Genomic DNA, 57,671 nt, shown 5'->3' with positions numbered 1-57,671 from the left:
TTTAGTGTCAATCACTTTTTCAAACTTTCTTCAAGCGTTTCCGCTTGGCTAATTTGGCTTGCTAACCTCGACTTCGTTTCTTTCGAAGCGTTGCCGTGTCAGCGAGGTGGCATTATAGAGATTGCGATCACATTGGCAAGCCCTTTTTCACATTTTTTTTGATTTTTTTATCGTTTGGGTGTTTTTTATTCTAAAAGGCGAGTTTTCACTACTATTCTACCTCCATATCCCCAGTAATCGCCCCTAATAAGGAGAAAAGATGAGCTCAATTAGAAGCTACAAAGGTATAAAGCCCCAACTTGGTGAGCGTGTTTACGTTGACTCAACCTCAGTGTTAGTCGGAGATATCCGTATTGGGGACGATTCTAGCATTTGGCCATTAGTAGCGGCACGAGGCGATGTGAACCACATTCACATTGGTGATCGAACTAATATTCAAGATGGCAGTGTTTTGCATGTCACCCATAAGAACTCTGAAAACCCAAACGGCTATCCACTTATTATTGGCAATGACGTTACGATTGGCCACAAAGTGATGCTGCACGGTTGTGAGATACACGATCGTGTATTGGTTGGTATGGGGGCGATTGTTTTAGATGCTGTCGTTATTGAATCAGAGGTGATGATTGGAGCGGGCAGTTTAGTACCGCCAGGAAAGAGATTAGAAAGCGGTTATCTTTATGTCGGTAGTCCAGTAAAACAAGCTCGCCCTCTATCAGAGACAGAACGAGCTTTTTTGCAAAAGTCTGCCAATAACTATGTTCAAAACAAAAACGACTACTTACATGAAGTAGAAGACTTGAACTAAAGGTCTGTTAGCCGATGATAATATGGCCTTCTTCGTTGAAGGCTTCATCTTCTATTAACTCTTCTGCTATTTCTTCCAGATCAAATCGGTAGTCAATAAAAGCAGAGAGCACGGCCTGCTCCGTATCTAACTCTGAGCCAGATAACTTTTCTAACTTTTGTTTCGTCACAAAGCATTCTATTAGTGCGCCTGATTGTTGCGCCGCAAAGTTTACTGATTGTGATACTTCATCCCATGATTGCATGTCTGGGAATAAAATGGATTGATTCATCGCTTATTGACCTTCAAGGTTCTTTCTTAATTCACGCAAAATCTGTTTGGCGCCTGGACGAAGACCGCGCCATAACATAAAACTCTCAGCAGCTTGGCCAACTAACATACCTAAACCATCATAAGCATGTGCCGCACCGTGTTGCTTAGCCCATTGGTTAAATGTGGTATCACCTTTGCCATACATCATGTCGTAGCTTGTACTATTGGCGGCGAACACCGAGGAAGAGATCGCAGGTAACTCACCACTCAATGATGCAGACGTGGAGTTGATTACGACATCGAACTCTTCAGCAATGGTATTCATCTCGTTTGCTGTAACAGGGCCATATGCAGAAAACAATTCTGCCAATTCTTCGGCTTTGGAAAATGTACGATTAGTTATCGTTAGAGATGTTGGTTTTTGATCGAGCAATGGTTTAATCACACCTCGAGCGGCACCACCAGCTCCTATGATCAAGATACGTGCACCTTCTAACACGACTTGATGTTGCAACAAGTCCTGCACTAAGCCTGCACCATCAGTGTTATCACCAATGATTTCACCATCATCAAGCTTCTTAAGTGTATTCACAGCTCCAGCAAGCTGAGCACGCTCGGTCAAACGGCTGGCAAATTGATAGGCGTCTTCTTTAAAAGGCAAGGTCACGTTACAACCTTTGCCGCCGTCCGAAAAAAATGCTTTCGCCGCCTCGATAAATCCACCCACAGGCGCACATTCTGCGGTGTATGTTAGGGACTGATTCGTTTGACGAGCAAAGAGTGTATGGATAAATGGCGACTTGCTGTGCCCGATAGGGTTACCAAACACGGCGTAACGATCGATTTGCAGGGTCATTTCCTTACCTTTATTCCTTACTTAGATATAGAGAGAAAACAGGGCCATCTGATTACGGATGACCCTATCACTATCTATCTATATAGAAAAGGAGATTCCGTGCTTACCATTCGCGTGGTTTCAGGTATCGATCGTAAAGTTCGGCTTCAGGCGTTCCTGCTTCTGGTTCGTAGCGGTACTCCCATCGCGCTAACGGCGGCATCGACATCAGAATCGACTCGGTACGCCCACCACTTTGTAAACCGAATAAAGTGCCACGGTCGTACACTAAGTTGAACTCAACATAACGACCACGACGGTAAAGTTGGAATTCACGTTCGCGCTCGCCATATTCGATGTCTTTACGACGAGACACGATCGGCAAATAAGCTTGGCAATAGCCTTCACCCACCGCTTTGATGTAATCAAAACACTTATCAAACTCCCAGTGATTCAAATCATCAAAGAACAAACCACCAACACCACGAGTTTCATTTCGGTGTGGCAAGAAGAAGTACTTATCACACCACGCTTTGTGTTCAGCATATACTTCTTCACCAAATGGGGCACAGATTGCCTTAGCTGTATCGTGCCATGACTGACAATCTTCTTCGAAAGGATAGAAAGGAGTCAGGTCGAAACCACCACCAAACCACCAAATTGGTTCTTCGCCCTCTTTCTCGGCGATAAAGAAACGCACATTCGCATGAGAAGTTGGGACGTAAGGGTTTTTGGGATGGATAACCAAAGAGACCCCCATCGCTTCAAAACGGCGACCCGCTAGCTCCGGACGATGTGCCGTCGCAGATGCTGGCATTTCTTTCCCTTCTACATGCGAGAAGTTCACCCCACCTTGCTCGAAAACAAGGCCATCACGCATAACACGTGAGCGCCCACCGCCACCAAGACGTTCGCCCGGTTCACGATGCCATGCATCCTCGACAAAGACGGCCTCTCCATCTTCTTGTTCTAACTGCTGACAAATGGAGTCCTGAAGTGACATCAGGAACTGCTTTACGGCGTGCTTATCGATTGCTGACATACGTTATTACCTATTACGTGATACCGGTTGATGACTGGCAAGCAGGGTTAGCCCTGTCTTAATATTTGTGAAGTCTTGGCGTCACGAATCTCGCTGGGTTTATCACGACCGCTGGTTTCACCACGAAGAATGGCCACCAGCTTGTCACCCAATTGCTCTTCGACTTCTTCCGTGGTCATACACGGTGGCAAGCCGGAAAGATTCGCGCTGGTAGAGGTTAACGGCTTTCCGAATGCATTACACATCTTTTGAACCAAAGGATGATCAGTCACACGAACTGCAATTGAATCAAACTGCCCTGAAACCCAGTTGGAGACTTTATCGCTCGCAGGCATGATCCAAGTGTATGGACCTGGCCAAGTTGCATGAACGGTCGCTAATTGTTCTCGAGTCAGTTGAGATTCATCAATATACGGCAAGAGCTGCTCATAACTTGCAGCGATCAGAATCAGCCCTTTTTCCACCGGGCGCTGCTTGAGCTCCAGCAGTTTTTGAATTGCTTCTGGGTTATCTGGATCGCATCCGACACCAAAAACCCCTTCTGTTGGGTAGGCAATCACTTCGCCTTGTTGTAGTGCGTTGAGCACTTGTTCAAAGTTATCCACCGATTACTTCCTGATTGTCTGACTGTATTATTTTCACTAAGTGTACAAATATTCATTCTCAGACACTAAAGCAATTTTTTTATAAAATGTATCAATAGCGTCAACAACAAGACGCAAACGTTTGCTTGAGATAAAAATCCCCGTATAATGCGCACAAATTTATCAGCTCACCTAATTTTGCAGCTTGAAGGAGTTTGAGATGAAAGTCGGTATCATCATGGGTTCTAAATCCGATTGGCCAACCATGAAACTAGCAGCGGACATGCTAGACCAATTTGGCGTACCTTACGAAACAAAAGTCGTGTCAGCACACCGAACTCCTCAATTACTGGCGGACTACGCCAGTGGCGCAAAAGAACGCGGCATCAAAGTTATCATCGCAGGCGCAGGTGGTGCAGCCCACCTACCAGGTATGGCTGCTGCGTTTACTAGTTTGCCAGTGCTTGGTGTTCCCGTTCAGTCTCGTGCACTGAAAGGTATGGATTCACTGCTCTCTATTGTACAGATGCCAAAGGGAATTGCGGTTGGTACATTAGCGATTGGCGAAGCGGGCGCAGCAAACGCCGGTATCCTAGCAGCGCAAATCCTAGGCACTCATGATGAAAACATCATGGCGAAGGTAGAAGCGTTCCGCAATGAACAGACGGAAACCGTACTGGCTAACCCAAATCCAGCTGAGGATTAATCAGATGCATGTACTGATTCTCGGATCAGGTCAGTTGGCTCGCATGATGTCTCTGGCTGGTGCACCACTGAACATCCAAATCTCGGCTTACGATGTCGGCAGCGGTAACGTTGTCCATCCTCTTACCCAACAGGTACTTGGCCATGGTTTGGAAAATGCGATTACGCAAGTTGATGTGATTACTGCCGAGTTCGAGCATATTCCACATGACGTGCTCAAGGTTTGCGAAGCGAGCGGCAAGTTCCTACCAAGTACGCAAGCCATCAAAGCAGGTGGTGATCGCCGTATTGAAAAAGCACTGCTTGATGATGCTGGCGTGCGCAACGCGAAATACTACGTGATTGAAACTCGTGAAGACTTTGAGCGCGCAATTGAACACGTTGGTATGCCAATGGTTCTGAAAAGTGCATTGGGAGGTTACGATGGTAAAGGTCAATGGCGCTTAAAAGAAGCTTCTCAAGTCGACGACATTTGGACTGAGATGGCAGAGTGCATCGCGGCAACACCAACTCAAGCGATTGTTGCTGAAGAGTTTGTTCCTTTTAACCGCGAAGTATCACTAGTTGGTGCTCGAAGCAAAGATGGCTGCGTTGAAGTTTACCCTCTAGCAGAAAACGTTCACATCAATGGCGTACTGAGCTTATCCACCGCAATTGATGCGCCAGAACTGCAAGCCCAAGCCAAGCAGATGCTCACGGCCGTCGCAGATAGCCTAGATTACGTTGGTGTATTGGCGCTCGAATTCTTTGATGTCGATGGCACGCTGCTAGTGAATGAGATTGCCCCACGAGTGCACAACTCTGGTCACTGGACACAGCAAGGTGCAGAAACCTGTCAGTTCGAGAACCACCTGCGCGCCGTATGCGGCTTGCCGTTAGGCAGCACCAAACTGATTCGCGAAACCTCGATGGTGAATATTCTTGGTGAAGATACGTTGCCAGAAGCGCTTCTCGCCATGGATGGTTGTCACATCCATTGGTACGGCAAAGAGAAGCGTGAAGGGCGAAAAATGGGTCACATCAACGTATGTGGTGACTACCCAGGAGAATTGCACCGTAGGTTGTGCGCTCTCTCGGATGCCTTAGATCCAATGGCATTCCCAGCCGTGCACGAGTTTGCGAAACAAGCGTAACGCTAAAATCTAGCCCCAAAAACCACAAAGGGTCGCACGATGCGACCCTTTTTAATTCCTTTGATGTATTTACCCTTGCTGAGTGTGCTGGCACTTACGGTTGGCACATTGCAATTTCACACCACTGGCGAGTTTCTTCTCCACCAACAGAGTAAAACCACATTCTTCGCACCTCCCCTTTACCGGAGGGAGATTCACGGCAAATTTGCATTTAGGGTAGTTATCACATGCGTAGAAAGTTTTACCAAAACGCGTCTTACGTTCAACTAAATGACCTTTACCACATTCAGGACACGCGTGTTGTTCTTGCGGCTGCTTTTCTGGCTCAGGTTGATTAATTGACTCAATATGATGACAAGCCGGATAGTTACTGCAACCAACAAACATGCCATAACGCCCTTGGCGTAATACCAACTCGTTACCACAATCTGGACAAGGAACGCCAAGCTCTTTGACGATGTGGCCATCATTATTGTGCAGAGCTTTGATGTAATCACAGCTTGGGTAGTGGCCACAGCCAAGAAATGGACCGTGTTTGCCATGTTTGAGGATCAACTCACTGCCACATTTAGGACATGGCTCGTGTTCCAATGCGTGTTCATGGGCAGAGAAAAGGGTGTTGTCGATTTTACTACTCATACTTACCGTTTCGTGAAAAACACACCAAAAGACAAGCTCGCGTTCTTGCTAGCTAAACTCGAACTTGCCTAGATTGGGTTAGTGAAGAATCCCTTGTTCCTTGGTGTACAACAGCTCTTCCATTAGCGTATAAGCGTTTTCATTGCCAGGCACATTAAACAGCACCATCAAAATGATCCATTTGAGGTCTTCAAGCTCAAACTCACTCGTTTCTAGACCCATCACTCGGTCAATCACCATTTCGCGAGTTTCTGTGGTTAACACATTGATTTGCTCGAGAAACAATAAAAACCCTCGGCATTCCAAATCTAAACGCTGCATCTCTTTCGCTGTGTAGATACGAGTTGATGACGAAGCCATGCAAGTCGAGATTGCAGAAGAGGTGTCACTTTGCTGCAATGCGGCAAGCTCTTCTAACCAGACAAGGGCTTTGTAGATATCTTTTTGTTGGAAGCCTGCACGGAGCAGCTCTTCTTCCAACTCGTCTTGTTCGACCTGTAACTCTGCATCGCTATGGATGTAGGTTTCGAATAGATACATCAGTATATCCATCATCATAGCTAGCCCCTCCCCTTTCGAATATAGCCACCTGAAACCGCAACGACATGCCCAGAGAGTTCTAACTCTAAGAGCTGCATCATGACTTCCTGGACAGGTATATTGGTCCTGTTTGCAAGAATATCAACCGGTGTAGCTTCACTTCCTACGTTAGCTAACAGCTGAGGAAATGGCAATTCTTCTTCATCATTTAACGTAGAAAATAAATCGGTACTCTGATTAATAGACCAACCAAGCAAAGACTGTATTTCATCTAAGACATCTTTCGTCTTTTCTACGAGGCAAGCACCATGACGTATCAACTGGTTGCCACCGCTGGCATTAGGGGCATTTATCGAAGCTGGCAGCGCAAACACTTCTCGACCTTGCTCAAGCGCGTAACGAGCAGTAATTAACGAGCCACTCCTTTCCGCCGCTTCCACAACTAACACACCTAGCGATAATCCGCTAATAATGCGGTTTCGACGCGGGAAGTTTTCCGGGCGCGGCTTGGCGTTGGGACGAAACTCAGACACCAAAGCCCCATGTTCAATAACACGTTGCGCTAAACCACGATGACGTGCCGGATAAATATTTTCTAAGCCAGATCCCAGCACCGCAATCGTCTTACCTTTTGCTTGCAACGCACCATCATGCGCATGGCCATCAATGCCTAAAGCGAGACCACTGGTGACAATAAAATCGTGCTGAACAAATTCGGCGGCAAAGTGGCGTGCATGCTGTAAGCCATCAATACTCGCATTTCGGCTGCCAACCATTGCTATTTGTGGCTGCGAAAGACAAGTAGAACTTCCTTGCACAAAAAGCAGAGGTGGCGGCGCAACGATTTGTTTGAGTTGAGGTGGATAAAGCGGGTCAGTCAGTGTCAGGATATGATGATTTGTAGAAGCCTCAAGCCAACTTAAACAGGCTTCAACTTCTTTATCTGTTGAAGCCCAAGCTTGAATTTGCTTAGTTGTTAACCCAAGTTGTTGTAGCTGTTCGGGAGAGAAGTTTACGATGTTACGCGGCGTGTCTCTTGCCAGTAGCTTATTCATTTTGACCCCGCCAATGCCTGGTAAACAACTCAGTTTTAACCAGGCAGCGAGATCATCGTTATTTCTTCGATTCATCGATGGTTAATTCGTTCGCCAACGGTGACACCACCGAAACATCTTGGTTAATGGGTTTCGTACTGTTAGTGATAAGTGCCAAGCTAAAGTACTGATACGGACGAATCACAAGCAATTCGCCAACTTTACTCTGTGGCAGAGTGATTTTCTTATCAAGCACGCCAAACTCTTTCTTGAACTCATCGCCGTCTTTGTAAACTGGGTGCGCGTCTTCTTTTAAATCAAACACACTGCCTTGCTTCAGATTGTCTGACGTGCCTTTATCAATCACCACGACTTGGTTAGTTGAACTAAAGCGAATACCTTCGATATTACCTAGCAACTTTGCCGAACTGCCTTGTGGCGACGGCAGCGGGTAGAACGTAGTCGTGAAGTCAGTATTCTCAACCGATTGATTTGGCAACGCGATATCGTTACGTAGAATTTCTTGCATCTGCGATGTAAGCTTCAAACCTGAATAATCACTCGAAGCTTCAACGAGCTCGCCTTTGGCAATCAAACGCAGCGCGGTAATCTCTTCGGACACATCGTCACGCGAAAAGGTAGCTACTGGTCGGTAAATAGCCCAACCTGTCGCGGTCTGATTACCATTGATATACAGCACATCTTCTGCAGTCAGATACTTACTGCCTTTGCTGCTACCCATCACTTTTGCTGCACTGTTCAACGCATCTTGATCCAGCAACCGATCCGATTTGAGGTAAGGCATCACCAAACCTTCCGCGACCGTTGGTACCGCTTTCTTTTCCGTGATACGTGCTTTCGGGCTCAGCTTCTTAACCGGTTTTAGGCTCAATACGGGCTGACCGTTAATCCACACCAAAGACAGCTTGTCACCGGGATAAATTAAATGAGGGTTGTCGATTTCCGGGTTTACTTGCCATAAACGAGGCCACAACCACGGGCTATCCAAGTACATGGCCGAAATATCCCATAGCGTATCGCCCTTCACGACTACATATGTTTGTGGCGCATCATCTTTAACAGTCAGTGGGTTTGCATCCACATTTGCTACAGCGTTGAAAGAGAAAAGTAACGGCAACGTAACACTGGCAACGTTGCGGAAAATTCGATTCATGACCCTCGTCCTTGGTCTATTAAGCAGGAACCAGAATGGAAATTGGTGCAAGGATGCTGTCATTTAGGCTATAAAATGTCTAGAATTGAGCCAACAAGGTTTGTGCTGTTTCGGCACAGTTCAATATTTCGAGTGAATATGTCTGTATTACAAGTATTAACATTCCCGGATGATCGCCTGCGCACAGTCGCAAAGCCTGTTGAAGCGGTGACGCCTGAGATTCAAAAAATCGTCGATGACATGATTGAAACCATGTACGACGAAGAAGGTATTGGCCTTGCTGCAACGCAGGTTGATATCCACAAACGTATCGTAGTGATTGATATTTCAGAAACTCGCGATGAGCCGATGGTGCTAATCAACCCTGAGATTCTGGAAAAGCGTGGCGAAGATGGCATCGAAGAAGGCTGTCTGTCGGTACCAGGTGCACGCGCACTTGTGCCTCGCGCTGCAGAAGTTACCGTTAAAGCACTGGATCGTGATGGCAAAGAGTTCACCTTTGAAGCCGACGACCTGCTAGCGATTTGTGTTCAACACGAGCTTGATCACCTACAAGGTAAGCTATTCGTGGATTACCTATCGCCACTGAAACGCAAACGCATTCAGGACAAGCTAGCGAAAATCAAACGCTTTAACGAGAAGCAGCAAAACGCTTAATCTCGAACCATACCAATTAGAAGGAAGTCTACCTTGAGTCAGTCTTTACGTATTGTCTTTGCAGGTACTCCGGATTTCGCCGCCCGTCACTTGGCGGCGTTGTTGTCTTCGGAGCATGAAGTCATCGCGGTTTACACAAACCCAGATCGTCCAGCGGGTCGTGGCAAGAAATTGGCTGCGCCACCGGTAAAACAACTGGCGCTAGAACACAACATCCCGGTTTACCAACCTGAAAGCTTTAAGTCCGACGAAGCGAAACAAGAACTTGCCGATCTGAATGCCGATCTCATGGTTGTCGTGGCGTACGGTATGCTACTGCCACAAGCGGTTCTTGATACCCCTAAACTGGGTTGTATCAACGTACATGGTTCTATCCTACCTCGTTGGCGTGGTGCGGCTCCAATCCAACGCTCTATTTGGGCGGGCGACGCAGAAACGGGCGTGACCATCATGCAGATGGACATCGGTCTCGACACTGGTGATATGCTGAAGATTGCAACTCTGCCAATCGAAGCGACAGATACCAGCGCTTCAATGTACGAAAAATTGGCTGAGCTTGGCCCAGAAGCCCTGATTGACTGCTTAGCCGACATTGCTGCGGGTAAAGCAGTGCCAGTGAAGCAAGACGATGAGCTAGCGAACTACGCGAAAAAACTCAGCAAAGAAGAAGCACGCATTAACTGGAACGACGATGCGGCTCACATTGAGCGCTGCGTTCGTGCATTTAACCCATGGCCAATGAGCCACTTTGAGGCGGCAGAAAACAGCATCAAAGTATGGCAAAGCCGTGTGGCAGAGCAAACCAGTGACAAGCCAGCCGGCACCATCGTGCAAGCAGATAAAACCGGTATCTATGTTGCGACAGGCAACGGTGTACTGGTGCTAGAGCAACTGCAAGTTCCTGGCAAAAAAGCCATGTCAGTTCAGGATATTCTGAACTCACGTGCTGCTTGGTTTGAAGTCGGCACTCTGCTGGTTTAAGCCATACTAGGGGTTATTATCCCCAATAATACGAACTTTTAGAGGGCAGAGATGCCCTCCTTTACTTTAAGGTACTCATCATGAATGTTCGCGCTGCGGCTGCTAACGTCCTGTATCTTGTCGTCGACAAGGGCCACTCACTTTCAAGCGCTCTTCCAGCGGCTCAACAAACGGTACGACCTCGTGACCACGCTCTGCTACAAGAGATCTGTTACGGTGCGCTACGTTACCTACCTCGCCTAGAAATGATCGCAAACCAATTGATGGATAAGCCGCTCAAAGGCAAACAACGTGTATTCCATCACCTAATTCTGGTTGGTATTTACCAACTGAGCTTCATGCGCATTCCTGCGCACGCAGCTGTCGGTGAAACGGTTGAAGGCACTAAAGAGCTGAAAGGTCCTCGTCTGCGTGGTTTGATTAACGCTGTATTGCGTAACTACCAACGCAACCAAGAAGAACTCGACCAAATGGCCGTCAGCAACAACGCTGGCAAGTACGGTCACCCAAGCTGGTTACTAAAACTGCTGCAAGAGGCATACCCACAGCAATGGGAAAGCATTGTTGAAGCGAACAACCAAAAAGCACCAATGTGGCTACGTGTGAACCACCAACATCACACTCGTGATGAATACCTTGCGCTACTCAAAAATGAAAACATTGATAGCACGCCACACACAGAAGCAATGGACGCCATAAAATTGGCCGCACCATGTGACGTGATGAAGCTACCTGGTTTTGATAAAGGTTGGGTTTCGGTCCAAGATGCGGCGGCGCAGCTCTCGATCAACTACCTAAAACCACAAGACGGCGAACTGATTTTAGATTGCTGTGCAGCGCCAGGTGGCAAAACTGCGCACATTCTAGAGCACACGTCGGGCAGTGAAGTAGTCGCGATTGACTGCGACGACACACGCTTGAAACGTGTGCATGAAAACCTGAAGCGTCTCAACCTTCAGGCAAAAGTGGTTTGCGGTGATGCGCGTAATCCACAAGAATGGTGGCAAGGCGAGCAATTTGATCGCATTTTGCTGGATGCCCCATGTTCTGCGACTGGTGTGATTCGTCGTCACCCAGACATCAAATGGCTACGTCGTGCAGACGACATCGCCGCACTAGCAGAGCTACAAAGTGAAATTTTTGATGCCATGTGGACGCAACTGAAACCCGGCGGCACAATGGTTTACGCGACTTGTTCAATCACACCGCAAGAAAACGTGGAGCAAGTAAAAGCGTTTTTAGCACGTACCGCGGATGCGCAACTGCTGGATTCTGATCCCGACCAGCCTGGTCGTCAAATTCTACCAGGCGAAGAAGACATGGATGGTTTCTACTACGCAGTGCTAACCAAAACACACGCGTAACAGCATGCTAAATAGGGCGATTGGAGTGATTTCAATCGCCTTTTTCAGATACGAGAAAAGAGTATGAAGATCATTATTCTTGGTGCAGGTCAGGTTGGCGGCACACTGGCAGAAAACCTAGTGGGTGAAAACAACGACATCACCATCGTCGACAACAATGCCGACCGACTGCGTGAATTACAGGACAAATACGACCTGCGTGTGGTCAATGGTCATGCGAGCCACCCAGACGTGCTGCACGAAGCGGGCGCACAAGACGCCGATATGCTCGTCGCGGTGACCAACACTGATGAAACCAACATGGCCGCCTGTCAGGTCGCGTTCACTCTATTCAACACCCCAAACCGCGTTGCGCGTATTCGCTCTCCAGAATACTTGGCAGAAAAAGAAGCCCTGTTTAAATCTGGCGCTATTCCTGTTGATCACCTTATCGCCCCAGAAGAACTCGTTACGAGCTACATCGAACGCCTGATCCAATACCCAGGCGCGCTGCAAGTGGTGAGCTTTGCTGAACAGAAAGTCAGCCTAGTGGCGGTGAAAGCCTACTATGGTGGCCCGCTTGTGGGTAATGCGCTGTCTGCTTTGCGTGAGCACATGCCGCACATCGATACCCGTGTGGCGGCGATTTTCCGTCAAGGTCGCCCGATTCGTCCGCAAGGTACCACCATCATTGAAGCCGATGATGAAGTATTCTTCGTCGCCGCAAGTAATCATATTCGCTCAGTGATGAGTGAGCTTCAGCGCCTAGAAAAACCGTACCGCCGCATCATGATTGTTGGCGGGGGTAACATCGGTGCCAGTCTCGCAAAGCGCTTAGAACAAAACTACAGCGTGAAGCTGATTGAACGTAACTACCAACGTGCAGAAAAACTGTCAGAAGAGCTAGAAAACACCATCGTGTTCTGCGGCGACGCGGCAGACCAAGAGCTTCTCTCGGAAGAGAACATCGACCAAGTCGACGTCTTCATCGCGCTGACCAACGAAGATGAAACCAACATCATGTCTGCGATGTTGGCAAAACGCATGGGCGCGAAAAAAGTAATGGTGCTGATCCAACGTGGCGCTTATGTAGATCTGGTACAAGGCGGCGTAATTGATGTGGCGATCTCACCACAACAAGCGACCATTTCCGCCTTGCTGACGCACGTTCGTCGCGCTGATATCGTGAACGTATCCTCACTTCGCCGCGGCGCTGCGGAAGCAATTGAAGCCGTCGCTCACGGTGATGAAAGTACATCCAAAGTTGTTGGACGTGCGATTGGAGATATTAAGCTCCCACCTGGGACCACCATTGGTGCTATCGTTCGTGGCGAAGAAGTCCTTATTGCCCACGACCGTACGGTCATCGAGCAGGATGACCATGTGGTGATGTTCCTGGTCAACAAAAAATACGTATCAGACGTCGAAGCGCTATTCCAGCCGAGTCCATTCTTCCTCTAGGATTTTCCTATGGTCAACTTACGTCCCGTACTATTTGTTATCGGGCTGGTTTTATCCAAACTGGCCCTATTTATGTACGTGCCGACTTTGGTCGCTTTCTTCACTGGTACGGGGGGATTTCTCGATTTCGCCCAAGCCGTTGTGATCACGCACCTTGCCGCCTTCATCTGCCTCACGATCGGTCGAACCGCCAAGTTCAAACTCAGCGTACGCGATATGTTCCTCATCACCAGTCTGGTTTGGACCATCGCCAGTGCATTCGCCGCCTTGCCGTTTGTATTCATCAACCACATCAGCTTCACTGACGCCTACTTCGAAACGATGTCGGGTATCACCACGACGGGCTCAACGGTGCTCAGTGGCCTAGACAACATGGCGCCGAGCATCTTGCTGTGGCGCTCTATTTTGCAGTGGCTTGGCGGCATTGGCTTTATCGTGATGGCGGTGGCGGTGCTACCTATGCTCAATGTCGGTGGTATGAAGCTATTCCAAACCGAATCATCCGATTGGTCGGATAAAAGTAGCCCGAGAGCAAAAACGGTCGCCAAAAACATCGTAGCAGTTTATTTGATGCTTACTGGCTTATGCATTGTGGGCTACTTGGTCACAGGCATGAACTTGTTTGAAGCGATCAACCATGCCTTTACTACTCTATCAACGGGCGGATACTCTACATCCGACGGGTCGATGAACCACTTCTCTAATGGCGCACACTGGGTGGCCACTACCTTTATGTTCTTAGGTGGCTTGCCATTTTTGCTCTTCATCGCCGCGTTACGTAAACGCCGTATTGATGTATTGGTTAACGACGCTCAAGTTCGAGGATTCGCGTACCTGTTCGTGTTCTCAAGCTTAGTGATTTCAGCTTGGTTAGTGATTCGAGACGGATACACCATTTTGGATGCGCTACGAGTGTCGATGTTTAATATCGTCTCTGTCGTCACCACAACCGGCTTTGGCTTAGAGGACTTCACCGCGTGGGGCGCATTACCCACAACTCTTTTTGCCTTCTTAATGATGGCGGGCGCATGTTCGGGGTCAACGTCTGGTGGGATCAAAATCTTCCGTTTCCAAATCGCAATGACACTGCTGAACAAACAGATGATGAAATTGATTCACCCTTCAGGTGTGTTTGTACAGCGCTACAACCAACGCCCAGTGAATGATGACATTGTTCGCTCGGTGGTCGCGTTTGGCTTGATGTTCTTTATCACCATCATCTTCATCGCGGGTTGCTTGAGTGCGCTGGGTTTAGACCCCATCACTAGCATCTCTGGTGCCATCACTGCGGTAGCCAACGTCGGCCCGGGTATGGGAAGCGTGATTGGACCGACGGGTAACTTCGCGCCTCTGCCAGATACCGCCAAGTGGCTTCTGAGCTTTGGCATGTTGATGGGCCGCTTGGAAATTCTGACTATTCTTGTACTGTTCTTCCCTGCGTTTTGGCGCCGTTAAGCAGACACAAATAAAAGGTATAACAATGAAAACATGGATCACTCTGGCGACCCTACTTGCCGCCTCATCCACATACGCCGCTGAAGTCATCACTTTAGCCGATGGTCGAGAAGTGAAGTTAAACGATGACTTTACTTGGGAATACGTCATGAAAAAACCTGCGCAGCAAGCAACAGAGACGCAAGCGACAACAGATGCGGTTGAAACGATCGCAGCTCCCGCAATTGCGACAATTCCAGTTGTGACGAAAACTGTTGGCACTACTGTGGTGGTAAACGCCAAAAAGCCAACCATGCAGCTGTCTGACTCTGGTGTCGACGTACTGATTGGCTCCGCGAGCTATCAAGATGGTGAGCTCGTACTGCCAACGTCCATTACCAATCAAAGCTCACAATCGGTGATTCAAGTTGAAGTGGAAGTTCTGGTATTTGATATGTCTGGCCAGCAACTGGCGAAAGAAAAAGTCACAGTTTGGCAATCCATCAAGCGAATGGCGGATACTTACCTGCGACCACAACAAGCAGAACAGGGTAAAAGCATCAAACTGGCAGTGCCGCAGTCTCAGCAATACCAGTTTTCAGCCAAAGTGTTAGAAGTGAAAACTCGTTAATGTGATAACACATGTTTTGTCGAGTTCATATCTATCCGTTAGATAGGCTCGACAAAATAATAAATTGCGAAAAAGTGACACACACAACCCGCTAAAACGAAGCCGTGCCAAATCGCATGATTGAATGGAATACGCTTCGCAACGTAGAAAATCACCCCCAGTGAATACACAATCCCACCAGCTGCGAGTAATGTCAGTCCGCCAATATCCAAGTTGATCGCCAACTGATAAATCACAATCAACGACAGCCAGCCCATGACCAAATACGTCATTAAGGAAAGCTTTTTAAATCGGTAAACAAACGCGACTTTCATAATGATGCCGAGTAGAGCAATGGTCCAGATAACAATCATCAAACCAAACGCGAGCGGCGTACGTAAACTCACCAACAAAAAAGGCGTATAACTGCCAGCAATGAGCAGATAAATGGCGCAGTGATCGAAAGTTTTTAGCCAGCGTTTGGCATTGGGGTGCGGAATTGCGTGATACAGCGTCGAAGCCAAAAATAGCACGATAATACTCGCACCATAGACAGCCATACTGGCCAGCGTCAGCGTATCAGCTTGCTGGTCTATGGCTTTGATTAGCAGCAGTATCAAGCCAACAATACCAAAAATCATCCCAATGCCATGAGTGATGGTATTAGCCAGTTCTTCGCGTTGACTGTATTGAGGTTTCTGCAGTTCAGACATCAATGCGCCTATACTAGAGTTTGAAATTTGCTCTAGTATGGCACATTAGGCTTACACGTGTAAGCTTAAATTAAGACTCATGAACGGCCGTGGTTTGATCGAGATAATTAAGTACAAGTTCACCCACTTGATCAAGCTTAGTCGTGGCTGGAATGGTCAACTCTCGTTTGAGTTTTCCGCTACCCAGTAAGCTTGCGAGCATGCCACCCTCGCCCTTGCGTGTGCGGTCAACTTCAAACCATAATTTGAGTTCTTGCTCGCTACGATGAGCGACAAATTCTAACTCACGCCACACGCCATGGTATGGCCCGTCAGTCGGCACCATCTCAAATTCTTGCACAAATGGCAGGTCGAACCCTTTTACTTCCTCACACTCCACTTGGCGAATACGCAAACCTTGCGCTTCAAATGCGGATAACACCGCATCCATTAGTGGATCAGGTCGAACGGTGAGGATGTCTTTATCGGTCGGGTCTAAAGCAGCAGCAACGTCCAAGCCGGTTTCGAGCCACACTTTGGCGTCACCAATGGTGACAGGCGTATTCCAAGGCACATCGAGCTGAACATCGAAGGTACGCTCTTCGCCGGAATGGATGGTAAACGCATAAGGGAGGCTCCACTTAGCAAGCACATGAGTCTGAGGTACTCGGCGCATGCTGTGTCCTTCTCGCGCACCACGGTCATCAGGAGCTTCCGCGATATAGCGGCAACACAGTTTTAAATCGATGTTGTCGATCGCTTGTTCAGTGGCACCACCATAAACATGGATAGACACATCCACACTTTGACCAGGATATAGCACGTCTTGATTTAGGATTGAGTCGACCTTAGCGCTCCCAATCCCAAAACTGGCAAGTGTCTTCTTCAAAAATGACATAGGCACCTCCTTCGTCGAGATCTCATACTACTACTGCTGATCGAGGGATCAAACAAAAATTGCCTCGATCATCGCGACAAAATGACAAAATCTAAACAATTCAATTGCTCAACTATCGACCAATTATTACAAGGATGCTAATCTTATACGTGATATGCATGCATATCGGTATTCCTGATTCATTAACTGGATTGGCGAGAGCCAGAAGAGTGATTCTTCAATCTTGTTGGAGCCTAGCTCATAATGATTCAGGCCATTACATCGGCAATGGATATGCCTGACAGTTAGGTAAATTAATGCGCCCAACAACAGTCAGGTTCGCACACACTAATACTAGTGCAATGCGCCGCCGCAGTGGCTTTACTACTGCACCAAAGGCAAAGCAAGTTGCGCCAGCAATGACATTGGTTGAGAAGACAGCAATGATGTCGAGTGTTCCGGCCAAAGTTATCAAAGCAGCTTAATCAAAAGCGCGGCGCCAGCTGCGCTTTTTTCTTTGCACACGACTCAAACCACCTCAACGACTTAGAACAAAACACAGTGAAATAGATAGTTTTTCCTATTTGGTCTTCGCAAAGCAATTTGGTACCTTTACAGCTAATTACACCTATAAATTCTGTGGAGAAAGAAATGAAGTGTCATCGCATTGAAGAGCTGCTTGAGCTACTAGAGCCTGAATGGCATAAAGACCAAGAAATGAACCTACTGCAGTTCATCGTGAAGCTAGCGAAAGAAGCAGGCTACGAAGGCAAGCTAGAAGATCTGACCGACGACGTGCTGATCTACCACCTTAAAATGCGTAACAGCAGCAAAGACGAAATGATCCCAGGTCTTAAGAAAGACCAAGAAGATGATTTTAAAACTGCGATTCTGCGCGCTCGTGGCATCATCAAATAACCGGTTCAACAGCCCAGTATTCTTTAAGCGACTCCCTCAAATGAGTCGCTTTTTTATAACTAAAATTTTTAGTCCCACAGTTGGTTATAACTGTTCAGCCAATTATCAGGTTAACTGTACTGACTTTTGTTGTTAAACGTTGACTGCGTTAAAGAAAAGGAATTGTTATTGATTGTATAATCGCCGTTCATCAGTATTTACTAAAATAATTATGTCCGGTCATGATTTATGATAAGGACGAAGTAGCAATGTCATCGAGCGACATCAATAGAAATGACGCCGTACATTATAAAAGCCTAAGAAGGATGAGTGCATGAGTCAGGATAAGATCGATATCAAAGATGTGACTCCTAAAACCTACAACCCTAAGACTCATAAAGGGAATGGGGATCGGTTCAACCCAAGTAATCGCATCTATGTACGCGAAAGCAAAGGGACTTACCAGAAACTGCGTCGTTACGGTGGTTGGTTCTTACTGCTTCTCTTCGCTTTGATACCGTGGATTCCTTACGGTGAACGTCAAGCGATCTTGCTCGATATTGGCAACCAGCAGTTCAACTTTTTCGGTACCACGTTGTATCCGCAAGATCTTACCCTACTCGCCTTGCTATTTGTGATCGCGGCGTTTGGGTTGTTCTTTATTACCACCTTCTTAGGTCGAGTTTGGTGTGGCTATCTCTGCCCACAAACCGTCTGGACCTTCATGTATATCTGGTTTGAAGAGAAACTGGAAGGCAGCGCCAATAAGCGTCGTAAGCAGGACTCCAATAAGCTGACGGCAAATTTAGCGATACGCAAAACCATCAAACATATCGCTTGGTTTGCCATTGCGCTCGCCACTGGTTTTACTTTTGTTGGCTACTTCGTTCCAATGAAGCAATTGGTTATCGACTTTTTCACTTTTAACGCCAACTTCTGGCCCGTATTTTGGATAATGTTCTTTGCCATTTGTACTTATGGTAATGCTGGTTGGATGCGTTCCATCATGTGTATTCACATGTGTCCTTACGCGCGCTTCCAGTCTGCCATGTTTGATAAAGACACCTTTATCGTTGGCTATGATGCACAACGTGGAGAAAAACGTGGTCCACGTCCGCGCAAAGCCGATCCAAAGCAACTTGGTTTGGGGGATTGTATTGATTGTGACTTGTGTGTGCAGGTGTGCCCAACAGGTATCGATATTCGTGACGGCTTACAATATGAATGTATTAACTGTGGTGCCTGTATTGATGCGTGTGACAACACCATGGATCGCATGGGTTACGAGAAAGGACTAATCAGCTACACCACAGAGCATCGCTTATCGGGTAAGAGTACCAAAGTCATGCGTCCGAAGCTGCTGGGCTATGGAGCTGTGCTACTGGTCATGATTGGTCTGTTCTTTGCCCAAATCGCAGCGGTAGACCCAGCAGGCATGAGTGTTATTCGCGACCGTAACCAACTGTTCCGAGTAAATAGCTCAGGCGAAGTAGAAAACACCTACACCCTCAAAGTGATCAACAAAACCCAGCAAGTGCAAGAGTACTCGTTGGATGTTGAAGGGCTATCCGATGTAAGCTGGTACGGTAAGCAGACAATTCAGGTACAGCCAGGTGAAGTATTGAACTTACCAATGAGCCTTGGCGCCGATCCTGACAAGCTAAACTCTGCGATTACGACAATTCAGTTTATACTCACCGATAAGAGCAACGAATTCACCATTGAAGTGGAAAGCCGCTTTATAAAAAAACTATAGCGTCTACTTCAGTGACTAATGGAAAAAGGCTCAGCAATGAGCCTTTTTGTTTATATGTCCCAAAGTATGTTTAACTTTGACGCCCTTACCCCAGATTTTATGTGGTACGCGTTAGAAAGCATCGGCGTTCGCGCAGAATCAGGCTTTCTTCCCCTCAATAGCTACGAAAACCGTGTTTATCAATTCACTGACGAAGAGCGTCGTCGTTATGTCGTCAAGTTCTACCGCCCTGAACGTTGGAGCAACGAACAGATCCAAGAGGAGCACGACTTCACTTTAGAACTGATTGGCAACGAAATCCCCATCGCACCACCTGTGCGCATCAACGGTGAAACCCTTCATCACTATCAAGGCTATGCATTTGCGCTGTTTGAGAGCGTAGGTGGTCGCCAGTACGAGGTTGACAACTTAGATCAGCTCGAAGGTGTAGGGCGTTTCCTTGGCCGAATCCATAAAGTCGGCAGCCGCCAAGCCTTCCAACATCGCCCAACGATTGGCTTGCAAGAATACCTGTATCAACCAAGAGAGATTCTGCAAAACGCCAACATGATTCCAATGCACTTGGAGAACAGCTTCTTCAATGACTTGGATATGCTGATCAAATCGATTGAAAGCCACTGGCAAGAAAGCTTCAATATCATTCGTTTGCATGGCGATTGCCACCCAGGCAATATTTTGTGGCGAGATGGCCCTATGTTTGTTGATTTGGATGACGCTCGTAACGGCCCTGCAGTACAAGACTTATGGATGCTACTGAACGGTGAACGCCAAGACAAACTGATGCAGCTGGATATTGTTTTAGAAGCTTATCAAGAGTTTTGCGACTTTAACCCCGCAGAATTGAAACTAATTGAGCCACTTCGCGGTCTACGAATGGTGCACTATATGGCATGGCTAGCAAAACGTTGGCATGACCCTGCGTTTCCTCTCGCTTTTCCATGGTTTAATGAGCCAAAATACTGGGAAGGTCAGGTCCTTGCATTTAAAGAGCAGATCGCCGCTTTAGAAGAAGCACCGCTGTCTTTAATGCCTCAATGGTAAGTCAGGCCACAAATTCAAAAATGGAGATATTTCGATGAAAAAACTGTTCGCACTGTTTTCTATGCTGATGCTAAGCCTGTCGGCACATGCAGCGCAATTCAAAGAAGGTGAACATTACAAAGTATTGGATCTTGAGGCATCAAAAAAACCTCTTGTGACGGAGTTTTTCTCTTTCTACTGCCCGCACTGTAATAGCTTTGAACCTGTTATCCAGCAACTGAAAAAGCAGTTGCCAGAAGGCACTAAACTACTAAAAAACCACGTTTCTTTCATGGGTGGCAACATGGGCCCATCAATGAGCAAAGCCTACGCGACCATGGTTGCACTAAAAGTGGAAGACAAAATGGTGCCAGTGATGTTTAACCGCATCCACAATCTAAAGAAGGCGCCACGTAACGATGAAGAGCTTCGCCAAATCTTCCTTGATGAAGGTGTAGACGCGAAGAAATTCGACTCTGCATTCAAAGGCTTTGCGGTTGATTCCATGGTTCGCCGTATGGACAAGCAATTTGAAAACAGCGGTCTAACCGGCGTTCCTGCGGTTATCGTTAACAACAAATACCTAGTTCAAGCACAAAGCATCAAGACAATGGATGAGTACTTCTCTCTGGTGAACTACTTGCTGACACTAAAATAAGCGCATCGATATCAATCAAAAGGGGAGCCCATCGCTCCCCTTTTGTTTATTTGTAAATCTCTTGTAGCAACCGATCTTTTTCTTGCCACACATCACCCAACCATTGCTGAAATTGTCGCTTATAGGGCTTATCGTTAAAGTAATCACCAAGCACTCGTTCATCGACGGGCAACACATTCACACGCACAACAACCTTGCCCATTCGGCCCATTAATAAATCCTTGAATGGCTTATTTGTATTTTCTGGGTACGCCAGAGTCACATCGATAATGTTCTCGAACTGCTCCCCCATTGCCGCTAACGTGTATGCGATCCCGCCCGATTTTGGTTGCAGCAAATATTGGTAGCTCGTCTTGCTCTTACGCTGTTTTTCTTCGGTAAATCGAGTGCCTTCGACATAATTAACCACTGTGGTTGGTGCATGTTTGAACTTGGCGCACGAGCGACGTGTCGTCTCTAAATCTTGACCTCGTTTGTGCGGGTTGCGGATCAGATACTCTCGCGAATAACGACGCATAAATGGCATGTCGAGCGCCCAACACGCCATCCCAATGAAAGGCACATACAACAGTTGTTGTTTGAGGAAAAACTTCGGCATAGGTATGCGGTCTTTAAACACGCAGCAAAGCACCACAATATCGGTCCAACTGAGATGATTACTGATCAGCAGATACCACCCGTCTTTTTTCAGCGCCTCACCGCCCTGAACATCCCAGTCAACACGGTTAGAAACAGCCAGAATGCCCGCATTAACGGTAGCCCATAACCACATCACCTTGTTGGCACAAGCGGTCGCTTTCGCTTTTAGCTCCACGCTTGGAAGCAATACTTTAAACACAGCGATAATACAAATTGCGAGTGAACACAGCGCAGAATTGAGAATCACAAAAGAAGCGTTAAAAAAAAATAACAAATATGCCAACATGATAGTCAAACAACAGTGATAATGTGTGAAGAATAAAACAGCGTGTAATTATACTGCGCCTTTGCCACATTGGAATATGCGTGGGAATGGTCAGATTTGTTACCTCAACCAATATTTGCACCACTCATTCGACAATAAGGAGATAACGAATGAAACCAAGGCTAATTCTCTTGCCTTGGGCCTTTGTCGTCAGTTCTGCTCAGGCTCAACTCGCTGAAACCGCAGGTTTTGGCGGTGAAATTTCGCTGAATGCCGGATTTGTATCATCAGAATCCAACTTCAATACGGAAAATAGTAACACCATCGATTCTCTCGATAAGCGCGCCGATAGTGACAGCTCCGTTATCGCTGCGCCGCTAGGAAGCATTACTTACACTTTTGGTAACCGACTCAATCACCAAGTGTACGCGGGTACCACACGTTCCGATGTCGCGGTTGGTACACTCGCTTTTCAGCTGGGCTATCAACACGAGTTGCCATCCGGCACCGTGCTCGATATTTCCTATCTACCGACCGTGCTCAAAAGCGAAACTTGGCGTAACCCATATCAAGTCGGAATCGCCCGTCAAGAAACGGATGTGGACGGCAATGCCTATCGCTTTCAAATCAAGGGATTGATTGATAAAAACTTCAACCTTGATCTCGCTTATGCTGATAAAGACATTGAGCAAGAAGAAGTAACGGACCGTTCACTCGCTCGCGATGCGAGCCTTTACTACGTTAAAGGTGACTATCGGATTTCACTTAATCAAACATCCATGTTGCAACCGGCGTTTACCTACATTAATCAAAATGCCGACGGTAAGGCGGAATCATTTGATTCGTACGGGTTTGACATCAGTTGGTTTAAATTTATCAACCGCCATCGGTTGGCCCTCACCGCAGGTTATGCATGGAAAGACTATCAAGCCACTAGCCAAACTTTTGCTAAAACACGAAATGACGACACCATCAGCCTATTTGCAGCCTATGAATATCAAAACGTATTTGACTGGCAAAACTGGTCGTTCATCTCTTTAGCTGGCTACAGCCAAACGGACTCAAATATCACGTTCTATGATGAGAAAGAGTACCTGTTGTCTCTTGGTCTCAACTACACCTTCTAACGTCCTTCATCGCAACAAGGCACTTACAACACTTGTTGCGGTGATATTTGCACGTCTCTATACCGCTTGCGCCGTGAGTTGTTTCAGTAAGCGATCCATCGCTCGATACCCAAGCGCCTCGGCTAAGTGCGCTCGTTCAATCTGCTCCGCCCCATCAAGATCTGCTATCGTTCGTGCTACTTTGATAATGCGATGATACGCGCGAATCGAAAGCCCCAAACGATGTAAAGCGGTTTCAAGAAACTCCGCATCACTTTTGTGTAAGGGGCAAAACGCCTCGATTTCTCGACTGCCTAACAGTGCATTTACCTTACCGCTGCGGTTCAACATATTGGTACGCGCATGATTCACACGTTCTTTAACGATAGCGGTCGGCTCACCGCGATCACCACCTTCTGCTAATGTCCCTTTGGGCAAAGCTGGGATTTCTAAAGACATATCAAAGCGATCTAACAGTGGTCCGGATAATCGACCAAGGTAACGCAAAATGGCTTGTGGATTGGTGCGGGCTTGATTGCCTTCGTAATATCCTGTCGGACTTGGGTTCAGTGCACCAACTAATTGGAAGCGAGCCGGAAAACGTGTTTTACCTTGCGCCCGAGAGATAATGATCTCACCAGATTCGAGCGGTTCGCGTAACGAGTCCAGCACCTTTCGGTCAAATTCGGGCATTTCGTCGAGAAACAACAAGCCGTTGTGGGCTAAAGAGATCTCCCCGGGTCTGGGTACCGAGCCACCGCCAACTAATGCAGCCATTGAACTTGAATGATGCGGAGAGCGAAACGGACGCGACTTCCAATTGTGCTCATTAATTTCACTCTGCGTCAGCGACGCCACCGAAGCGGTTTCCATTGCTTCTTCGTCACTCATCTCCGGTAATAAGTCACACAAACGCGAAGCCAACATGGTTTTCCCGGTACCTGGCGGGCCAAGGAAAAGTAAGTTGTGGTTTCCAGCGGCAGCAATCTCCAGTGCACGCTTACCTTGTTGTTGGCCAATAATATCTTGTAAGTCTCGACCATGTTTTTCGACTATTTTGCGCTTAGGCGTTTGAAAAAGATTCAGCCGATGTTGGCCACAAAGCTCGGCACATACTTCCAGTAGAGATTGAGCCGATTTATGTTGTTCTTTCCCCACTAGCGCCGCCTGATCGCCATTTACATGTGGGACCACTAAATGACGTTGAATCTTACTGGCTTCCAGCGCAGCAGGCAGCACACCTTTTACAGGTCTTAGACCACCAGATAGCGCTAACTCGCCAACAAATTCGTAGTTTTTAAGCTTATCTGTCGCGATTTGCTCCGAAGCGGCCAAAATCCCCAATGCGATAGGAAGATCAAAACGCCCTCCCTCTTTGGGCAAATCTGCTGGAGCTAAATTAACGGTGATCCGCTTAGCTGGAAACTGAAAATTAGAATTAATGATCGCGCTACGAACGCGATCTTTGGACTCTTTTACCGTCGTCTCTGGCAGCCCTACCAAGGTAAACCCGGGCATACCATTGCTAATATGAACTTCTACACTAACCGATGGCGCTTGCACCCCGACGCTTGCTCGACTATGAATGATTGCCAGCCCCATACGTTCCTCAATTTATTGAACACTCTGTAAACAAATGTTTTATCTAGTTGGTTATGTTATATACCGCGTCCCAATTGAGAGTTAATGTGAAAAAAGAATGACTTTTTGCTTGTCATGCAGCGGAATTGTGTGATACCACTAATGACGCAAACAATTTCGTAGAACATTACACAACATTTTTTAACGAAAAAAGAACGACAGACAGATGAACCTTTTCGCTCATATCAACGCACTGCTAGCCCTGATTATCGTGGTCATTATTGGCACCGCGCGGGGTATTGTGGGCGAAAGGTAACCACAAATTACAAAAAACCCCCGCACTGAAAAGTCCGGGGGTTTTTTTACAACTACAAGTTGTCATCTGTCTAACCCTCGGACAGTTTAACGGGAAGAATGGGAGTGCACATGAAGTGCAATAAATATGGCAATAGCTACGAGCCACAACGTAGCAAAGGAGGTTTACGATGACTGGTGCACAACTTGTCGTAGCCGCTTTAAGACAGCAAGGCATCGAAACCGTTTTTGGCTACCCTGGCGGGGCCATCATGCCAATCTACGATGCTTTGTATGACGGAGGGGTGGAGCACATCCTATGCCGTCATGAGCAAGGGGCTGCCATGGCCGCCATCGGTATGGCTCGTTCCACTCAAGACGTTGCCGTGTGCATGGCAACTTCCGGCCCAGGGGCCACTAACCTTGTTACCGGCCTTGCCGACGCTTTCCTTGACTCCGTACCTCTAGTTGCCATCACAGGCCAGGTTGCTAGCTCTCATATCGGTACCGATGCATTCCAAGAAATGGATGTGATCGGAATGTCCCTAGCCTGTACTAAGCACAGCTATCTCGTGACCGAAATTGAAGACCTAGCGCCAACGCTAGCCGAAGCGTTTGAAGTGGCCAAAACGGGTCGTCCGGGTCCAGTCATTGTCGATATCGCCAAAGACGTTCAACTGGCTCAAACCCCAACAGATCTACTGCCTCCATACGTAGCGCCTGCAATCGAAGATGTCAGCGCTGAAGACATTAAGCGCGCACAAGATGTACTGGCAGCCTCAACTCGCCCAGTGTTGTATGTTGGTGGTGGCGTGCAACTCGCGAAAGCAACCGATGCAGTACGCGAATTCCTTCGCTTAAACCCAATGCCAGCAGTTAGCACACTAAAAGGCCTCGGTACCATTGAACGCCATGACCCTCACTATCTTGGTATGTTGGGCATGCACGGCACCAAAGCCGCTAACCTAGTGGTTCAAGAAGCCGATCTATTGATCGTGGTTGGCGCGCGCTTTGATGACCGTGTGACGGGTAAGCTCGACACGTTTGCACCAAATGCGAAAGTGATTCACATCGACATTGATGCTGCGGAGATTCATAAACTGCGCCACGCCAACGCACCATTACGTGGCGACATCAACACCATTCTTCCTCAGCTAGAGCTGACTCAAGATATCTCACCGTGGGTTCATCACAGTGAAAGTCTGCGCAGCGGCTTTAAGTGGCGTTACGACCACCCGGGCGAGTTAATCTACGCACCGCTATTGCTTAAACAACTGTCAGACATGATGCCAGACAGCTCAATTGTCTCGACTGATGTAGGTCAGCACCAGATGTGGGCAGCGCAACATATCCAGCCACGCGAACCACAAAATTTCATCACTTCTGCTGGCCTTGGCACCATGGGCTTTGGCTTGCCAGCAGCGATGGGGGCAGCAGTCGCACGTCCTGATGATCAGTCTATCCTTATTACAGGTGACGGTTCATTTATGATGAACGTACAGGAATTGGGCACGCTGAAGCGTCGTCAGATTCCAGTGAAGATTGTCCTTCTTAATAACCAACGTCTTGGCATGGTTCGCCAATGGCAATCGCTGTTTTTCGACGGTCGCCACAGTGAAACCATTCTTGATGACAACCCAGATTTCGTGATGCTAGCAAAAGCGTTCGATATCCCGGGCAAGACCATCACCAAGAAAGAAGAAGTGGAGCCAGCGCTGAAAGAGATGCTAGCGAGTGAAACTTCTTACATGCTTCACGTTTTGATTGATGAAGAAGAAAACGTGTGGCCATTGGTGCCACCTGGCGCCTCAAACAGTGATATGTTGGAAAATACATAGGAGACAATCGCATGGACAGATATTTACTCGACATCAAAGCCGATGACAAACCGGTACTGTTGGAGCGCGTTCTACGTGTGATTCGTCACCGAGGCTTCGTGATCAAACAAGTCGCTGCTACGCAAAACCATGAAAGTAAAGTAGCCAGCGTCGAGATCATCGTCGACAGCGATCGACCAATCTCGTTTTTGATCAATCAAATAGAGAAGTTGTGGGACGTTCGTAAGGTTGAGGTGCTAAAAATCCGCAACGATGAACTGCCAAATCACAACTTACAACAACACGTAAGTGCATAAGGAAGGCAACAAATGGCAACGAAAACTGCAGATTTCATTTGGTTTAATGGTGAGATGGTTCCATGGGCAGAGGCGAACGTGCACGTTCTGACTCACGCAATGCACTATGGTACATCCGTGTTTGAAGGCGTGCGCTGTTACAACACACCAAAAGGCCCAATTGTCTTCCGTCACCGTGAGCATGCACAACGTTTAAAAGATTCCGCCAAGATTTACCGTTTCCCGATCCCTTTTTCTGTAGAAGAAATCATGGAAGCGACCCGCGAAACACTGCGCCAAAACAAACTCGATAGCGCTTACATTCGTCCATTGGGTTTTGTCGGTAATGTTGGTTTGGGCGTGTGCCCACCAGTTGGCACTGAAATGGATCTAATCATTGCGGCATTCCCTTGGGGCTCTTACTTAGGCGAAGAAGCGCTAGAGAAAGGCGTGGATGCGATGATTTCAAGCTGGAACCGCGCGGCACCAAACACCATCCCGACAGCAGCTAAGGCCGGCGGTAACTACCTATCTTCACTACTGGTTGGTGGTGAAGCGCGTCGTCACGGTTACGACGAAGGTATTGCGCTAAGCGTAGATGGTTACCTATCGGAAGGCGCCGGTGAAAACATCTTCGTTATCAAAGATGGCGTAATCACCACACCACCAGCAACTAGCGCGATTCTACCGGGCATCACGCGTGACTCGATCATGACGATTGCACGCGATAAAGGCTACGAAGTGCGTGAAGCGAACATTGCTCGTGAAGCCCTTTACCTTGCCGATGAAGTCTTCATGACAGGTACTGCGGCTGAAATTGTGCCTGTGGCAACCATCGACAAAATTGAAGTGGGCACAGGTAAACGCGGCCCAATCACTAAAGAACTACAAGCAGCCTACTTTGGCCTATTTGACGGCACCACGGAAGATAAGTGGGGCTGGTTAGACTATGTGTACCCAGAACAGAAGTAAGAAGGATTTAAGAAATGCCAAAATATAGATCAGCTACCACCACACATGGTCGTAACATGGCGGGGGCACGCGCGCTGTGGCGTGCAACGGGTGTGAAAGAAGAAGACTTCGGTAAACCAATCATCGCCGTGGTGAACTCGTTTACTCAATTTGTTCCGGGTCACGTACATCTTAAAGACATGGGTCAGCTTGTCGCACGTGAAATCGAAAAAGCCGGCGGCATCGCAAAAGAATTCAACACCATCGCAGTTGATGATGGTATCGCAATGGGTCACGGCGGCATGCTGTACTCACTGCCTTCACGCGAACTTATCGCAGACTCTGTAGAGTACATGGTCAATGCGCACTGTGCCGATGCCATGGTATGTATCTCTAACTGTGACAAAATCACTCCGGGAATGTTGATGGCATCTATGCGTCTTAACATCCCGGTTATCTTTGTTTCTGGTGGCCCAATGGAAGCGGGTAAAACCAAGCTTTCTGATCAGATCATCAAACTAGACCTTGTTGATGCAATGATCCAAGGCGCGGATCCAAAAGTATCTGATGAGCAAAGCGAGCAGATCGAACGCAGCGCATGTCCAACCTGTGGATCGTGTTCAGGCATGTTCACGGCAAACTCGATGAACTGCCTAACAGAAGCACTGGGTCTTTCTCAGCCGGGCAACGGTTCTATGCTGGCGACTCACGCTGATCGTGAACAACTATTCCTTAACGCGGGCAGACGCATTGTTGAACTGACTCGCCGTTACTACGAGCAAGATGACGAATCCGCGTTGCCACGCAACATTGCAACTTATGATGCCTTCGAAAATGCAATGGCACTGGATATCGCCATGGGTGGCTCAACCAACACCATTCTGCACCTACTGGCCGCGGCGCAAGAAGGTGAAGTGGATTTCGATATGGAAGATATCGATCGCCTATCACGTCAAGTACCACACCTATGTAAAGTGGCACCATCTACCCAGAAATATCACATGGAAGACGTACACCGCGCAGGTGGCGTCATGGCGATTCTTGGTGAATTGGATCGTGCTGGTCTACTGCACAATGATGCTCGCACCGTACTGGGTCTTTCAATGAAAGAGCAGTTGGCAAAATACGACATCATCCAAACGGAAGACGAAGAAGTACTTAAGTTCTACCGTGCCGGTCCGGCTGGTATTCGTACCACCCAAGCGTTCTCGCAAGATTGTCGTTGGGATCGCCTTGATGACGACCGTGCAGAAGGTTGTATTCGCGCGAAAGACAACGCCTTCAGCCAAGAAGGTGGCCTAGCCGTTCTATCAGGCAACATCGCATTAGATGGTTGTATCGTTAAGACAGCTGGTGTTGATGAAAGCATTCATAAGTTCACTGGCCCAGCCGTGGTATTTGAAAGCCAAGAAGACGCCGTAGAAGGCATCTTAGGCGGCAAAGTAAAAGCAGGCGACGTGGTTGTTATCCGTTACGAAGGTCCAAAAGGTGGCCCAGGCATGCAAGAAATGCTTTACCCAACCACTTACCTAAAATCGATGGGCCTTGGCAAAGAGTGTGCACTTCTGACTGACGGCCGTTTCTCTGGCGGCACATCAGGACTCTCTATCGGCCATGCTTCTCCTGAAGCCGCTAACGGCGGTGCTATTGGACTGGTGAAACCGGGCGATATGATCGCGATTGATATTCCGAACCGTTCAATTTCACTCGAAGTGTCTGAACAGGAACTTGCAGAGCGCCGTGCAAAACAAGACGAACTTGGCTGGAAACCTGTTGATCGTCAAAGAGAAGTTTCCTTTGCACTTAAAGCGTACGCGAGCATGGCCACCAGTGCTGACAAGGGTGCAGTACGAGACAAGTCGAAGCTAGAGGGCTAGCAATGATGGAATCTCAACCCGAAAAGAAAGTAAATCAAACTGGCGCAGACTATCTGCGCCAAATCCTCCGCGCTCCGGTGTATGAAGTCGCAACAGTAACACCACTGCAAGAAATGCCTCGTTTATCTGCGCGTATTGGTAACAATGTGCAAATCAAGCGCGAAGATCGCCAACCTGTGCACTCATTTAAATTACGCGGTGCGTACAACATGGTGGCAAGCCTAACTGAAGCACAAAAAGCCGCTGGTGTCATCGCAGCATCGGCAGGTAATCACGCTCAAGGCATGGCGCTGTCTGGCACTAAGCTGGGCATCAAAACCACCATCGTGATGCCAAAGACCACGCCGGATATCAAAGTCGACGCCGTACGCAGCTTTGGTGGCAATGTGGTACTACACGGCAGCAACTTTGATGAAGCAAAAGCAGAAGCCGAACGTTTGTCTGAGCAATATGGCTATACTTTTGTGCCCCCCTTTGATCACCCACTGGTGATCGCAGGTCAAGGCACCATCGGTATGGAAATGCTGCAGCAAAATGGTCACCTTGATTACATCTTCGTTCCTGTCGGTGGCGGCGGTTTGGCCGCTGGTGTTGCGGTACTCGTGAAGCAGTTAATGCCAGAAATCAAAGTCATTGCCGTAGAGCCGGAAGACTCATCTTGTCTGAAAGCCGCGCTGGATGCAGGTGAACCTGTCGTACTAGACCAAGTCAGCATGTTTGCCGATGGCGTTGCAGTAAAGCGCATTGGTGAAGAGACTTTCCGTCTGTGCCAGAAGTACATTGATGGCCATATTGCAGTGTCCAGTGATGAAATCTGCGCAGCCGTAAAAGACATCTTTGAAGATACCCGTGCGATTGCTGAACCTTCGGGTGCGCTTGCTCTGGCGGGTTTGAAGAAATTTGCTGAGCAAAACAAATTGCAAGGTAAGAATCTAGGTACAGTATTGTCTGGCGCAAACACCAACTTCCACGGTCTACGTTATGTTTCTGAACGCTGCGAGCTTGGTGAAAAACGTGAAGGTTTATTGGCAGTGACGATCCCTGAGCGTCAAGGTGCTTTCTTTGAGTTCTGTAACCTCATTGGCGGCCGTGCAGTTACGGAGTTTAACTATCGTTATAACGATGACGAACTCGCTAATATCTTTGTCGGTGTTCGTCTGCAAGGTGGTCAAGAAGAGTTGGAAAACATTATTCACGATCTACGTGAGGGTGGCTATCCGGTGGTTGACCTTTCTGACGATGAAATGGCGAAGCTACACGTTCGCTACATGATCGGCGGGAAGCCATCGAAGCAACTCAAAGAGCGACTCTACAGCTTTGAATTTCCAGAGTACCCAGGTGCCTTGCTGAAATTCTTAAGCACTCTTGGCACCCATTGGAATATTAGCTTGTTCAACTACCGTAACCACGGCGCAGACTACGGACGCGTTTTATGTGGTTTCGAGTTAGATGAAGGAGATTTAGCTCAGTTTTCTGCGCATTTACGCGAACTTGGCTATCAATGCAAAGACGAAACAGACAACCCGTCTTACAAGTTCTTCCTGTCATAAAACGCCACATTCCAAACATATCAAATAAAACACCTCGCTATTGCGAGGTGTTTTTTTATGACTGTAACCAATCTTGATGTAGCTGATTAGGCGATCCTAGGTAATCCACCATCCATTGGATCAATTTATGATTATCATCTTTGCGCCAGACCAAGCAACAATGACTGAGCGGCTTATCATCTGGCATGACCTTCTCCACCAGCACACCATCATTGATTAAGGGTGTTGCAATATGACGTGGCATGTAACCCACGCCAACTCCATTTTTCAAACATTCAATTGCACTGTACCAATTGGGCAATAATAATCGGCGCTGTTGCGGATAATGGCCAGTATGGCGTTTTGGCAGCACGTTCGAAGTATCATCAAGACAGATCGCCGGAAATTGACTCACAAACTCTTCAGTAAGTACTTGTTGTCGAACGCAAGGATGAGCGGGTGACATTACAAATGCCCAATCTAATACGCCCATATCTTTGACTTCAAAGTCTCCCCCAACGGGAACCGCAGATGTCGCGCCAACGACTATATCAGCTCGTCCTTGTGCTATAGCCTCCCAAGAACCATTGAAGACCTCCATATTGATCTGCAATTCAGCAAATTCAAACTCGCGATAAAAATCTTCCACCAAAGGTTTTAGCTTCTCCAGTTTCACCACGTTATCTAAGGTCAGTTTTAATGTACTCTTCCATCCCTGAGCGGCTCGGCGTGTTTGTGCTTTCACCTCTTCCATTTGACGCAGCAAAGAGCGCGCCTCAGCCATAAAAAGCTCACCTGCTGGAGTTAACTCCACTTTCCTCGGTAAGCGTCGAAACAGCACCACATCTAAATCTTGCTCGACCTGCCTTACTCCATAACTGATGGCTGAAGGGACTTTATGCAGCACCTCAGCCGCAGCGGTGAAACTGCCTAAACGGGCAACCGTATCCAGCATTTCCAGAGACGCTTTAGAGAACATGATTTAACCTTTCAAAAAATTTGATTGATAACCAACAATTTTAGCGTTTTATTTTCTTAAAATCGAAAAATAGAATAATAAGGTAAATAAATCAGGGTTGGCGCCAACTGATGTTGATTAAAAAATGATTAAATAATTTGACTGGTTGAATCATGAAAATATCAAAACTACAGCTCATTTATCTGGCAGCATTATCGATGCTTGGCTTCGTTGCTACCGATATGTATCTGCCAGCATTCAAAGCGATGGAAATCGACTTTGCAACAGGCCCTGAGCAAATAGCGCTCTCTTTAACAGTATTCCTAGTTGGTATGGCGGTTGGCCAGCTAATGTGGGGATTGGCATCCGATAAATTTGGCCACCGCAATACACTCGCGGCCGGGTTAGTGCTGTTTACTATCGCGTCATTCGGTTTGGCTTTCTGTGACCAAGTATGGCAACTACTGACACTGCGCTTTATCCAAGCTATCGGTGTATGTGCACCAGCCGTGATCTGGCAAGCCATGGTCATTAAACGCTACTCAAGCAGCAGTCAGCAAATTTTCGCAACGATCATGCCGTTAGTCGCGCTATCACCAGCACTAGCACCTCAATTAGGGGTAGTGTTGGCAGATAACTTCGGCTGGCACAGTATCTTTATTACGCTAACACTAGTTGGTGTCTTCTTGGTCTTTGCGACAATGGCCCAAAAAGACGAGAAAGCAGAAATCAAACAAACCAGTATGTCTGCCGACATCAAAGCGCTGCTGAGTTCTAAAAAATACCTTGGCAACGTATTTATGTTTGCGACGGCTTCGGCTGCATTCTTTGCTTACCTAACTGGTATGCCAGAAATCATGGCGCAACTAGGCTATGAAGCAAAAGATATTGGTTTGAGCTTTATCCCACAAACTATCGCGTTTATGGCTGGTGGTTACTTGGGTAAAGTCGGCGTTCGTAAATTTGGTGATGAAAAAGTTCTACGTCAATTGATTGGACTATTTAGTGTCGCGGCAATAATGATATTCATTGCCTCACAATGGGAACTGTCTTCTATCTGGCCAATTCTAGCGCCTTTCTGTTTAATTGCGGTAGCCAATGGTGCGCTATACCCAATCGTAGTAAACCGCGCGTTGGCAAGTGCTAAGCAAAGCCCTGCAACAGCTGCAGGCCTGCAAAACAGCTTACAAATTACTGTGAGTAGTCTATCAAGCGCATTAGTTGCTGCAATGGCAAGCCAAGCTCAAATGGTAACGGGCGTTGCAATCATCATCTGTATGGGTGGTCTTTGGATGGGTTACATCTTATCTAACCGTGAATTGTCTCAGCACTTCACGACTCCAGACAATGCTCGTGTAGTGAGTGAAGACGAACTTTAATTGTTCAGATAATAAAAAAGAGCCGCGTAATGCGGCTCTTTTTGTTTATAAGCTTTTCAACCCCCACTTCTTGGCAGTCAGCTTGAAAAAGCCTTGGGTCTTTTTCAGCTCAACCCAATGGTTGATGTAATTAATCCATACTTGATCGTCTTGCGGCAACAGCATCGCAATTGGTGTCGGTTTACGCGGAGCGGCCACTGGTACTATCGCTAGTTGTTTAAACTTGTCCACCAACGTCGCTGCTTCCACATTGGACGTCACCGATACATCGGCCCTGCGAGCTAGTAATTCTTGGAAGTCGCGCGCTGGCGCTTCAATCACAATGTGTTGAGCCAGCGGGAAAAACTCTTTCACCATTTTTTCTTGCACCGTTCCTAGTGTCGCCGCGACTTTCACATCAGGCGTATTAAAATCTGCCCAATCAGAGAATTTGGCGAGATCTTTCTTTTGCACAACAGGTACAAAGGCAAGGTAGAAATACGGTTGGCTGTATCCAGCGACTTTCGCGCGCGACATATTCAGGGACGCGCTGCCAGTAATATCGTATTTGTTGGCGGTAATGCCATTGACTAGCGTCTTCCAATCCGTGGCTACATACTCTACTTTTACACCGAGATCTTTAGCAAGCTCTGTCGTTACGTCGATATCAAAGCCACGATAACTGTTGGTTGCAGGGTCTTTCATCGTCATCGGATTCCAATCTCCCGTCGTTCCAACACGGAGTACACCACTGTCTAAAATGGATTGAAGACGGCTTTCAGCGTGAGCGACTTGAGTCGAAGCAAGCAAACACATTCCTAGCGCTAGTAAAATCTTTTTCATTTTTATTCCCTTAAAAATAATGACCTTATACGGTTTAATGATTAACCTTTATTAAAGCTCTATTGATAACATAGCAGCAACAATGGAAGTTTTTTAGTTAATTCAGGGAGTAAATGTGACCTTTCGAACTCTATGGCTGATTTCGCTGCTGTTGCTCACAGGTTGCTCAGATTATCAATGGGGCTGGTATGTGCTCGATCCCTCTACGGAGCAAGGACTCACCAATCTGAAGTTTTTAATCGCCGGATTTAGTGACACCATCCAAGTATCACTCCTCAGTATGTTATTTGCGATGACCTTAGGTTTAATCATCGCCCTACCGGCTCTGTCGAACTCCCCCTACTTGAAGTGGATCAACCGCATTTATGTCGAGGTAGTCCGTTCAGTGCCTGTTTTAGTCTTACTACTTTGGGTGTATTACGGCATGCCAACGCTGTTGGATGTCTCACTCAATCACTTTTGGGCGGGTGTTATCGCCCTGACCATTGCTGAGAGTGCGTTTATGGCGGAGGTGTTTCGCGGCGGAATCCAAGCCATCAGTCGTGGCCAGCATGAAGCGGCTGAATCTTTGGGCTTAAGCTATTGGCAAAAGATGCGCTTGGTAATTCTTCCCCAAGCGTTTCGACAAATTCTCCCACCATTGGGCAATCAATTTGTCTACATCCTCAAGATGAGCTCTTTAGTCAGTGTGATTGGTTTAAGCGATCTCACTCGCCGTGCCAATGAGCTAGTGGTAAATGAGTACTTACCCCTAGAGATTTATACCTTCCTCGTTTTGGAGTACTTGTTGCTCATTCTATTCGTATCCCAAGCCGTTCGTTGGCTCGAAAAACGCATCGCCATTCCCAGTTACTAACGATGAAGCCTTTAGCTAGAAACAACAAAGCCGCTCTTGTTGAGCGGCTTTGACAATATAGCGACAGAGTGCAGGTACTGCTTATTTCTGTTTTACAGGGCGTTGCCAGCCATTAATTTTGCGCTCTTTGACACGAGTAATCACTAACTCGCCTTCTTCAACATCTTTTGTCAGCGTCGTGCCTGCACCGATGGTTGCGCCATCAGCGATAGTGACAGGCGCCACCAGTTGACTATCAGAACCAACAAAAACATCATTACCGATGATGGTTTTAAACTTGTTCGCACCATCGTAGTTACAAGTAATCGTACCGGCACCGATGTTCGTACGTTGACCGATTTCAGCATCACCAAGGTAAGTTAGATGGTTCGCTTTTGAGCCTTCTCCGATACGCGCATTTTTCACTTCTACGAAGTTACCCACATGGGAATCGTTACGCATCTCAGCACCAGGACGAAGGCGAGTAAATGGACCAACGGTACATTCTTCACCAACCGTTGCACCTTCAATCACACTGTAAGGGCGAACGATGGTGTTGTCGTCGATTTCGCAATCTTTCAGTACACAGCCAGCACCGATAACCACGTTATCACCGAGTGATACTTTACCTTCAATGATAACATTCACGTCAATTTCACAGTCCATACCGCACTGCAACTCACCACGCAAATCAAAGCGTGCTGGATCGCGTAGCATCACACCTTGCTCTAGTAGCTTCTGAGCTTGCATTGATTGGAAGGCACGCTCTAGACGAGCCAGTTGAGCACGGTCGTTGACCCCTTCCACCTCAATGGCATTGACTGGGTGTACAGCTTCAACGGCGCGACCTTCATCGTGTGCGGCTGCAATAACGTCAGTTAGGTAGTACTCGCCTTGCGCGTTGTTGTTGTTTAAGCCAGACAACCAACGCTTAAGATCCCCACCAGTCGCAACCATCACGCCCGTGTTGATCTCTTTAATTTGTTTTTGTTCTTCCGTTGCGTCTTTTTGCTCAACGATCGCAACAACAGGACCATTTTTACGAATAATACGACCATAACCTGTTGGGTTATCAAGCATCACTGTAAGCAGTGCAATACCACCAGTTGGTTGAGCATCCAACAAGTTCTCGATGGTTTCAGCTGAAATTAATGGCACATCACCATAAAGCACGAGGATTTTCTCATCGTCTTCGAAGCGAGGAGATGCTTGGTCAACTGCATGGCCAGTTCCCAACTGATCCGCTTGCAGCACCCAGTTTACTGGCTCTTCAGCAAGAGTGGTTTGCATTTGATCACCACCGTGACCAAATACTAAGTGAATATTTTGTGCACCAAGACCAGTACATGTATCAATCACATGTTTTGCCATTGGCTTCCCTGCCAAAGTGTGTAGCACTTTAGGCATGTTCGAATGCATACGGGTACCTTTACCCGCAGCAAGAATCACAGCACTGAATTTCATTGATAACCTATTGACGTTTTATGTTAATTGGCCGTTATTTTAAACAGCTCTTTTAAAATAGTTAATGGAGTAAGGTAAATTTCCAACTAAAATTAATCAAAAAGGCGACCATTTGGCCGCCTTTTGTCATGCAACGTTGCTAATTGAGCTTAGCGACGCTTTTTTGTCAGCTCGATAACTCGTAGCTGAGCAATGGCTTTAGCCAGTTCACTGGCCGCTTGTGCGAAGTCCATGTCACCATGCTGATTCTGGATTTGCTCCTCAGCGCGGCGCTTGGCTTCTTCTGCCTTCGCTGCGTCTAGCTCTTCACCACGGATAGCGGTATCAGCCAGTACAGTCGCTGTACCAGGCTGAATCTCTACCATACCACCAGAAACATAAATGATTTCTTCGTGGCCGTGCTGTTTCACAATACGCACCATACCAGGCTTGATAGCGGTCAGCAGCGGTGTGTGACCATGGAAAATACCAAGTTCACCTTCGCTACCGGTCACCTGAAACGTTTCAACACGACCAGAGAAGATTTTCTTCTCAGCGCTTACTACGTCTAGGTGAAAGGTTATTGCTGCCATATCGCCTCCTAGTTAGCCTTATAGCTTCTTCGCATTCTCAATAGCATCGTCGATGCTACCGCAGTACATGAATGCCTGCTCAGGAATGTCGTCGTATTCACCAGCTAGTAGACCTTTAAAGCCACGTAGAGTCTCTTTTAGAGGTACGTAAATACCAGGGTCACCTGTAAATACTTCTGCTACGTGGTAAGGCTGAGTTAGGAAACGCTCAATCTTACGTGCACGAGATACAACTTGCTTATCTTCTTCAGATAGCTCGTCCATACCTAGGATAGCAATGATGTCTTTCAGCTCTTTGTAGCGCTGAAGTGTCTGCTGAACGCCACGAGCAACTTCGTAGTGATCTTGACCAACTACTAGTGGATCAAGCATACGAGATGTTGAATCTAGTGGATCGATCGCAGGGTATAGACCCATTGCAGCGATGTTACGGTTAAGTACAACCGTTGCATCCAAGTGCGCGAACGTTGTCGCTGGAGACGGGTCAGTCAAGTCATCCGCAGGTACGTATACCGCCTGTACAGACGTGATAGAACCTGATTTCGTTGACGTGATACGCTCCTGAAGTACACCCATCTCTTCTGCAAGAGTTGGCTGGTAACCTACCGCAGAAGGCATACGACCTAGCAGTGCCGATACCTCTGTACCTGCAAGTGTGTAACGGTAGATGTTATCAATGAACAGTAGTACGTCACGACCTTCGTCACGGAAACGTTCTGCCATTGTTAGACCAGTCAGTGCAACACGTAGACGGTTACCTGGTGGCTCGTTCATCTGACCGTAAACCATTGCTACTTTAGATTCTTCAGGCTTCTCAACGTTTACAACGCCCGCTTCCTGCATCTCGTAGTAGAAATCGTTACCTTCACGAGTACGCTCACCAACACCCGCAAATACGGATAGACCTGAGTGCTGTAGTGCGATGTTGTTGATAAGTTCCATCATGTTAACGGTCTTACCTACACCAGCACCACCGAATAGACCGATTTTACCACCCTTAGCGAATGGACAAATTAGGTCGATTACTTTAACGCCCGTTTCTAGAAGTGCGATCTCGTTTGATTGTTCTTCGTAGCTTGGTGCGCTGCGGTGGATAGAGTAAACCTCTTCCGCGCCCACTTCACCACGCTCATCAATCGCGTCACCTAGGACGTTCATGATACGACCTAGAGTTTTAGTACCGACTGGTACTGAAATTGGAGCGCCAGTGTTAACCACTTCAACTCCACGACGTAAACCATCAGAGCTACCCATTACGATACAACGAACTACGCCACCGCCTAGCTGTTGTTGAACTTCAAGAACTAGACGCTCTTTTGAGTCCGTTACGTTTAGAGCGTCATATACACTAGGTACATTGCTCTGTGGGAACTCTACGTCGACTACCGCACCGATGATCTGTACGATCTTACCTGTAGCCATCGTTAATCCTCTAAACTATTTCGTTTTACCTAAGCTTAAACCGCAGCTGCACCACCAACGATTTCCGATAGTTCTTGTGTGATCGCAGCCTGACGGGCTTTGTTGTACACAAGTTCCAAATCGTCAATCAAGTTGGTTGCGTTATCCGTTGCAGCCTTCATCGCAATCATTCGAGCCGCTTGTTCACAAGCAAGGTTCTCAACCACACCTTGGTATACCTGAGACTCTACGTAACGCACTAGTAGCGTATCCAGTAGAGGTTTTGGCTCAGGCTCATAGATGTAGTCCCATGAGTGCTCACGCTGCATCTCTTCGCTGTCCGATTTAGGCAAAGGTAGCAATTGATCGATCGTTGGTTGCTGAACCATAGTATTTACAAACTTGTTGAATACTACGTATAGACGGTCCAGTTCACCTTCATCGTATTTCTTCAGCATTACGCCAACAGAACCGATTAGGTCTTCTAAGCTTGGGTTATCACCCAGGCCAGAAACCTGTGCCGCAACTTTTGCGCCACCATGTTTAAAGAAAGCTGTTGCTTTTGAGCCAACAACGGCAAGCTCAATCTCAGCACCTTTCTCTCTCCATGCTTGCATGTCTGTAACGGCTTTTTTGAACACGTTAATGTTCAAACCACCACACAGACCACGGTCTGTCGAAACGATGATGTAACCAACACGTTTAGCTTCACGCTCTTCTAGGTACGGATGACGGTACTCTAGGTTTGCGTTAGCCACATGACCGATCACTTTACGCATTGTTTCAGCGTATGGACGAGAAGCTTCCATTGCATCTTGAGAACGACGCATTTTTGAAGCTGCTACCATTTCCATCGCTTTCGTAATTTTCTGCGTGCTTTTAACACTACCGATTTTATTACGTATCTCTTTTGCGCCGGCCATCGTTACTCTCCGTTAGTTGGTGGCAGAAACTGCCACCGACCTAATTACCAAGTTTGGGTTGCTTTGAAGTCGTCAGTCAGTTTCTTCAACTGAGCTTCGATTTCATCGTTGTAAGCGCCAGACTTGTCGATCTCAGCTGCTAGTTCAGCGTATTGACCGCGAGCGTACGATAGTAGAGCCGCCTCGAAATCTAGAACTTTGTTAAGTTCTACATCATCAAGGTAACCGCGCTCTGCCGCGAAGATAGTTAGAGCTTGGTCAAATACAGACATTGGAGCGTACTGCTTCTGCTTCATTAGTTCTGTTACTTTTTGACCATGGTCTAGCTGTTTCTTCGTTGCTTCATCAAGGTCAGAAGAGAACTGAGCAAATGCAGCTAGTTCGCGGTACGCAGCTAGTGCTGTACGGATACCACCTGATAGTTTCTTGATGATTTTCGTCTGAGCTGAACCACCTACACGAGATACTGAGATACCTGGGTCAACAGCTGGACGAACACCGGCGTTGAATAGCTCAGTTTGTAGGAAGATCTGACCATCGGTAATCGAGATTACGTTAGTCGGTACGAATGCTGAAACGTCACCTGCTTGAGTTTCGATGATAGGAAGAGCAGTCAATGAACCAGTCTTACCTTTCACTTCACCGTTAGTGAAACGCTCTACGTACTCTTCGTTTACACGAGCTGCACGCTCTAGTAGACGCGAGTGTAAGTAGAATACGTCACCTGGGAATGCCTCACGGCCTGGTGGACGTTTAAGTAGTAGAGAGATCTGACGGTAAGCTACCGCTTGCTTAGATAGGTCATCGTAAACAATCAGTGCGTCTTCACCGCGATCGCGGAAGTATTCACCCATCGCACAACCTGCGTATGGCGCTAGGTATTGCAGCGCTGCAGATTCAGAAGCTGATGCAACTACAACGATAGTGTTTTGTAGTGCGCCGTGCTCTTCTAGTTTGCGAACTACGTTAGCGATAGTCGATGCTTTCTGACCAATTGCTACGTAGATAGAGAAAATACCAGAGTCTTTCTGGTTGATGATCGCATCGATCGCCAGTGCTGTTTTACCAATCTGACGGTCACCGATAATAAGCTCACGCTGACCACGACCGATTGGGATCATTGAGTCAACTGACTTATAACCAGTTTGCACAGGTTGGTCTACCGATTTACGGTCGATTACACCTGGTGCGATCACTTCTACAGGCGAAGTCATTTTCGCTTCGATTGGACCTTTACCATCGATAGGCTCACCCAGCGTGTTTACTACGCGGCCTAGTAGTTCTGGACCAACTGGCACTTCAAGAATGCGGCCAGTACCTGTAACTTTCATGCCTTCCTTAAGGTCAGCATATGGGCCCATTACAACCGCACCAACCGAGTCACGCTCAAGGTTAAGTGCCAGTGCATAACGGCCACCCGGTAATTCAATCATTTCACCTTGCATCACGTCCGCTAGGCCGTGGATGCGGATGATACCATCGCTTACCGATACGATAGTACCCTCGTTGCGAGCTTCACTAACAACTTCGAAAGATTCGATACGTTGTTTGATTAGATCGCTAATTTCCGTGGAATTAAGTTGCATGCTCCAATCCCCATTAAGACTGCAATGCATCGCTCAGGCGGTTCAAACGACCACGCGCTGAGTCATCGATGACTAGGTCTCCGGCTCGAATAATAACCCCACCAAGTAGGGTCTCATCTACACTGCAATTCAGCTTCACTTTGCGTTCAAGACGCTTTTCAAGTTTGCTGCCAATGTTTGCAAGTTGCTCATCAGAAAGTTCTGTTGCTGAAATGACTTCAACATCGATTTCTTTCTCATGCTCTTTCTTCAGAGTGTAAAACTCTGTGCAAACATCAGGAAGGGCCGCTAAACGACCATTCTCAGCCATCACCTTCAAAAGGTTTTGACCGTGCGTATCAACTTGTTCGCCGCAAACTGCAACAAAAATCTCTGCCATTTTATCAGCAGAAACCGAACCGGTTAGAAGTTCGTTCATTTGTTCGTTTTTGGCCACTTCAGCAGCAAAAGATAACATTTGGCCCCATTGGTCCAACTGGTCTTTCTCTAAAGCAAAGTCGAAGGCTGCTTTAGCATAGGGGCGTGCGATAGTAGTCAAATCAGACATATGCGCCCCCAGACTTAAAGTTTTGCAGTAATGTTGTCGAGAATATCTTTTTGCGCATCTTTATCGATAGAACGCTCAAGGATTTTCTCAGCACCAGCTACAGCCAGAGTAGCAACTTGTTTGCGCAGGTCATCGCGCGCACGATTGCGTTCAGCTTCAAGTTCTGCTTCTGCTTGCGCTAGGATTTTCTGGCGTTCTGCCTGAGCTTCCTCGCGAGCTTCATCAAGAATTTGAGACTTGCGCTTGTTCGCTTGTTCGATGATCTCAGTTGCTGTGCGCTTCGCTTCTTTCAATTGATCAGAAGCGTTGGCTTGTGCTAGATCCAAGTCTTTCGCAGCACGTTCTGCTGCTTGAAGGCCATCAGCAATTTTCTTCTGACGCTCTTCGATCGCTTTCATCAATGGTGGCCATACATACTTCATGCAGAACCACACAAATAGTGCAAACGAGATTGCTTGACCTAGCAGAGTTGCGTTTATGTTCACAACAGCTACCCCTCTATTTGGACTTAGTGTTAATCAGTGACAAGCGCTAATCGCTCGTCCCGAGTTAAAGGTGATTAACCTAGTTGACCAACGAATGGGTTTGCGAAAGTGAATAGTAGCGCGATTACGATACCGATCATTGGAACCGCATCAAGTAGACCCGCGATGATGAACATCTTAACTTGTAGCATAGGAGCCATTTCTGGTTGACGTGCAGCACCTTCTAGGAATTTACCACCTAGCAGTGCGAAACCAATCGCTGTACCAAGAGAAGCAAGACCGACGATAATACCTACGGCGATTGCAGAAAAGCTCAGTAAAGTTTCCATTACTATCTCCAATTTATAGTTGTTGGCTTAGTGCCCAAATAAAAAGCTTTAAAAAAATTAATGATCAGGATCTTCGTGTGCCATTGACAGGTAAACAATTGTCAACATCATGAATACGAAGGCTTGAATCGTAATAACCAAGATATGGAAGATTGCCCACGGTAGTGAACCCATCCATTGTAAGTACCATGGTAGCATTGCCGCACAAAGAATGAATACAACCTCACCCGCGAACATGTTACCGAATAGACGCATACCAAGTGATAGAGGTTTCGCCAGTAGCGATACCACTTCAATCAGTAGGTTAAACGGAATCATAAGTGGGTGATTGAATGGATGTAGTGCAAGTTCTTTTGCGAATCCACCTAGACCTTTCACTTTGATGCTGTAGTAAATCATCAATGCAAAAACGCCTAGAGCCATAGCCATGGTGATATTCACATCAGCAGACGGTACAACCTTAAGGTAAGGGATACCTAGCCAATGTTCTGCTGGGTACGGTAAGAAGTCGATAGGAACTAAGTCCATCACGTTCATCAAAAATACCCAACAAAAGATAGTCAGTGCTAAAGGCGCGATCAGTGGGTTGCGTCCATGGAACGTGTCTTTGACGTTATCGGCGACAAATTCAACGATCATTTCTACAGCACACTGAAGCTTACCCGGTACACCCGCTGTTGTTCTCTTCGCTACTTTGTAAAAAATTCCGAGGAAGATTAAACCAGTAAACCAAGAAAAAAACAGGCTATCGATATGTACGTTCCAGAAACTTGTCTCCGACCCTACTAAACCCAACTTATACAGCGATAGGTTAGAAAGGTGGTGGGCAATGTAACCGGACGATGTTAGCGCTTCACCTGGCGCAGCCATAACTCATCCTATTTTTTGTTGTTAATGAATAGCACTGGTGCACAGATATTAATACCTAGTACCAGCAAATAGGTTAGTTTGAGGGGAACAAGTTCCACCTGCATATACATGTAGGCAACATAGAACAGTGCAACCGTGATGAGAATTTTCAGTACTTCACCCGTATAGAAGGAAGCCGCGATGCGCTTGGCAGCGCGAGCCCCACTAAACATGAAAGCACACAGCGCGAATACTGCATTGGCAACAACAAAAATGCCTCCGCCAATCAGCGCTGAAAATCCCCAGTCAGGATTTATGGCTACCGCCATTCCTGCTGCCACAAAAATAACCGCGCCAGACTGGATCATTAACAATTGCCTTGCGAGCTCTCGTCCTGGTCTAGCTAACGCAGCTACCATGTATTCGTACCTCTAGTAATATCCACTTCGCACTAAACTCTCTGTGCTGGGAAATTGGCGAAAATTATACGTTCAGTTCAACGTAAAGCAATTCGATTGCATCAAAAACTTACAGTTTTGTTTACAAAACGACAACTTTCGCACAAAATTCGATTAATTAGATTAATTGACCTAAATCAATTATCTCATCTAGGCCTCAAGCTTGGCAATTAGTTGGTCCAATTTGTGAGGCTCATCAATACTTATCGTCAATTTCGCTTTTCCGTTTGCAGAACGGGTCAGAGAAACTTTTGCATCAAGCAGCTGACTCAATTTATGCGACATTTGCTCAGCTTCGGTATCTTCTTGTTGCCCTTTTTGCTCATTTTGTGGGGCTAAGCACTTTTTTACTAACTGTTCGGTTTGACGAACAGTCATTTGCTTTTTCGCGACTTGTTGAGCAACCTCAACCTGCTGTTCACCCTGCAAGGCCAATAGCGCTCGCGCATGACCCATTTCTAGCAATTTATCCGCAACCAAGCTTTTCACATCGGACTCAAGCTGGTTTAAACGTAACAAGTTACTGACCGTCGTTCTCGACTTACCAATCACTTCTGCGACTTGTTGATGCGTAAGCGTAAATTCGTCTTGTAAGCGCTCAAGCGCTTGTGCTTCTTCAATCACATTCAAGTCTTCACGTTGAATGTTCTCAATCAACGCCATGGCAATCGCCGCGCGATCTTCGACTTTCTTCACCAAACACGGCACGCGTTTTAAACCAGCCTGCCTTGCCGCACGCCAGCGGCGCTCACCTGCGATGATCTCAAACTGGCCGTTTTCAACCTGGCGAACCACAATTGGCTGAATAATGCCTTGTGACTGAATCGAAGCCGCTAATTCTTCTAGCGCTTCAGGCGCCATATCTTTACGCGGTTGGTATACGCCCGGTTGCAATTGACCAATCGCTAAGTCGGTTAACTCACCGTCTGCCGATAATTCTTGGCTATGCGATGCAATATGCTGTTTTTCACGAGCAAACGAACTGGTCGACAATAACGCATCCAGTCCTTTTCCGAGACCACGCTTAGACATGGGATTGAATTCCTTAGGTTAGAGTTAAACTGGGATTTCTTCGCGGCGGAGCATTTCGCCCGCTAGAGCAAGATACGCTTTGGCCCCTGCAGAGTACTTATCGTAGTACATCGCTGGTTTACCGTGACTTGGCGCTTCAGCCAAACGCACATTACGCGGAATGACGGTACGGTAAACTTTATTGCCAAAGTGTTTTTTAAGTTGATCGGACACTTCATTCGATAGGCGGTTGCGCGGGTCGTACATAGTACGCAGTAAACCTTCGATTTTGAGGTTTTCATTAACCACAGCCGCTAACTTGCTGATTGTGTCCATAAGAGCAGTTAAACCTTCTAACGCAAAGTATTCACATTGCATCGGCACCAGCACAGAATCAGCTGCCGCCATCGCATTGATTGTAAGAAGGTTTAGAGAAGGAGGACAATCAATAAAGATGAAATCATAGTTATCGCGAACTGACGACAATGCATTTTTTAAACGCACTTCGCGAGCGAACACTTCCATCAATTTGATCTCTGCCGCGGTTACGTCACCGTTCGCCGCGATCAAATCATACTTCCCTGTGGTTTGGGTACATACGACTTGATCGAACGGTGTATCTTCGACCAAAAGATCGTATGCGGTGGCATCGACCATATACTTATCCACGCCACTGGCCATCGTAGCATTGCCTTGCGGGTCGAGATCGATCACCAAAACCTTGCGCTTTGTTGCCGCCATCGAAGCCGCTAAGTTAATGCACGTTGTTGTTTTGCCGACCCCACCTTTCTGGTTGGCGATTGCTACAATTTTACCCACGATTACCTCGCTAATTTTCCTTGCGCGATAAGATTACTAGATGACGATCACCTTCCAACTCAGGAACAGCTAAAGATATGATCTCTGTCACACTGCACCATTCAGGAAGCTGATCCATTTCATCTTTAGGGTGCTGTCCTTTCAGCGCTAGAAACACCCCATGCTCTTGTTTCGGCAAATGGTGGCACCATTCCACCATGTCTGTCATTGAAGCAAAAGCTCGACTCAAAACGCCATCAAATTTTTCTTCAGGTTGGAATTCTTCGACGCGACTTTGAATTGGTGTCACGTTTTTAAGCCCTAATGTGTGCACGACCTGCTTGATAAAACGGATGCGTTTGCCAAGACTGTCGAGCAAGAAGAAGGTCTTCTCAGGGTTCATGATTGCCAAAGGTATGCCCGGTAAGCCCGGACCAGTACCAACATCAATAAAGCGCTCACCGGGCAGGTGTGTGCTCACCACGATGCTATCAAGAATATGTTTCACTAACATATCAAGCGGATCGCGCACCGACGTTAAGTTGTACGCTTTGTTCCACTTGTCGAGCAGTTCGACGTAACCGACCAATTGCTCTCTTTGTTGCTCTGACACTTCTAAATCGGTTTTCACGATCAGTGAATCCAGTTTTGTTCGCAATGCGCTCATTTTATTCTTCCTCACCTTTCTTCAGCAAACCATGCTTTTTCAAGTGAACAAGAAGAATAGAGATTGCTGCAGGCGTAATACCAGAAATGCGCGATGCAATACCGATGCTCTCTGGTTTGGCCTCACTCAATTTAGCAACGACTTCGTTTGATAAACCTTTTACATCGCGGTAATCCAAATCAGCAGGTAACTTGGTATTTTCGTGACGCAATGATTTTTCGATCTCTTCCTGCTGACGCTTGATGTAACCATCGTATTTTACTTGAATTTCAACTTGCTCCGCCGCTTGCTGATCTTCAAGTGCAGGAGCAAACGCTTCAAGTTGCGTCAGTTGCGAATAAGTGATCTCTGGACGACGCAGAAGATCCTCACCACTCGCTTCACGTGCCATTGGGGTTTTCAGTAGCTTGTTCAGCTCATCAACGCCTTCTGATTTCGGATTCATCCACGTTGATTTCAAACGCTGACGTTCCGTTTCCATGTTATTGATTTTCTCGTTAAAGCGAGCCCAACGAACATCGTCAATCAAGCCTAACTCGCGTGCTTTTTCCGTTAAACGTAAATCGGCGTTATCTTCACGTAGCAACAAGCGGTATTCCGCACGAGAAGTGAACATGCGGTACGGTTCTTTCGTACCCATGGTCGATAAATCATCAATCAATACGCCCATATAAGCTTGGTCACGACGTGGGCTCCAGCCTTCTTTGTCTTGGCTGTACAAGCTTGCGTTTAGACCGGCCATCAAGCCTTGCGCTGCGGCTTCTTCGTAGCCAGTCGTACCATTAATCTGACCAGCAAAGAACAGACCATGAATAAACTTGGTTTCGTACGTTTGCTTCAAATCACGTGGATCGAAGAAATCGTATTCAATCGCATAACCAGGACGAACGATATGCGAATTTTCAAAGCCTTTCATTGAGCGAACGATTTGTACTTGCACATCAAATGGCAAGCTAGTCGAGATACCGTTAGGGTATAGCTCGTGCGTCGTTAAACCTTCTGGCTCAATGAAGATTTGGTGGCTATTTTTATCCGCAAAACGCATCACTTTGTCTTCAATCGACGGGCAGTAACGCGGACCAATGCCTTCAATCACACCCGCGTACATCGGACTGCGATCCAAGTTGCTACGGATCACATCGTGCGTTTGCTCATTGGTGTGCGTAATAAAACATGGGATCTGACGCGGGTGTTGTTCGCGTTTACCCATGAATGAAAATACAGGGGTAGGGTTATCACCGTGCTGAGCTTCAAGCACTGAAAAATCAACAGTGCGAGCATCAATGCGCGGTGGGGTACCCGTTTTTAAACGATCCACACGGAATGGCAGTTCACGTAATCGATCCGCTAATGCGATCGACGGTGGATCTCCTGCACGTCCGCCTGAAGAGCTCTCCATGCCAATGTGGATCTTACCACCAAGGAACGTACCTACCGTTAGTACGACGGCTTTCGCATGGAAGCGAAGTCCCATTTGAGTCACCACGCCAACCGCGCGGTCTTGCTCAACAATCAGATCATCCACTGACTGCTGGAACAGTGTTAAGTTAGGTGCATTTTCTAATGCGTTACGGACGTACGCTTTGTACAGAGCACGATCCGCTTGAGCTCGAGTCGCTCGAACTGCAGGACCTTTGGAGGCATTTAGTGTACGGAATTGAATACCTGCATGGTCGATGGCTTCAGCCATCAAACCGCCCATAGCATCCACTTCTTTTACTAAGTGACCTTTACCAATACCACCAATCGCCGGGTTACAAGACATCTGGCCTAATGTATCGATGTTATGGGTAAGGAGAAGCGTTTTTTGTCCTGTGCGTGCAGATGCGAGCGCGGCTTCCGTTCCTGCGTGTCCGCCACCGACAACAATGACGTCAAAGTTTTCGTGATAAAGCATGAACTGACCTCAGGTATTCAAAGGGATTTAATGGACAGATAAAGGAGCAGTATTTTACCTGCTTTATGCCACAGAGAAAAACGTTTTCTCGTTTTATCCGTTTTAAGCTTCAAGATAAATATATATAAGATCTATATATATGATCTTTTATTAGATCTACTATTAGGATCGACCGTTTCTGTGGATAACCTAAAAATGATCAACAAGATCATGGATCTTCTTTGGATCATATCTTGTGATCATGATTGGATCAGATCGAGGATTACCTGGGATCAAAAGTGGTAGTTATACACAGAGGGTAAAATTGATCAAAGTTGTTATTGGGATAACTAAAGGAAAATCACTGGATCTTATCGTAGTTATCCACAGCTCGTTTGATTGGTTTTTGAGCAGTTAAACAAAATAATTTGACGGGAGTTATTCACATTGGGGAAAACAGAGCCGAATTTCGACTCTGTTGAAGGGAAAGCGGGGAGCTTAAAAGCGTTCGATATTCTCTTTTAACCATGCCTCAGCGGCGTCTTCGGGTACTGCATGGCTCAGTACATCAATCTTAAGACAATCAGCGAGCGGTGTGGCACCAATGTCCTCTAGTAAATCATAAGCGTGTTGACCAGCGGCGCAGAACGTATCATAGCTTGAATCACCAATCGCAATCACTGCGAACTTTACGTCGGTCATTTTCGGCGGGGTATTTTGTAATGCCGCGATAAAAGGTTGAATATTATCAGGGTACTCACCAGCCCCATGGGTTGAGGTGATCACCAACCACGTTCCTTGATTTTCGATCTCATCGAGGGACGGCTGGTTGTGGATCGTTGTTTCAAATCCATTCTCGTTGAGTAGATCACTCAGGTGATCCCCTACGTATTCTGCGCCACCTAGCGTGCTGCCTGTAATAATGTGGATCATACTTCTTCCTTATTGAATGCGACGGCTAAAGCTCATGGATGGCTTGCCGTACAAAAAGAAACGCGGTGTGAGTTAAGCTCAGCACCGCGCGTTCGATTATTTACTTACCGATACAGAATGAAGAGAAGATTCGGCCCAGTAAGTCGTCAGAACTGAACTCGCCGGTAATCTCGTTGAGATGCTGTTGGGTGATGCGCAGCTCTTCTGCCAGTATCTCACCAGCCATATAGCCTTCAAGCTGTTCTTGGCCTATTTGAAGGTGCTGTGCGGCGCGTTCCAACGCATCGAGGTGACGGCGACGAGCCATAAAGCCACCTTCACTGTTGCCTGAGAAGCCCATGCATTCTTTTAGGTGTTCACGCAGAGCTTCAACCCCTGCACCTGTTTTCGCTGACAAGCGGATGAGGGTAGGGTTATTGACGTGGCAGATCCCCATTTCTTCACCCGTTTGATCCGCTTTGTTTCGGATCACGGTTATGCCGATATTGTCGGGTAGGCGATCCACAAAATCTGGCCAGATATCTTTCGGATCGGTGGCATCGGTTGTCGTGCCATCCACCATGAACAACACGCGGTCTGCTTGGGCTATTTCATCCCACGCGCGTTCGATACCGATTTTCTCTACTTCATCGGAAGCATCACGCAAACCTGCTGTATCAATGATGTGTAGTGGCATGCCATCAATATGGATATGCTCACGCAGTACATCACGCGTGGTTCCTGCGATGTCGGTTACGATTGCAGACTCTTTACCCGATAGCGCGTTCAGTAGGCTTGATTTGCCCGCGTTTGGACGACCCGCAATCACGACTTTCATCCCTTCACGCATAATAGCGCCTTGGTTAGCTTCTTTGCGCACCGCATCTAGGTTGTCGATGATGGCTTGTAGGTCACCAGCCACTTTACCGTCGGCCAAAAAGTCGATCTCTTCTTCAGGGAAGTCGATGGCTGCTTCAACATAGATACGCAAATGAATCAGCGACTCAACTAAGGTATTAATGCGGCCTGAAAATGCGCCCTGTAAGGATTGCAGCGCTGATTTTGCGGCTTCTTCAGAACTGGCATCAATGAGGTCTGCAATCGCTTCGGCTTGAGCGAGGTCGAGTTTATCGTTCAGAAACGCGCGCTCAGAGAACTCACCAGGGCGAGCAGCTCGAATACCATCTATACCTAGAATGCGTTTTATCAGCATATCCATCACGACAGGGCCGCCATGGCCTTGCAGCTCAAGTACGTCTTCACCTGTAAATGAGTGTGGGTTAGGGAAGTACAGTGCGATGCCCTGATCAAGCACAGTGCCATCTTCTGACTTAAACGGCAAGTACTCTGCGTAGCGGGGCTTTAGTGTTTTGCCAGTGACTTCTAACGCCACTTGGTTGGCTTTAGGGCCAGAAACTCGAATAATACCGACACCGCCACGACCAGGCGCGGTCGCTTGAGCGACAATCGTATCTGTAGTCATAATTTTGCCTTTTGAGCTGGGCTCAAATTGAGCCATAACTTTAGTTAGCTGAATTGTAATCAGCCAAAAACAAAAAGGCGACCTTTTGGCCGCCTTTCTCAATCATTTCCTAAAAGGTTACTTGCTGTGTAAGCCTTTTTTCTCTAACCCTTTGTAGATCAGAGTTTGCTGGATAAGCGTTACGATGTTCGACACCAACCAGTACAGAACGAGACCTGATGGGAAGAACAAGAAGAAGAAGGTAAACATAACCGGCATAAAGGTCATGATCTTCTGCTGCATTGGATCCGTTACCGTTGTCGGGCTCATCTTCTGGATTAGGAACATAGACGCACCCATCAATAGCGGCAGGATGTAGTAAGGGTCCTGCGCTGACAAGTCGTGAATCCAACCAAAGAATGGTGAGTGACGAAGCTCTACCGATTCCATTAGCGCCCAGTATAGTGCGATGAAGATAGGCATCTGTAGGATAAGAGGTAAACAGCCACCTAGTGGGTTCACTTTCTCTTTCTTGTACAGTTCCATCATTTCTTGGCTCATGCGCTGACGGTCATCACCGATGCGCTCACGCATAGCTTGCAGCTTAGGCTGAAGCATACGCATTTTCGCCATAGACGTGTATTGCGCTTTTGTTAATGGGTACATTGCACCACGAACGATGAAGGTCAGACAGATGATTGCCACACCCCAGTTACCAACAAAGCTCTGGATGAATGAAAGCAACATATGAAGAGGCTTCGCAATGAACCATAACCAGCCGTAGTCCACTACTAGGTCTAGGTTAGGTGCCACTTCTGCCATTTCATCTTGCAGTTTTGGACCAACCCAAAGTGTTGCTTCAAACTTAGCCTGATCGCCTGTTGCGATAGTTTTGTTCGGCATACGAACGCCGATGTCGCCTAGGTTGCCAATTACACGAGTGTATAGGTTAGTACCTGGTTCGTTACGTGGGATCCAAGCTGCGGCAAAGTAGTGCTGAATCATTGCTGCCCAACCTTGGCCATCGGCTAGGTTAAGAGACAGGTTGCGATCCTGCATATCATCAAAGCTGTACTTCTTGTAGCGCGTATCTTCTGTTGAGTATGCGCCACCACGGTAAGTAGGCATTGTGATGCTACCACCATCGTCCATTAGGTTTTGACGTAGGTGAGCGTACATACCAAATGTTGCGTTGTTGCCTGAGTTGTTCACTACATCGTATTCAACATTAAGCGCGTAGCTGCCGCGTTTAAAGATGTAAGTTTTGGTGTATTCGATGCCGTTTGCAGTGAATGTCATCGGAACGCGAAGTTCATCTTGACCGTCAGCCATTGTGAAGCTGTCTGCACTTACGTTGTAGTGAGGGCGATTTGTGCTGCTCAAGTCGATACCTTGAGGACCCACTAGACCGCTTTGAGCGATAAATTGGTGACCTTGAGCGTCTTTAAGCAGAACAAAGGAATCTGATGAATCTAACTCAGCAGAGTATTCGTTAAGGTTGGCATGTACCACATCGCCACCAACGGTGTCGATCGACAGAGTTAAAACATCAGTCGTTACTGTGATAGTTTTTGCAGAAGCTTGCTGTTGACCAGGAACTGGGTCAAGTTCATCAGCAAAAGATGGTGCAGGTAGAGTGCTGCTTGATTGAGCCTGTTCAACTGCTTGAGGTTCTGGATTCTTTGCAACTTGCCATTGTTGAAACAGCAAAAAAGAAACCAGGGCCAAACCGATGAGCAGGATATTACGTTGAGAATCCATCGTTAGTTATCTCTGTCTTGTTTTTGGACTGGTGGAACGGGGTCATACCCCCCTTCATTCAAAGGGTGGCATTTTAATAGACGTTTGCCTGATAACCAACATCCTTTTACAAAACCGTGAGCTCTCAAAGCTTCTAGCGCGTAAGTGGAACAGGTTGGTGTGAACCGGCAACGAGGACCAATCAAAGGGCTGATAAACCAGCGATACAGATAAACGAGCCCAATGGCTATCCACGTGAAGGGCGAGACAGGCGTTGCCATAGCTTATCAAACAACTTAAAAATTTCCTCATTGCTTAAATCTTGCGCGCTTTTCTTTGCAATCACAACAAAATCTTTGTTTGGAAGCTGATGTTGATTGTTACGAAAGCTTTCACGAGCCAAACGCTTAAATCGGTTACGACCGACAGCCGTTTTGATTTGCTTTTTGGGAACCGCTAAACCTAATCGTGGGTGAGAAAGTTTGTTATTGCGAGCAATGATGGTGAAATGAGGCGAGCCAGCTCGATGAGCTTGCTGGAAGACGTTTTGATAATGCTCGGGAGTTAACAAACGTAACTCCCGATTAAACGCGTACGTGTTCAAAATAAACTAGCGATTATTTTGATAGGCGCGCACGGCCTTTTGCACGACGTGCGTTGATAACTTTACGACCGTTCTTAGTTGCCATGCGAGCACGGAAGCCGTGAGTACGCTTGCGCTTTAGAACTGTAGGTTGAAAAGTGCGTTTCATGATAATTACCTTTACTGATCAGTAGTTTTAGGTTCTTGTTAAACCCGGCGTGGGTATTTGCTTTCTTATATAAAGAAGCTCTTTATATAGAGAAGGACAACCGACGCCTCTCAACAAAGAGGCGGAATTGTAATCACACTCACATAATGTGTCAATGACTCAATGAGTACGAAATTCCGGCCGGGCGATTATACGTAGTGTGAGTAAAATCTCAAGGATCAATCGATCCTGATGCTTGATCGTTACTCTATTCCTACTTGGTTAAGGAATTTTTTCAAACGAGGATCTTGTGGATTATCGAAGATATCCTGTGGAGAACCTTGCTCAACGATATTGCCTTCCGCCATGAAGATCACTCTATCAGCGACTTCTTTCGCGAATTGCATCTCGTGCGTCACCACCAGCATGGTTTGATGCTGATTAGCTAACTTCTTCATTAATGAGAGAACTTCACCGACCCATTCAGGATCCAGCGCAGAAGTTGGTTCGTCAAATAACAGCAGTTCTGGTTGCAGCGCCATCGCTCGGCCGATACCCACACGTTGTTGTTGGCCGCCAGACAATGCCGCTGGATAACTATCGCCTTTATCCCCAAGGCCGATGTCATCCAGAATTTGTTGCGCTCGTTTGAGAGCATCGGCTTTTTTCCAGCCTCGAACGGTCACTAGACCTTCGGCAATGTTCTGGCGCGCATTCATGTGGGCAAACAGGGCATAGTTTTGGAACACAAAGCCAGTTCGACGACGCAGCGCTAATACTTCGGCTTTAGTGTGTTTTTGAGTATCAACGGAGATGTCATCTATCGTGATACGACCTTCATCTGCTTGTTCTAGAAAGTTCACCGTACGCAGCAAGGTTGATTTACCCGTGCCACTTGAGCCGATAATCACAATGATCTCGCCTTGCTTAATATCGAGGTCGATGCCTTTCAGCACTTCAGTCTCACCAAAACGTTTGTGAATATTTTCTAATTTGATCATCGTACGTACGCCTTATTCAGTTTTGCTTCTGCCCAGATTTGTACGCGAGTCAGAATCACCACCACGCCCCAGTAAATAAGAGCAACCGCAAGGAAAGCTTCAAAGAAACGGAAACTTGATGAGGCTTCCATCTGTGCTTTCGCCATGATTTCGGCCACACCAAGCGTGAAAGCGAGAGACGTTGACTTGATCATATCGATGAAATAGTTCATCAATGAAGGCAGTGCGACACGCGTTGCTTGAGGTAAAATCACTCGGCGCATTGCTTGGGATGTCGTCATACCGACCGATAAGCTCGCTTCCATTTGGCTGCGATCAATACCAATAATGGCGGCACGAATACTTTCCGCCATATAAGCGGCAAAGTGCAGCGTTAAACCGATCACCGCTGCTGAGAAGGCATCAATACCCACCATCAATGGGAAGATTTGTGGTAAGCCATAATAAAGCAGGAAAAGCTGAACTAAGAGTGGGGTGCCACGGAAGAAGCTGATGTACAGTTGGCTTAATTGATCCAGAACTGGCAGTTTAAATACGCGAATATTGGCTAAAATGACGGATAAAATCAGTGAAAACACCAATCCCCACGTCGCCATTTCCATGGTAGTGCCAAGATATTTCAGCAATATCGGCAGCAGTTCCAACATGTAATTAAAGTCAAATCCCATACGGCTTACCTAAAGGCTAGAGAAAAGAAAAGGTGGAAAACAAGTTCCACCTTTACGTAAGTTTATTTTAGTCCGAGAGTGATACCACTTTGCGGCCTAAAGTACAAAGAGTTCTTATTTCGTGATGTCAGCGCCAAACCACTTCACGGAAATTTTCTCTACTGTACCATCTGCGCGCATCTCAGCCAGTGCTTTGTTTACTTCTTCTTGCAGCTTACGACCTTTCTCGTTGTCCACGAAAGGCCATGCGTTTTGAATGGTCTCAAACGGTTCGCCCGCCAATTCCAGAGGAAGACCGGTTTTCTTAATCAGCTCTAATGCAGAAAGACGATCCATTACAAATGCATCTGCACGACCGAGTGCCACATCATGTTCGATACCAGTGTCGTACGTTTTGATGTTGATCTTGCCATCTTTGTCGTACTGACGAAGCAGTTGCTCGAAGTTGGATCCTAGATTCACAGCAACGGTTTTGCCCGCAAGATCGTCAACACCTTTGATGCTGTCGTTGCCTTTACGCACGGTAATTTGTGCGCCATCTACAACGTAAGGGTCAGCAAATAGGTATTTGGCTTTACGCTCATCAGTCATGGTGATTTGGTTGGAGATCGTATCGATGCGACCGGTTTCTAGCAGACCAAATAAACCAGAGAAGTTAGCGGTTACGTATTCGATTTTGTAATCGTTGCGTTTGCCGATTTCATCCCACATGTCGACTTCAAAGCCTTGTAGCTTATCTTGCTTTACAAAAGTAAACGGGAAGTAGCGACCTGACATACCAACTTTGACTTCAGTAGCGGCTTGTACGGTTGCTGCCGACAGTGCAATGGCTGCAACGGCAACCTTAATCCAGTTTTTCATAATACATCTCCATAATTTTATGGTTGGAAATACTACTGTTAGTTAGCTCAATTAAATAAATAACCAAGAGCAATAACCTAGACCTGTGAGTTATTAGATAATAGAAGAAGAATGTTAAATGTGACGAAAATGCGAACTGAACCTAGCGAAATGATCGACAAAATCATCATTGGGAATAAAATAATACACAGACTTATCACCAATCGCTCGATCTTGTGAATTTTGCCCAATTGTGGATCGTTGTGTGGGCAAATTTGGGGCAAGGTGTGTTGATCTCATCAAGTTTGCAGAAATAATTGTGAATAACTTGGATCTTATTCACTGGATCATCGATCAATCGCTGGCGATCTTGGTTATCAACAGGTAAAATTGCCAGTCTTTTCCGATAATTCAATTACTCAGTGGGGGCACCGTGTCATCTTCGCTTTGGCTGCAATGTTTGCAGCAGCTTCAAGAAGAGCTACCAGCTACAGAATTCAGCATGTGGGTTCGTCCGCTACAAGCGGAGCTCAATGACAATACTCTCACTCTATTCGCGCCAAACCGCTTTGTGTTGGACTGGGTGCGTGATAAGTATCTGAACAATATTACTCGCTTACTGCAGGAATACTGCGGTGGCGATATTCCTAACTTACGCTTTGAAGTGGGGAGCCGACCTGTCTCTGCTCCAAAACCAGCGCCGACACGTACGCCTGCAGATGTGGCTGCCGAGTCATCTGCACCTGCACAATTACAAGCGCGTAAGCCAGTACACAAAACCTGGGATGACGACGCTCAAGCGATTGCGGCTATCAATCACCGCTCAAACATGAACCCAAAACACAAGTTCGACAACTTTGTTGAAGGTAAGTCGAACCAACTGGGTTTGGCTGCGGCGCGTCAGGTATCGGATAATCCTGGTGCAGCATACAACCCGCTGTTCCTATACGGCGGCACGGGCTTGGGTAAAACGCACTTGTTGCATGCGGTGGGCAACGCGATTGTGGATAACAACCCGAACGCAAAAGTGGTCTACATGCACTCAGAACGTTTTGTGCAAGACATGGTAAAAGCGTTGCAAAACAATGCGATTGAAGAATTCAAACGCTACTACCGCAGCGTGGATGCGCTCCTTATCGATGACATCCAATTCTTTGCTAATAAAGAACGTTCACAAGAAGAATTCTTCCATACCTTCAACGCACTATTGGAAGGTAATCAGCAGATCATTCTAACGTCTGACCGTTATCCTAAAGAAATTAATGGCGTTGAAGATCGTCTTAAATCTCGCTTTGGTTGGGGTCTTACTGTTGCGATCGAGCCACCTGAGCTTGAAACGCGTGTGGCGATCTTGATGAAAAAAGCTGAAGATCACCAAATCCACCTTGCTGATGAAGTGGCATTCTTCATTGCCAAGCGTCTGCGTTCGAACGTGCGTGAGCTCGAAGGTGCACTGAACCGTGTTATCGCGAACGCGAACTTTACTGGTCGTCCAATTACGATTGATTTTGTTCGTGAAGCGCTGCGCGATCTGCTTGCTCTACAAGAGAAGCTGGTTACTATCGATAACATTCAAAAGACAGTGGCGGAATACTACAAGATTAAAGTAGCGGACTTGCTGTCTAAACGTCGCTCTCGTTCTGTTGCGCGTCCTCGTCAGCTGGCCATGGCGTTAGCAAAAGAACTAACCAACCATAGCTTGCCTGAAATTGGCGATGCGTTTGGGGGCCGTGACCATACGACCGTACTTCATGCTTGTCGCAAGATTGAGCAGCTGCGTGAAGAGAGCCACGACATTAAAGAAGATTACTCTAACTTGATTCGCACCCTGTCTTCGTAATCGGTTAGAATAACGGTATTCTAAGCAAAT

Annotated in this window: 60 protein-coding genes; 23 read left to right on the top strand and 37 right to left on the bottom strand. The window is 47.0% G+C overall.

The features are described from left to right. The first annotated feature begins 259 nt into the window (after positions 1–259). Complete coding sequence (locus tag FR741_RS00300; RefSeq protein WP_005461433.1) at positions 260–808, top strand: gamma carbonic anhydrase family protein; 549 nt, start codon at positions 260–262, stop codon at positions 806–808. Between the two features lie 7 nt (positions 809–815). Here FR741_RS00300 and FR741_RS00295 read toward each other — a convergent pair whose 3' ends face one another. The 4 genes from FR741_RS00295 to FR741_RS00280 form a co-directional block, all read right to left on the bottom strand. Further along, the gene (locus FR741_RS00295; RefSeq protein WP_012841273.1) at positions 816–1,079 is read right to left on the bottom strand and encodes a DUF1488 family protein; all 264 of its coding nucleotides are present in this window, start codon (positions 1,077–1,079) and stop codon (positions 816–818) included. 3 nt (positions 1,080–1,082) lie between these two features. After that, positions 1,083–1,916, bottom strand: a complete 834-nt coding sequence (gene aroE, locus FR741_RS00290; RefSeq protein ID WP_167426120.1) for a shikimate dehydrogenase — start codon at positions 1,914–1,916, stop codon at positions 1,083–1,085. A gap of 103 nt (positions 1,917–2,019) precedes the next feature. Continuing rightward, positions 2,020–2,937, bottom strand: a complete 918-nt coding sequence (hemF, locus tag FR741_RS00285; protein ID WP_065645011.1) for an oxygen-dependent coproporphyrinogen oxidase — start codon at positions 2,935–2,937, stop codon at positions 2,020–2,022. Between the two features lie 47 nt (positions 2,938–2,984). Next, on the bottom strand, positions 2,985–3,542 hold the full coding sequence (locus tag FR741_RS00280) for an L-threonylcarbamoyladenylate synthase (RefSeq protein ID WP_046874602.1): 558 nt from the start codon (positions 3,540–3,542) through the stop codon (positions 2,985–2,987). A gap of 199 nt (positions 3,543–3,741) precedes the next feature. Between FR741_RS00280 and purE the strand changes: the two genes are divergently transcribed. Together purE and FR741_RS00270 are read left to right on the top strand one after the other, a co-directional pair. Continuing rightward, complete coding sequence (gene purE, locus FR741_RS00275) at positions 3,742–4,227, top strand: 5-(carboxyamino)imidazole ribonucleotide mutase (protein WP_005379082.1); 486 nt, start codon at positions 3,742–3,744, stop codon at positions 4,225–4,227. 4 nt (positions 4,228–4,231) lie between these two features. After that, positions 4,232–5,359 (top strand): 5-(carboxyamino)imidazole ribonucleotide synthase, encoded by a 1,128-nt coding sequence (locus FR741_RS00270; protein WP_167426119.1) that lies wholly within the window; start codon positions 4,232–4,234, stop codon positions 5,357–5,359. A gap of 69 nt (positions 5,360–5,428) precedes the next feature. Here the strand turns inward: FR741_RS00270 and FR741_RS00265 are convergent, their stop codons facing one another. The 4 genes from FR741_RS00265 to FR741_RS00250 form a co-directional block, all read right to left on the bottom strand. Next, positions 5,429–5,998 carry a DNA topoisomerase family protein gene (locus tag FR741_RS00265; RefSeq protein WP_167426118.1) on the bottom strand — a complete coding sequence of 190 codons (570 nt, stop codon included), beginning with the start codon at positions 5,996–5,998 and terminating at the stop codon, positions 5,429–5,431. 78 nt (positions 5,999–6,076) lie between these two features. Then, on the bottom strand, positions 6,077–6,556 hold the full coding sequence (locus tag FR741_RS00260; RefSeq protein WP_005379074.1) for a DUF494 family protein: 480 nt from the start codon (positions 6,554–6,556) through the stop codon (positions 6,077–6,079). Between the two features lie 2 nt (positions 6,557–6,558). Next, positions 6,559–7,668, bottom strand: coding sequence for a DNA-processing protein DprA (gene dprA, locus FR741_RS00255; protein WP_167426117.1), 1,110 nt, complete (start codon positions 7,666–7,668; stop codon positions 6,559–6,561). Beyond that, complete coding sequence (locus FR741_RS00250; RefSeq protein WP_167426116.1) at positions 7,652–8,746, bottom strand: LysM peptidoglycan-binding domain-containing protein; 1,095 nt, start codon at positions 8,744–8,746, stop codon at positions 7,652–7,654. Before FR741_RS00250 ends, dprA begins: the two co-directional genes overlap by 17 nt. A gap of 138 nt (positions 8,747–8,884) precedes the next feature. On the opposite strand from FR741_RS00250, the gene def reads away from it, so the two are divergent. The 6 genes from def (at position 8,885) to FR741_RS00220 (ending at position 15,253) form a co-directional block, all read left to right on the top strand. Continuing rightward, positions 8,885–9,403, top strand: a complete 519-nt coding sequence (gene def / locus FR741_RS00245) for a peptide deformylase (protein WP_005379068.1) — start codon at positions 8,885–8,887, stop codon at positions 9,401–9,403. A gap of 33 nt (positions 9,404–9,436) precedes the next feature. Next, complete coding sequence (gene fmt, locus FR741_RS00240; protein ID WP_005461453.1) at positions 9,437–10,384, top strand: methionyl-tRNA formyltransferase; 948 nt, start codon at positions 9,437–9,439, stop codon at positions 10,382–10,384. An 80-nt stretch (positions 10,385–10,464) separates the two neighbouring features. Next, entirely contained in the window at positions 10,465–11,748 is a 1,284-nt protein-coding gene (gene rsmB, locus FR741_RS00235) for a 16S rRNA (cytosine(967)-C(5))-methyltransferase RsmB (protein ID WP_167426115.1), read from the top strand. A gap of 63 nt (positions 11,749–11,811) precedes the next feature. Further along, positions 11,812–13,188 (top strand): Trk system potassium transporter TrkA, encoded by a 1,377-nt coding sequence (gene trkA / locus FR741_RS00230; protein ID WP_005394041.1) that lies wholly within the window; start codon positions 11,812–11,814, stop codon positions 13,186–13,188. A 9-nt stretch (positions 13,189–13,197) separates the two neighbouring features. Further along, the gene (locus FR741_RS00225; RefSeq protein ID WP_006742925.1) at positions 13,198–14,643 is read left to right on the top strand and encodes a TrkH family potassium uptake protein; all 1,446 of its coding nucleotides are present in this window, start codon (positions 13,198–13,200) and stop codon (positions 14,641–14,643) included. 25 nt (positions 14,644–14,668) lie between these two features. Then, positions 14,669–15,253 carry a DUF3157 family protein gene (locus FR741_RS00220; RefSeq protein ID WP_167426114.1) on the top strand — a complete coding sequence of 195 codons (585 nt, stop codon included), beginning with the start codon at positions 14,669–14,671 and terminating at the stop codon, positions 15,251–15,253. 38 nt (positions 15,254–15,291) lie between these two features. Here the strand turns inward: FR741_RS00220 and trhA are convergent, their stop codons facing one another. Beyond that, positions 15,292–15,945, bottom strand: a complete 654-nt coding sequence (gene trhA / locus FR741_RS00215; protein WP_005394044.1) for a PAQR family membrane homeostasis protein TrhA — start codon at positions 15,943–15,945, stop codon at positions 15,292–15,294. A 70-nt stretch (positions 15,946–16,015) separates the two neighbouring features. Continuing rightward, positions 16,016–16,822, bottom strand: coding sequence for a sporulation protein (locus FR741_RS00210; protein WP_005394045.1), 807 nt, complete (start codon positions 16,820–16,822; stop codon positions 16,016–16,018). 296 nt (positions 16,823–17,118) lie between these two features. On the opposite strand from FR741_RS00210, the gene FR741_RS00205 reads away from it, so the two are divergent. From FR741_RS00205 to FR741_RS00185, 5 genes are all read left to right on the top strand, one after another. Next, a complete protein-coding gene (locus tag FR741_RS00205; RefSeq protein WP_005379043.1) occupies positions 17,119–17,286 on the top strand; it encodes a hypothetical protein in 168 nt (55 codons plus the stop codon). A gap of 166 nt (positions 17,287–17,452) precedes the next feature. Then, the gene (locus FR741_RS00200) at positions 17,453–17,719 is read left to right on the top strand and encodes a YihD family protein (protein ID WP_048625604.1); all 267 of its coding nucleotides are present in this window, start codon (positions 17,453–17,455) and stop codon (positions 17,717–17,719) included. A 313-nt stretch (positions 17,720–18,032) separates the two neighbouring features. Continuing rightward, positions 18,033–19,454: a cytochrome c oxidase accessory protein CcoG gene (ccoG, locus tag FR741_RS00195; protein WP_167426113.1), complete on the top strand. Its 1,422-nt coding sequence runs from the start codon at positions 18,033–18,035 to the stop codon at positions 19,452–19,454. Positions 19,455–19,508: 54 nt separating this feature from the next. Further along, positions 19,509–20,495, top strand: a complete 987-nt coding sequence (locus tag FR741_RS00190) for a serine/threonine protein kinase (protein WP_167427052.1) — start codon at positions 19,509–19,511, stop codon at positions 20,493–20,495. A gap of 34 nt (positions 20,496–20,529) precedes the next feature. Further along, positions 20,530–21,132 (top strand): thiol:disulfide interchange protein DsbA/DsbL, encoded by a 603-nt coding sequence (locus FR741_RS00185; protein WP_005379036.1) that lies wholly within the window; start codon positions 20,530–20,532, stop codon positions 21,130–21,132. A gap of 46 nt (positions 21,133–21,178) precedes the next feature. On the opposite strand, the gene FR741_RS00180 is transcribed toward FR741_RS00185, so the two are convergent. Beyond that, a complete protein-coding gene (locus FR741_RS00180) occupies positions 21,179–22,057 on the bottom strand; it encodes an acyltransferase (protein ID WP_046874593.1) in 879 nt (292 codons plus the stop codon). A 149-nt stretch (positions 22,058–22,206) separates the two neighbouring features. Here FR741_RS00180 and FR741_RS00175 point away from each other — a divergent pair, with 149 nt between their 5' ends. After that, complete coding sequence (locus FR741_RS00175) at positions 22,207–23,163, top strand: DUF2860 domain-containing protein (protein WP_167426112.1); 957 nt, start codon at positions 22,207–22,209, stop codon at positions 23,161–23,163. Between the two features lie 57 nt (positions 23,164–23,220). On the opposite strand, the gene FR741_RS00170 is transcribed toward FR741_RS00175, so the two are convergent. Continuing rightward, positions 23,221–24,744, bottom strand: a complete 1,524-nt coding sequence (locus FR741_RS00170; protein ID WP_006742918.1) for a YifB family Mg chelatase-like AAA ATPase — start codon at positions 24,742–24,744, stop codon at positions 23,221–23,223. A 464-nt stretch (positions 24,745–25,208) separates the two neighbouring features. On the opposite strand from FR741_RS00170, the gene ilvG reads away from it, so the two are divergent. The 5 genes from ilvG to ilvA are packed head-to-tail and all read left to right on the top strand — an operon-like array spanning position 25,209 to position 31,508. Further along, entirely contained in the window at positions 25,209–26,855 is a 1,647-nt protein-coding gene (gene ilvG, locus FR741_RS00165) for an acetolactate synthase 2 catalytic subunit (protein ID WP_005394061.1), read from the top strand. 11 nt (positions 26,856–26,866) lie between these two features. Next, entirely contained in the window at positions 26,867–27,151 is a 285-nt protein-coding gene (gene ilvM / locus FR741_RS00160) for an acetolactate synthase 2 small subunit (RefSeq protein WP_005378958.1), read from the top strand. Between the two features lie 12 nt (positions 27,152–27,163). Beyond that, positions 27,164–28,102, top strand: coding sequence for a branched-chain-amino-acid transaminase (ilvE, locus tag FR741_RS00155; RefSeq protein WP_005378953.1), 939 nt, complete (start codon positions 27,164–27,166; stop codon positions 28,100–28,102). 14 nt (positions 28,103–28,116) lie between these two features. Further along, on the top strand, positions 28,117–29,958 hold the full coding sequence (gene ilvD, locus FR741_RS00150; protein ID WP_048625601.1) for a dihydroxy-acid dehydratase: 1,842 nt from the start codon (positions 28,117–28,119) through the stop codon (positions 29,956–29,958). Between the two features lie 2 nt (positions 29,959–29,960). Next, positions 29,961–31,508 carry a threonine ammonia-lyase, biosynthetic gene (gene ilvA, locus FR741_RS00145; RefSeq protein ID WP_134648225.1) on the top strand — a complete coding sequence of 516 codons (1,548 nt, stop codon included), beginning with the start codon at positions 29,961–29,963 and terminating at the stop codon, positions 31,506–31,508. Positions 31,509–31,563: 55 nt separating this feature from the next. Here ilvA and punR read toward each other — a convergent pair whose 3' ends face one another. Beyond that, positions 31,564–32,466, bottom strand: coding sequence for a DNA-binding transcriptional activator PunR (gene punR / locus FR741_RS00140; protein WP_005394068.1), 903 nt, complete (start codon positions 32,464–32,466; stop codon positions 31,564–31,566). Positions 32,467–32,618: 152 nt separating this feature from the next. On the opposite strand from punR, the gene punC reads away from it, so the two are divergent. Beyond that, positions 32,619–33,824, top strand: a complete 1,206-nt coding sequence (punC, locus tag FR741_RS00135; RefSeq protein ID WP_031780373.1) for a purine nucleoside transporter PunC — start codon at positions 32,619–32,621, stop codon at positions 33,822–33,824. Between the two features lie 45 nt (positions 33,825–33,869). Here punC and FR741_RS00130 read toward each other — a convergent pair whose 3' ends face one another. Continuing rightward, positions 33,870–34,646 (bottom strand): transporter substrate-binding domain-containing protein, encoded by a 777-nt coding sequence (locus FR741_RS00130; protein ID WP_167426111.1) that lies wholly within the window; start codon positions 34,644–34,646, stop codon positions 33,870–33,872. Between the two features lie 115 nt (positions 34,647–34,761). Between FR741_RS00130 and FR741_RS00125 the strand changes: the two genes are divergently transcribed. Beyond that, positions 34,762–35,502 (top strand): amino acid ABC transporter permease, encoded by a 741-nt coding sequence (locus tag FR741_RS00125; RefSeq protein WP_031780374.1) that lies wholly within the window; start codon positions 34,762–34,764, stop codon positions 35,500–35,502. Between the two features lie 81 nt (positions 35,503–35,583). On the opposite strand, the gene glmU is transcribed toward FR741_RS00125, so the two are convergent. From glmU to FR741_RS00010, 23 genes are all read right to left on the bottom strand, one after another. Then, positions 35,584–36,945 carry a bifunctional UDP-N-acetylglucosamine diphosphorylase/glucosamine-1-phosphate N-acetyltransferase GlmU gene (glmU, locus tag FR741_RS00120; RefSeq protein WP_005394079.1) on the bottom strand — a complete coding sequence of 454 codons (1,362 nt, stop codon included), beginning with the start codon at positions 36,943–36,945 and terminating at the stop codon, positions 35,584–35,586. A 149-nt stretch (positions 36,946–37,094) separates the two neighbouring features. Beyond that, the gene (locus tag FR741_RS00115; RefSeq protein ID WP_005378937.1) at positions 37,095–37,517 is read right to left on the bottom strand and encodes a F0F1 ATP synthase subunit epsilon; all 423 of its coding nucleotides are present in this window, start codon (positions 37,515–37,517) and stop codon (positions 37,095–37,097) included. Between the two features lie 18 nt (positions 37,518–37,535). Then, on the bottom strand, positions 37,536–38,939 hold the full coding sequence (atpD, locus tag FR741_RS00110; RefSeq protein WP_005383849.1) for a F0F1 ATP synthase subunit beta: 1,404 nt from the start codon (positions 38,937–38,939) through the stop codon (positions 37,536–37,538). 35 nt (positions 38,940–38,974) lie between these two features. Continuing rightward, positions 38,975–39,841 carry a F0F1 ATP synthase subunit gamma gene (gene atpG, locus FR741_RS00105; RefSeq protein ID WP_005394082.1) on the bottom strand — a complete coding sequence of 289 codons (867 nt, stop codon included), beginning with the start codon at positions 39,839–39,841 and terminating at the stop codon, positions 38,975–38,977. A gap of 44 nt (positions 39,842–39,885) precedes the next feature. Continuing rightward, the gene (atpA, locus tag FR741_RS00100; RefSeq protein WP_005394084.1) at positions 39,886–41,427 is read right to left on the bottom strand and encodes a F0F1 ATP synthase subunit alpha; all 1,542 of its coding nucleotides are present in this window, start codon (positions 41,425–41,427) and stop codon (positions 39,886–39,888) included. Positions 41,428–41,440: 13 nt separating this feature from the next. Continuing rightward, a complete protein-coding gene (atpH, locus tag FR741_RS00095) occupies positions 41,441–41,974 on the bottom strand; it encodes a F0F1 ATP synthase subunit delta (protein ID WP_005394085.1) in 534 nt (177 codons plus the stop codon). A gap of 14 nt (positions 41,975–41,988) precedes the next feature. Continuing rightward, a complete protein-coding gene (gene atpF / locus FR741_RS00090; RefSeq protein WP_031780375.1) occupies positions 41,989–42,459 on the bottom strand; it encodes a F0F1 ATP synthase subunit B in 471 nt (156 codons plus the stop codon). Positions 42,460–42,533: 74 nt separating this feature from the next. Beyond that, complete coding sequence (gene atpE / locus FR741_RS00085; protein ID WP_002540812.1) at positions 42,534–42,788, bottom strand: F0F1 ATP synthase subunit C; 255 nt, start codon at positions 42,786–42,788, stop codon at positions 42,534–42,536. A gap of 57 nt (positions 42,789–42,845) precedes the next feature. After that, positions 42,846–43,658: a F0F1 ATP synthase subunit A gene (atpB, locus tag FR741_RS00080; protein WP_005378922.1), complete on the bottom strand. Its 813-nt coding sequence runs from the start codon at positions 43,656–43,658 to the stop codon at positions 42,846–42,848. A gap of 8 nt (positions 43,659–43,666) precedes the next feature. Beyond that, positions 43,667–44,056: a F0F1 ATP synthase subunit I gene (locus tag FR741_RS00075; protein WP_005378921.1), complete on the bottom strand. Its 390-nt coding sequence runs from the start codon at positions 44,054–44,056 to the stop codon at positions 43,667–43,669. Positions 44,057–44,245: 189 nt separating this feature from the next. Continuing rightward, the gene (locus tag FR741_RS00070; RefSeq protein ID WP_167426110.1) at positions 44,246–45,127 is read right to left on the bottom strand and encodes a ParB/RepB/Spo0J family partition protein; all 882 of its coding nucleotides are present in this window, start codon (positions 45,125–45,127) and stop codon (positions 44,246–44,248) included. 24 nt (positions 45,128–45,151) lie between these two features. Continuing rightward, positions 45,152–45,925 (bottom strand): ParA family protein, encoded by a 774-nt coding sequence (locus FR741_RS00065; protein WP_005383838.1) that lies wholly within the window; start codon positions 45,923–45,925, stop codon positions 45,152–45,154. Positions 45,926–45,935: 10 nt separating this feature from the next. Next, positions 45,936–46,571, bottom strand: a complete 636-nt coding sequence (rsmG, locus tag FR741_RS00060) for a 16S rRNA (guanine(527)-N(7))-methyltransferase RsmG (RefSeq protein WP_074190060.1) — start codon at positions 46,569–46,571, stop codon at positions 45,936–45,938. Between the two features lies 1 nt (position 46,572). Next, complete coding sequence (gene mnmG / locus FR741_RS00055; protein ID WP_167426109.1) at positions 46,573–48,468, bottom strand: tRNA uridine-5-carboxymethylaminomethyl(34) synthesis enzyme MnmG; 1,896 nt, start codon at positions 48,466–48,468, stop codon at positions 46,573–46,575. A 477-nt stretch (positions 48,469–48,945) separates the two neighbouring features. Next, entirely contained in the window at positions 48,946–49,380 is a 435-nt protein-coding gene (gene mioC / locus FR741_RS00050; RefSeq protein WP_005394096.1) for an FMN-binding protein MioC, read from the bottom strand. A 100-nt stretch (positions 49,381–49,480) separates the two neighbouring features. Next, a complete protein-coding gene (mnmE, locus tag FR741_RS00045; protein ID WP_012841264.1) occupies positions 49,481–50,842 on the bottom strand; it encodes a tRNA uridine-5-carboxymethylaminomethyl(34) synthesis GTPase MnmE in 1,362 nt (453 codons plus the stop codon). A gap of 117 nt (positions 50,843–50,959) precedes the next feature. Continuing rightward, positions 50,960–52,582, bottom strand: coding sequence for a membrane protein insertase YidC (gene yidC / locus FR741_RS00040; protein WP_005383834.1), 1,623 nt, complete (start codon positions 52,580–52,582; stop codon positions 50,960–50,962). A 2-nt stretch (positions 52,583–52,584) separates the two neighbouring features. Beyond that, the gene (gene yidD / locus FR741_RS00035) at positions 52,585–52,842 is read right to left on the bottom strand and encodes a membrane protein insertion efficiency factor YidD (RefSeq protein ID WP_005378822.1); all 258 of its coding nucleotides are present in this window, start codon (positions 52,840–52,842) and stop codon (positions 52,585–52,587) included. Continuing rightward, positions 52,809–53,132, bottom strand: coding sequence for a ribonuclease P protein component (gene rnpA, locus FR741_RS00030; protein WP_005394102.1), 324 nt, complete (start codon positions 53,130–53,132; stop codon positions 52,809–52,811). Before rnpA ends, yidD begins: the two co-directional genes overlap by 34 nt. A gap of 46 nt (positions 53,133–53,178) precedes the next feature. Next, positions 53,179–53,313, bottom strand: coding sequence for a 50S ribosomal protein L34 (gene rpmH, locus FR741_RS00025; RefSeq protein WP_005378825.1), 135 nt, complete (start codon positions 53,311–53,313; stop codon positions 53,179–53,181). 242 nt (positions 53,314–53,555) lie between these two features. Continuing rightward, positions 53,556–54,293, bottom strand: coding sequence for an amino acid ABC transporter ATP-binding protein (locus FR741_RS00020; protein WP_005378827.1), 738 nt, complete (start codon positions 54,291–54,293; stop codon positions 53,556–53,558). Beyond that, positions 54,290–54,961: an amino acid ABC transporter permease gene (locus tag FR741_RS00015; RefSeq protein WP_005378829.1), complete on the bottom strand. Its 672-nt coding sequence runs from the start codon at positions 54,959–54,961 to the stop codon at positions 54,290–54,292. Before FR741_RS00015 ends, FR741_RS00020 begins: the two co-directional genes overlap by 4 nt. Positions 54,962–55,075: 114 nt before the next feature. Then, positions 55,076–55,822 carry an amino acid ABC transporter substrate-binding protein gene (locus FR741_RS00010; protein WP_005378831.1) on the bottom strand — a complete coding sequence of 249 codons (747 nt, stop codon included), beginning with the start codon at positions 55,820–55,822 and terminating at the stop codon, positions 55,076–55,078. Between the two features lie 412 nt (positions 55,823–56,234). Between FR741_RS00010 and dnaA the strand changes: the two genes are divergently transcribed. After that, positions 56,235–57,641: a chromosomal replication initiator protein DnaA gene (dnaA, locus tag FR741_RS00005; RefSeq protein WP_005378835.1), complete on the top strand. Its 1,407-nt coding sequence runs from the start codon at positions 56,235–56,237 to the stop codon at positions 57,639–57,641. Positions 57,642–57,671 lie beyond the last annotated feature (30 nt).

Origin of the sequence: Vibrio diabolicus, assembly GCF_011801455.1 — a bacterium.
Classification (GTDB): Bacteria; Pseudomonadota; Gammaproteobacteria; order Enterobacterales; family Vibrionaceae; genus Vibrio; species Vibrio diabolicus.
Note: the sequence above shows the minus strand (reverse complement) of the source record. Positions and strands in the feature narration are given on the sequence as shown.

Bases quoted from the DNA above. Each gene is read 5' to 3' on its own strand.
- FR741_RS00300 (WP_005461433.1), top strand. From the start codon at position 260: ATGAGCTCAATTAGAAGCTACAAAGGTATAAAGCCCCAACTTGGTGAG.
- FR741_RS00295 (WP_012841273.1), bottom strand. From the start codon at position 1,079: ATGAATCAATCCATTTTATTCCCAGACATGCAATCATGGGATGAAGTA.
- aroE (WP_167426120.1), bottom strand. From the start codon at position 1,916: ATGACCCTGCAAATCGATCGTTACGCCGTGTTTGGTAACCCTATCGGG.
- hemF (WP_065645011.1), bottom strand. From the start codon at position 2,937: ATGTCAGCAATCGATAAGCACGCCGTAAAGCAGTTCCTGATGTCACTT.
- purE (WP_005379082.1), top strand. From the start codon at position 3,742: ATGAAAGTCGGTATCATCATGGGTTCTAAATCCGATTGGCCAACCATG.
- FR741_RS00270 (WP_167426119.1), top strand. From the start codon at position 4,232: ATGCATGTACTGATTCTCGGATCAGGTCAGTTGGCTCGCATGATGTCT.
- FR741_RS00265 (WP_167426118.1), bottom strand. From the start codon at position 5,998: ATGAGTAGTAAAATCGACAACACCCTTTTCTCTGCCCATGAACACGCA.
- FR741_RS00260 (WP_005379074.1), bottom strand. From the start codon at position 6,556: ATGATGATGGATATACTGATGTATCTATTCGAAACCTACATCCATAGC.
- dprA (WP_167426117.1), bottom strand. From the start codon at position 7,668: ATGAATCGAAGAAATAACGATGATCTCGCTGCCTGGTTAAAACTGAGT.
- FR741_RS00250 (WP_167426116.1), bottom strand. From the start codon at position 8,746: ATGAATCGAATTTTCCGCAACGTTGCCAGTGTTACGTTGCCGTTACTT.
- def (WP_005379068.1), top strand. From the start codon at position 8,885: ATGTCTGTATTACAAGTATTAACATTCCCGGATGATCGCCTGCGCACA.
- rsmB (WP_167426115.1), top strand. From the start codon at position 10,465: ATGAATGTTCGCGCTGCGGCTGCTAACGTCCTGTATCTTGTCGTCGAC.
- trkA (WP_005394041.1), top strand. From the start codon at position 11,812: ATGAAGATCATTATTCTTGGTGCAGGTCAGGTTGGCGGCACACTGGCA.
- FR741_RS00225 (WP_006742925.1), top strand. From the start codon at position 13,198: ATGGTCAACTTACGTCCCGTACTATTTGTTATCGGGCTGGTTTTATCC.
- FR741_RS00220 (WP_167426114.1), top strand. From the start codon at position 14,669: ATGAAAACATGGATCACTCTGGCGACCCTACTTGCCGCCTCATCCACA.
- trhA (WP_005394044.1), bottom strand. From the start codon at position 15,945: ATGTCTGAACTGCAGAAACCTCAATACAGTCAACGCGAAGAACTGGCT.
- FR741_RS00210 (WP_005394045.1), bottom strand. From the start codon at position 16,822: ATGTCATTTTTGAAGAAGACACTTGCCAGTTTTGGGATTGGGAGCGCT.
- FR741_RS00205 (WP_005379043.1), top strand. From the start codon at position 17,119: ATGCGCCCAACAACAGTCAGGTTCGCACACACTAATACTAGTGCAATG.
- FR741_RS00200 (WP_048625604.1), top strand. From the start codon at position 17,453: ATGAAGTGTCATCGCATTGAAGAGCTGCTTGAGCTACTAGAGCCTGAA.
- ccoG (WP_167426113.1), top strand. From the start codon at position 18,033: ATGAGTCAGGATAAGATCGATATCAAAGATGTGACTCCTAAAACCTAC.
- FR741_RS00190 (WP_167427052.1), top strand. From the start codon at position 19,509: ATGTCCCAAAGTATGTTTAACTTTGACGCCCTTACCCCAGATTTTATG.
- FR741_RS00185 (WP_005379036.1), top strand. From the start codon at position 20,530: ATGAAAAAACTGTTCGCACTGTTTTCTATGCTGATGCTAAGCCTGTCG.
- FR741_RS00180 (WP_046874593.1), bottom strand. From the start codon at position 22,057: ATGTTGGCATATTTGTTATTTTTTTTTAACGCTTCTTTTGTGATTCTC.
- FR741_RS00175 (WP_167426112.1), top strand. From the start codon at position 22,207: ATGAAACCAAGGCTAATTCTCTTGCCTTGGGCCTTTGTCGTCAGTTCT.
- FR741_RS00170 (WP_006742918.1), bottom strand. From the start codon at position 24,744: ATGGGGCTGGCAATCATTCATAGTCGAGCAAGCGTCGGGGTGCAAGCG.
- ilvG (WP_005394061.1), top strand. From the start codon at position 25,209: ATGACTGGTGCACAACTTGTCGTAGCCGCTTTAAGACAGCAAGGCATC.
- ilvM (WP_005378958.1), top strand. From the start codon at position 26,867: ATGGACAGATATTTACTCGACATCAAAGCCGATGACAAACCGGTACTG.
- ilvE (WP_005378953.1), top strand. From the start codon at position 27,164: ATGGCAACGAAAACTGCAGATTTCATTTGGTTTAATGGTGAGATGGTT.
- ilvD (WP_048625601.1), top strand. From the start codon at position 28,117: ATGCCAAAATATAGATCAGCTACCACCACACATGGTCGTAACATGGCG.
- ilvA (WP_134648225.1), top strand. From the start codon at position 29,961: ATGATGGAATCTCAACCCGAAAAGAAAGTAAATCAAACTGGCGCAGAC.
- punR (WP_005394068.1), bottom strand. From the start codon at position 32,466: ATGTTCTCTAAAGCGTCTCTGGAAATGCTGGATACGGTTGCCCGTTTA.
- punC (WP_031780373.1), top strand. From the start codon at position 32,619: ATGAAAATATCAAAACTACAGCTCATTTATCTGGCAGCATTATCGATG.
- FR741_RS00130 (WP_167426111.1), bottom strand. From the start codon at position 34,646: ATGAAAAAGATTTTACTAGCGCTAGGAATGTGTTTGCTTGCTTCGACT.
- glmU (WP_005394079.1), bottom strand. From the start codon at position 36,945: ATGAAATTCAGTGCTGTGATTCTTGCTGCGGGTAAAGGTACCCGTATG.
- FR741_RS00115 (WP_005378937.1), bottom strand. From the start codon at position 37,517: ATGGCAGCAATAACCTTTCACCTAGACGTAGTAAGCGCTGAGAAGAAA.
- atpD (WP_005383849.1), bottom strand. From the start codon at position 38,939: ATGGCTACAGGTAAGATCGTACAGATCATCGGTGCGGTAGTCGACGTA.
- atpG (WP_005394082.1), bottom strand. From the start codon at position 39,841: ATGGCCGGCGCAAAAGAGATACGTAATAAAATCGGTAGTGTTAAAAGC.
- atpA (WP_005394084.1), bottom strand. From the start codon at position 41,427: ATGCAACTTAATTCCACGGAAATTAGCGATCTAATCAAACAACGTATC.
- atpH (WP_005394085.1), bottom strand. From the start codon at position 41,974: ATGTCTGATTTGACTACTATCGCACGCCCCTATGCTAAAGCAGCCTTC.
- atpE (WP_002540812.1), bottom strand. From the start codon at position 42,788: ATGGAAACTTTACTGAGCTTTTCTGCAATCGCCGTAGGTATTATCGTC.
- atpB (WP_005378922.1), bottom strand. From the start codon at position 43,658: ATGGCTGCGCCAGGTGAAGCGCTAACATCGTCCGGTTACATTGCCCAC.
- FR741_RS00075 (WP_005378921.1), bottom strand. From the start codon at position 44,056: ATGGTAGCTGCGTTAGCTAGACCAGGACGAGAGCTCGCAAGGCAATTG.
- FR741_RS00070 (WP_167426110.1), bottom strand. From the start codon at position 45,127: ATGTCTAAGCGTGGTCTCGGAAAAGGACTGGATGCGTTATTGTCGACC.
- rsmG (WP_074190060.1), bottom strand. From the start codon at position 46,571: ATGAGCGCATTGCGAACAAAACTGGATTCACTGATCGTGAAAACCGAT.
- mnmG (WP_167426109.1), bottom strand. From the start codon at position 48,468: ATGCTTTATCACGAAAACTTTGACGTCATTGTTGTCGGTGGCGGACAC.
- mioC (WP_005394096.1), bottom strand. From the start codon at position 49,380: ATGATCCACATTATTACAGGCAGCACGCTAGGTGGCGCAGAATACGTA.
- mnmE (WP_012841264.1), bottom strand. From the start codon at position 50,842: ATGACTACAGATACGATTGTCGCTCAAGCGACCGCGCCTGGTCGTGGC.
- yidC (WP_005383834.1), bottom strand. From the start codon at position 52,582: ATGGATTCTCAACGTAATATCCTGCTCATCGGTTTGGCCCTGGTTTCT.
- yidD (WP_005378822.1), bottom strand. From the start codon at position 52,842: ATGGCAACGCCTGTCTCGCCCTTCACGTGGATAGCCATTGGGCTCGTT.
- rpmH (WP_005378825.1), bottom strand. From the start codon at position 53,313: ATGAAACGCACTTTTCAACCTACAGTTCTAAAGCGCAAGCGTACTCAC.
- FR741_RS00020 (WP_005378827.1), bottom strand. From the start codon at position 54,293: ATGATCAAATTAGAAAATATTCACAAACGTTTTGGTGAGACTGAAGTG.
- FR741_RS00015 (WP_005378829.1), bottom strand. From the start codon at position 54,961: ATGGGATTTGACTTTAATTACATGTTGGAACTGCTGCCGATATTGCTG.
- FR741_RS00010 (WP_005378831.1), bottom strand. From the start codon at position 55,822: ATGAAAAACTGGATTAAGGTTGCCGTTGCAGCCATTGCACTGTCGGCA.